Annotated in this window: 47 protein-coding genes, 2 tRNA genes and 3 riboswitches (2 of these 52 only partly in view); of the genes, 25 read left to right on the top strand and 24 right to left on the bottom strand. The window is 73.3% G+C overall.

Annotated features, from left to right (window positions below; translation table 11 throughout):
• Positions 1-106: the beginning of an Rne/Rng family ribonuclease gene (locus ACFFKU_RS08685; protein ID WP_380137216.1), read on the bottom strand. It extends 2,924 nt beyond the left edge of the window; the window shows 106 of its 3,030 coding nt (coding positions 1-106); it begins with the start codon at positions 104-106; its stop codon lies off the left edge, out of view.
• A 455-nt stretch (positions 107-561) separates the two neighbouring features.
• Positions 562-658, top strand: a riboswitch (SAM riboswitch).
• Positions 659-918: 260 nt separating this feature from the next.
• On the opposite strand from ACFFKU_RS08685, the gene ACFFKU_RS08680 reads away from it, so the two are divergent.
• The 6 genes from ACFFKU_RS08680 (at position 919) to ACFFKU_RS08655 (ending at position 8,831) form a co-directional block, all read left to right on the top strand.
• Complete coding sequence (locus tag ACFFKU_RS08680; RefSeq protein WP_380137214.1) at positions 919-2,283, top strand: ABC transporter substrate-binding protein; 1,365 nt, start codon at positions 919-921, stop codon at positions 2,281-2,283.
• A complete protein-coding gene (locus ACFFKU_RS08675) occupies positions 2,280-3,251 on the top strand; it encodes a carbohydrate ABC transporter permease (protein WP_380137213.1) in 972 nt (323 codons plus the stop codon). The genes ACFFKU_RS08680 and ACFFKU_RS08675 overlap by 4 nt, the downstream gene beginning before the upstream one ends.
• Positions 3,248-4,066 (top strand): carbohydrate ABC transporter permease, encoded by an 819-nt coding sequence (locus tag ACFFKU_RS08670; protein ID WP_380137212.1) that lies wholly within the window; start codon positions 3,248-3,250, stop codon positions 4,064-4,066. The genes ACFFKU_RS08675 and ACFFKU_RS08670 overlap by 4 nt, the downstream gene beginning before the upstream one ends.
• A 13-nt stretch (positions 4,067-4,079) precedes the next feature.
• A complete protein-coding gene (locus tag ACFFKU_RS08665) occupies positions 4,080-5,474 on the top strand; it encodes an LLM class flavin-dependent oxidoreductase (RefSeq protein ID WP_380137210.1) in 1,395 nt (464 codons plus the stop codon).
• The gene (locus tag ACFFKU_RS08660; protein ID WP_380137208.1) at positions 5,471-6,742 is read left to right on the top strand and encodes an acyl-CoA dehydrogenase family protein; all 1,272 of its coding nucleotides are present in this window, start codon (positions 5,471-5,473) and stop codon (positions 6,740-6,742) included. The genes ACFFKU_RS08665 and ACFFKU_RS08660 overlap by 4 nt, the downstream gene beginning before the upstream one ends.
• Before the next feature lie 100 nt (positions 6,743-6,842).
• Entirely contained in the window at positions 6,843-8,831 is a 1,989-nt protein-coding gene (locus ACFFKU_RS08655; RefSeq protein WP_380137206.1) for an FAD/NAD(P)-binding protein, read from the top strand.
• Here the strand turns inward: ACFFKU_RS08655 and ACFFKU_RS08650 are convergent.
• Together ACFFKU_RS08650 and ACFFKU_RS08645 are read right to left on the bottom strand one after the other, a co-directional pair.
• Positions 8,800-10,011 (bottom strand): O-succinylhomoserine sulfhydrylase, encoded by a 1,212-nt coding sequence (locus ACFFKU_RS08650; protein WP_380137204.1) that lies wholly within the window; start codon positions 10,009-10,011, stop codon positions 8,800-8,802. The two genes, ACFFKU_RS08655 and ACFFKU_RS08650, sit on opposite strands and share 32 nt — an antisense overlap.
• Positions 10,008-10,457 (bottom strand): rhodanese-like domain-containing protein, encoded by a 450-nt coding sequence (locus ACFFKU_RS08645; RefSeq protein WP_380137202.1) that lies wholly within the window; start codon positions 10,455-10,457, stop codon positions 10,008-10,010. The genes ACFFKU_RS08650 and ACFFKU_RS08645 overlap by 4 nt, the downstream gene beginning before the upstream one ends.
• An 11-nt stretch (positions 10,458-10,468) precedes the next feature.
• Positions 10,469-10,559: riboswitch (SAM riboswitch) on the bottom strand.
• 217 nt (positions 10,560-10,776) lie between these two features.
• Between ACFFKU_RS08645 and ACFFKU_RS08640 the strand changes: the two genes are divergently transcribed.
• Positions 10,777-12,144, top strand: a complete 1,368-nt coding sequence (locus tag ACFFKU_RS08640) for an NAD(P)/FAD-dependent oxidoreductase (RefSeq protein WP_380137201.1) — start codon at positions 10,777-10,779, stop codon at positions 12,142-12,144.
• Positions 12,145-12,213: 69 nt separating this feature from the next.
• On the opposite strand, the gene ACFFKU_RS08635 is transcribed toward ACFFKU_RS08640, so the two are convergent.
• From ACFFKU_RS08635 to ACFFKU_RS08625, 3 genes are all read right to left on the bottom strand, one after another.
• The gene (locus ACFFKU_RS08635; RefSeq protein WP_380137199.1) at positions 12,214-12,831 is read right to left on the bottom strand and encodes a class I SAM-dependent methyltransferase; all 618 of its coding nucleotides are present in this window, start codon (positions 12,829-12,831) and stop codon (positions 12,214-12,216) included.
• A complete protein-coding gene (locus tag ACFFKU_RS08630) occupies positions 12,828-13,757 on the bottom strand; it encodes a sulfurtransferase (RefSeq protein ID WP_380137196.1) in 930 nt (309 codons plus the stop codon). Before ACFFKU_RS08630 ends, ACFFKU_RS08635 begins: the two co-directional genes overlap by 4 nt.
• A gap of 206 nt (positions 13,758-13,963) precedes the next feature.
• Complete coding sequence (locus tag ACFFKU_RS08625) at positions 13,964-14,092, bottom strand: hypothetical protein (RefSeq protein ID WP_380137195.1); 129 nt, start codon at positions 14,090-14,092, stop codon at positions 13,964-13,966.
• A gap of 214 nt (positions 14,093-14,306) precedes the next feature.
• Positions 14,307-14,423: riboswitch (SAM riboswitch) on the top strand.
• On the opposite strand from ACFFKU_RS08625, the gene ACFFKU_RS08620 reads away from it, so the two are divergent.
• Complete coding sequence (locus tag ACFFKU_RS08620) at positions 14,419-14,988, top strand: flavin reductase family protein (protein ID WP_380137194.1); 570 nt, start codon at positions 14,419-14,421, stop codon at positions 14,986-14,988. Its footprint overlaps the riboswitch before it by 5 nt.
• A 12-nt stretch (positions 14,989-15,000) precedes the next feature.
• Here ACFFKU_RS08620 and ACFFKU_RS08615 read toward each other — a convergent pair whose 3' ends face one another.
• Together ACFFKU_RS08615 and ACFFKU_RS08610 are read right to left on the bottom strand one after the other, a co-directional pair.
• The gene (locus tag ACFFKU_RS08615) at positions 15,001-16,302 is read right to left on the bottom strand and encodes an NtaA/DmoA family FMN-dependent monooxygenase (protein ID WP_380137192.1); all 1,302 of its coding nucleotides are present in this window, start codon (positions 16,300-16,302) and stop codon (positions 15,001-15,003) included.
• Positions 16,299-17,312 carry an LLM class flavin-dependent oxidoreductase gene (locus ACFFKU_RS08610; protein ID WP_380137190.1) on the bottom strand — a complete coding sequence of 338 codons (1,014 nt, stop codon included), beginning with the start codon at positions 17,310-17,312 and terminating at the stop codon, positions 16,299-16,301. The genes ACFFKU_RS08615 and ACFFKU_RS08610 overlap by 4 nt, the downstream gene beginning before the upstream one ends.
• Before the next feature lie 108 nt (positions 17,313-17,420).
• Here ACFFKU_RS08610 and acs point away from each other — a divergent pair, with 108 nt between their 5' ends.
• Positions 17,421-19,412, top strand: a complete 1,992-nt coding sequence (gene acs, locus ACFFKU_RS08605; RefSeq protein ID WP_380137188.1) for an acetate--CoA ligase — start codon at positions 17,421-17,423, stop codon at positions 19,410-19,412.
• Positions 19,413-19,514: 102 nt separating this feature from the next.
• On the opposite strand, the gene ACFFKU_RS08600 is transcribed toward acs, so the two are convergent.
• On the bottom strand, positions 19,515-19,916 hold the full coding sequence (locus ACFFKU_RS08600; protein ID WP_380137186.1) for a VOC family protein: 402 nt from the start codon (positions 19,914-19,916) through the stop codon (positions 19,515-19,517).
• Between the two features lie 78 nt (positions 19,917-19,994).
• Entirely contained in the window at positions 19,995-20,420 is a 426-nt protein-coding gene (gene ndk, locus ACFFKU_RS08595) for a nucleoside-diphosphate kinase (protein ID WP_380137184.1), read from the bottom strand.
• 138 nt (positions 20,421-20,558) lie between these two features.
• Between ndk and ACFFKU_RS08590 the strand changes: the two genes are divergently transcribed.
• A complete protein-coding gene (locus tag ACFFKU_RS08590; RefSeq protein ID WP_380137183.1) occupies positions 20,559-21,992 on the top strand; it encodes a sugar porter family MFS transporter in 1,434 nt (477 codons plus the stop codon).
• A gap of 75 nt (positions 21,993-22,067) precedes the next feature.
• Here the strand turns inward: ACFFKU_RS08590 and ACFFKU_RS08585 are convergent, their stop codons facing one another.
• Positions 22,068-22,490 (bottom strand): hypothetical protein, encoded by a 423-nt coding sequence (locus ACFFKU_RS08585; protein WP_380137182.1) that lies wholly within the window; start codon positions 22,488-22,490, stop codon positions 22,068-22,070.
• Positions 22,491-22,650: 160 nt separating this feature from the next.
• Here ACFFKU_RS08585 and ACFFKU_RS08580 point away from each other — a divergent pair, with 160 nt between their 5' ends.
• Positions 22,651-23,094: a cold-shock protein gene (locus ACFFKU_RS08580; RefSeq protein ID WP_380137180.1), complete on the top strand. Its 444-nt coding sequence runs from the start codon at positions 22,651-22,653 to the stop codon at positions 23,092-23,094.
• A gap of 12 nt (positions 23,095-23,106) precedes the next feature.
• Here the strand turns inward: ACFFKU_RS08580 and ACFFKU_RS08575 are convergent, their stop codons facing one another.
• Positions 23,107-24,189 carry a LacI family DNA-binding transcriptional regulator gene (locus ACFFKU_RS08575; protein WP_380137179.1) on the bottom strand — a complete coding sequence of 361 codons (1,083 nt, stop codon included), beginning with the start codon at positions 24,187-24,189 and terminating at the stop codon, positions 23,107-23,109.
• Positions 24,190-24,285: 96 nt separating this feature from the next.
• On the opposite strand from ACFFKU_RS08575, the gene ACFFKU_RS08570 reads away from it, so the two are divergent.
• Both ACFFKU_RS08570 and ACFFKU_RS08565 read left to right on the top strand, forming a co-directional pair.
• Positions 24,286-25,338: a Gfo/Idh/MocA family oxidoreductase gene (locus ACFFKU_RS08570; RefSeq protein ID WP_380137178.1), complete on the top strand. Its 1,053-nt coding sequence runs from the start codon at positions 24,286-24,288 to the stop codon at positions 25,336-25,338.
• Positions 25,335-26,120: a TIM barrel protein gene (locus ACFFKU_RS08565; RefSeq protein ID WP_380137177.1), complete on the top strand. Its 786-nt coding sequence runs from the start codon at positions 25,335-25,337 to the stop codon at positions 26,118-26,120. Before ACFFKU_RS08570 ends, ACFFKU_RS08565 begins: the two co-directional genes overlap by 4 nt.
• A gap of 92 nt (positions 26,121-26,212) precedes the next feature.
• Here the strand turns inward: ACFFKU_RS08565 and ACFFKU_RS08560 are convergent, their stop codons facing one another.
• The 4 genes from ACFFKU_RS08560 to ileS form a co-directional block, all read right to left on the bottom strand.
• Positions 26,213-27,661, bottom strand: a complete 1,449-nt coding sequence (locus ACFFKU_RS08560) for a methyl-accepting chemotaxis protein (RefSeq protein ID WP_380137175.1) — start codon at positions 27,659-27,661, stop codon at positions 26,213-26,215.
• 118 nt (positions 27,662-27,779) lie between these two features.
• A complete protein-coding gene (locus ACFFKU_RS08555; RefSeq protein WP_380137173.1) occupies positions 27,780-28,145 on the bottom strand; it encodes a DUF4233 domain-containing protein in 366 nt (121 codons plus the stop codon).
• Positions 28,142-29,767 carry a bifunctional folylpolyglutamate synthase/dihydrofolate synthase gene (locus ACFFKU_RS08550; protein WP_380137171.1) on the bottom strand — a complete coding sequence of 542 codons (1,626 nt, stop codon included), beginning with the start codon at positions 29,765-29,767 and terminating at the stop codon, positions 28,142-28,144. Before ACFFKU_RS08550 ends, ACFFKU_RS08555 begins: the two co-directional genes overlap by 4 nt.
• Entirely contained in the window at positions 29,764-33,003 is a 3,240-nt protein-coding gene (gene ileS / locus ACFFKU_RS08545) for an isoleucine--tRNA ligase (protein ID WP_380137170.1), read from the bottom strand. Before ileS ends, ACFFKU_RS08550 begins: the two co-directional genes overlap by 4 nt.
• A 417-nt stretch (positions 33,004-33,420) precedes the next feature.
• Here ileS and ACFFKU_RS08540 point away from each other — a divergent pair, with 417 nt between their 5' ends.
• The 4 genes from ACFFKU_RS08540 to ACFFKU_RS08525 are packed head-to-tail and all read left to right on the top strand — an operon-like array spanning position 33,421 to position 39,405.
• Entirely contained in the window at positions 33,421-34,659 is a 1,239-nt protein-coding gene (locus ACFFKU_RS08540; protein WP_380137169.1) for a thiolase family protein, read from the top strand.
• Entirely contained in the window at positions 34,659-36,689 is a 2,031-nt protein-coding gene (locus tag ACFFKU_RS08535) for a 3-hydroxyacyl-CoA dehydrogenase NAD-binding domain-containing protein (RefSeq protein ID WP_380137168.1), read from the top strand. The genes ACFFKU_RS08540 and ACFFKU_RS08535 overlap by 1 nt, the downstream gene beginning before the upstream one ends.
• Before the next feature lie 35 nt (positions 36,690-36,724).
• The gene (locus ACFFKU_RS08530) at positions 36,725-38,209 is read left to right on the top strand and encodes a long-chain-fatty-acid--CoA ligase (protein ID WP_380137167.1); all 1,485 of its coding nucleotides are present in this window, start codon (positions 36,725-36,727) and stop codon (positions 38,207-38,209) included.
• Positions 38,206-39,405: an acyl-CoA dehydrogenase family protein gene (locus ACFFKU_RS08525; protein WP_380137166.1), complete on the top strand. Its 1,200-nt coding sequence runs from the start codon at positions 38,206-38,208 to the stop codon at positions 39,403-39,405. The genes ACFFKU_RS08530 and ACFFKU_RS08525 overlap by 4 nt, the downstream gene beginning before the upstream one ends.
• A 122-nt stretch (positions 39,406-39,527) precedes the next feature.
• Here the strand turns inward: ACFFKU_RS08525 and ACFFKU_RS08520 are convergent, their stop codons facing one another.
• Positions 39,528-40,511 carry an aldo/keto reductase gene (locus ACFFKU_RS08520; protein ID WP_380137164.1) on the bottom strand — a complete coding sequence of 328 codons (984 nt, stop codon included), beginning with the start codon at positions 40,509-40,511 and terminating at the stop codon, positions 39,528-39,530.
• Entirely contained in the window at positions 40,508-41,377 is an 870-nt protein-coding gene (locus tag ACFFKU_RS08515) for an aldo/keto reductase (protein WP_380137163.1), read from the bottom strand. Before ACFFKU_RS08515 ends, ACFFKU_RS08520 begins: the two co-directional genes overlap by 4 nt.
• 75 nt (positions 41,378-41,452) lie before the next feature.
• On the opposite strand from ACFFKU_RS08515, the gene ACFFKU_RS08510 reads away from it, so the two are divergent.
• Complete coding sequence (locus ACFFKU_RS08510) at positions 41,453-42,343, top strand: LysR family transcriptional regulator (protein WP_380137162.1); 891 nt, start codon at positions 41,453-41,455, stop codon at positions 42,341-42,343.
• A gap of 60 nt (positions 42,344-42,403) precedes the next feature.
• The gene (valS, locus tag ACFFKU_RS08505) at positions 42,404-45,055 is read left to right on the top strand and encodes a valine--tRNA ligase (protein WP_380137160.1); all 2,652 of its coding nucleotides are present in this window, start codon (positions 42,404-42,406) and stop codon (positions 45,053-45,055) included.
• Positions 45,056-45,106: 51 nt separating this feature from the next.
• Here the strand turns inward: valS and ACFFKU_RS08500 are convergent, their stop codons facing one another.
• Positions 45,107-46,183: an inositol-3-phosphate synthase gene (locus ACFFKU_RS08500; RefSeq protein ID WP_380137158.1), complete on the bottom strand. Its 1,077-nt coding sequence runs from the start codon at positions 46,181-46,183 to the stop codon at positions 45,107-45,109.
• Positions 46,184-46,329: 146 nt separating this feature from the next.
• Here ACFFKU_RS08500 and ACFFKU_RS08495 point away from each other — a divergent pair, with 146 nt between their 5' ends.
• The 4 genes from ACFFKU_RS08495 to ACFFKU_RS08480 all read left to right on the top strand — a co-directional run bounded on the left by ACFFKU_RS08495 (position 46,330) and on the right by ACFFKU_RS08480 (position 50,673).
• Complete coding sequence (locus ACFFKU_RS08495) at positions 46,330-46,791, top strand: MarR family winged helix-turn-helix transcriptional regulator (RefSeq protein WP_380137156.1); 462 nt, start codon at positions 46,330-46,332, stop codon at positions 46,789-46,791.
• 149 nt (positions 46,792-46,940) lie between these two features.
• Positions 46,941-47,366, top strand: coding sequence for a MarR family winged helix-turn-helix transcriptional regulator (locus ACFFKU_RS08490; RefSeq protein WP_380137154.1), 426 nt, complete (start codon positions 46,941-46,943; stop codon positions 47,364-47,366).
• Between the two features lie 86 nt (positions 47,367-47,452).
• The gene (locus ACFFKU_RS08485; protein ID WP_490054857.1) at positions 47,453-49,831 is read left to right on the top strand and encodes an MFS transporter; all 2,379 of its coding nucleotides are present in this window, start codon (positions 47,453-47,455) and stop codon (positions 49,829-49,831) included.
• Positions 49,828-50,673 carry a YceI family protein gene (locus ACFFKU_RS08480; protein ID WP_380137151.1) on the top strand — a complete coding sequence of 282 codons (846 nt, stop codon included), beginning with the start codon at positions 49,828-49,830 and terminating at the stop codon, positions 50,671-50,673. The genes ACFFKU_RS08485 and ACFFKU_RS08480 overlap by 4 nt, the downstream gene beginning before the upstream one ends.
• Before the next feature lie 88 nt (positions 50,674-50,761).
• Here the strand turns inward: ACFFKU_RS08480 and clpX are convergent, their stop codons facing one another.
• From clpX to ACFFKU_RS08455, 5 genes are all read right to left on the bottom strand, one after another.
• Complete coding sequence (gene clpX / locus ACFFKU_RS08475; RefSeq protein ID WP_380137150.1) at positions 50,762-52,051, bottom strand: ATP-dependent Clp protease ATP-binding subunit ClpX; 1,290 nt, start codon at positions 52,049-52,051, stop codon at positions 50,762-50,764.
• Between the two features lie 260 nt (positions 52,052-52,311).
• The gene (locus ACFFKU_RS08470) at positions 52,312-52,965 is read right to left on the bottom strand and encodes an ATP-dependent Clp protease proteolytic subunit (RefSeq protein ID WP_380137148.1); all 654 of its coding nucleotides are present in this window, start codon (positions 52,963-52,965) and stop codon (positions 52,312-52,314) included.
• Between the two features lie 49 nt (positions 52,966-53,014).
• A complete protein-coding gene (locus ACFFKU_RS08465; RefSeq protein WP_380137146.1) occupies positions 53,015-53,686 on the bottom strand; it encodes a ClpP family protease in 672 nt (223 codons plus the stop codon).
• 281 nt (positions 53,687-53,967) lie between these two features.
• Complete coding sequence (gene tig, locus ACFFKU_RS08460; protein ID WP_380137144.1) at positions 53,968-55,398, bottom strand: trigger factor; 1,431 nt, start codon at positions 55,396-55,398, stop codon at positions 53,968-53,970.
• 93 nt (positions 55,399-55,491) lie between these two features.
• Positions 55,492-55,565: transfer RNA gene (locus ACFFKU_RS08455), tRNA-Pro, on the bottom strand.
• Positions 55,566-55,835: 270 nt separating this feature from the next.
• On the opposite strand from ACFFKU_RS08455, the gene ACFFKU_RS08450 reads away from it, so the two are divergent.
• Positions 55,836-55,909 (top strand) — tRNA-Gly (locus tag ACFFKU_RS08450).
• Positions 55,910-56,439: 530 nt separating this feature from the next.
• Positions 56,440-56,874, top strand: partial view of a glycerate kinase gene (locus ACFFKU_RS08445; protein ID WP_380137141.1) — the 5' portion only. 723 nt of this gene lie beyond the right edge of the window; the window shows 435 of its 1,158 coding nt (coding positions 1-435); it begins with the start codon at positions 56,440-56,442; its stop codon lies beyond the right edge, outside the window.

The following is a 56,874-nucleotide window of genomic DNA, read 5'->3' as shown; positions in this document are numbered from 1 at the left end:
CGGCCGGTCGGCTCGCGGCCCGGCGACGGCGCGGGCGCTGGGCCCCGCCGGTCGTGCTGGTGCTCTCCGGCGCCGAGTCGGCTCCGGTCAGGTCGGACGTGGTCACGGGTCTCTCCCGTCGCCCGCGGCGGCAGTCACACCGGTGCCCACTGCCGCGCGGGCGTGCTCGTAGGGCTCACCGGTCTGCGGTAGCCGCGGACCGGCGGAAGTCCTGGGGTCGTCCGGCTGGGGCTCGCGGTTTCGCGCTGGCCCCCGCCGGTCGCGTCGACGGGCGTCCGGCCTCGGCTCGCCCGGTGCGCCGGCCCGGTCCTTCCACTGGACCGCGGCGCTGCCCGGACGGACCGCGTGCGCGGCGGATCCGTCGACGGATCGGGCGCCCGGTGTGGAGGAACGCTCGATCCCGGCCAGTGTCGCACAGCAGCTTCTCGCGCGACGGAGGAGGCGGGGCGCGGCAGAGGGCAGTGCCGTCGCGGCGGATCATCGGGCACCCCATCCGGTTCCTCGACCCGAACCGGCCGACGTGGTCCGAGCGGCCGTCGCCCTGCGCTACGCTCCCCCTCGACACCATCCCGAGTGGCCGAGAGTCCTGGCTCGACGACGCCACAGCAACCATCGCGTTCGGAACCGCGACAGGTGCTCCCGCCAGGATCGATGGAGGATTCCATGATCCGGATCTGTACCGCGTCCACCCCGCACGGGCCCGCCCGTCCGGGCTGTCGACGGCACCCGCTCACGCACTGACGCCCCTCGCCCCGCGACGCCTCGCGACCCCGGTCCCCGCGGACCGGTTGGACCGGTTGGACCGGTTGGACCGGTTGGACCGGTCCAGCGTCCGAGGCGCCCGCCGGACCCGCTCCGCCTCCCCTGGCACCACCCACCCCTGCGAGCGACCCCGCTCACCGTCTCCGAGGAGAACCCGTGCTCACGCCCCACCGTCCGATCCTCGCCACCCGTCGTCGGGTCCTGTCCTCGGCCCTGGGGCTCGGCTCCCTGGCCGCGCTCGGCTCGTTGAGCGCCTGCGGCGACGGCTCGAACTCGGCCGCCCTGTCCGGCGAGGAGAAGGCGAGCCTGCAGGGCGCGACCCTGAAGCTCATGGTCAACCAGCCCCACCGGCTGGCCTTCACCGACCTGCTCGGCCCCAAGTTCAAGGACGACTTCGGCGGCACGCTCGAGGTCACCGCGATCCCCTACGACCAGCTGACGAGCAAGCAGATCCTCGACGTGCAGGCCGGTGACGGCGAGTTCGACGTCTTCGACTACTTCTACTTCGGCCTGGGCGACCTGGTCGACGCCGGCGCCCTGGTCGACCTCACCGACTGGATCGCCTCCAACTCCGGCGGCACCGACGGCATCGAGCCCGACGACTTCCTCGCCAGCATCTACGACCCGTACACGCTGCTGGACGGCAAGCGCTACGGCCTGCCCTTCGACGGGGACACCCACGTCCTCTACTACAACGCCGAGGTCTTCGACCGCTACGGCGTCCAGCCCCCGACGACCTGGGACGAGTACGACGCGGCCGCGGCCAAGATCACCCAGGACTCCGGCGGCAGCGTCTACGGGGCCATCGTCGAGGCGCAGCAGGTCCCGATGATCCTCGGCTGCTCCTTCATCAACCGCCTCGCCGGGTACGGCGGGACGCTGCTCGACGAGTCCGGCAAGGTCGCCTTCGCGGGTGCGGAGGGCCTCGCGGCGCTGCAGCACCTCATCGACGTGCAGCCGGCCGCGCTGCCGACACCCCTGCAGACCGGCTTCGACCAGGCCAACTCCGCGTTCCTCTCCGGCCAGGGCGCCATGCTCGACACGTGGACCGACCTCGGCCTCAAGGCCCAGGACCCGTCCAGCTCGAAGATCGTGGACAAGTGGGGTGTCGTCACCCTCCCGACCGGCGGGTCCAACACCACCCCCCGGACCGCCCTGAACGCGGGCTTCGGCCTCGGCGTCTCGGCGGGGTCGAGCCAGCAGGGCGTCGCCGCGGCCTTCGTGAAGTGGGCCACCGACAAGGAGCACAACTTCCTGCTGTCCTCGACCGCGGGCTCCGGCATCGACCCGGCCCGCACGAGCGTCCTGGAGAGCGCCGAGTACGCGACCGCCGCGGGCAAGGCCGTGGACGTCATCCGCGAGGGGCTGCTCGGCTCCCCGCTGGCCTGGCCGCGCGAGGCCGGGGCACCCAAGCTCCTGCAGGACCTGGTGGACCAGCTGGCCCTGGCCATGCAGGGCGACAAGGACGCGCAGACCGCGCTCGACGACGCCGCCGAGACCTGGGAGAACGAGCTCGGATGAGCGCCCCCACGGACGTCGGCACCCCCACGGCCACGGTGACCATCCCCGAGCAGGCCCGGCGCGCGCGGACGGCGCGCCGGGCCGTGCCCGGTCGGCACCGGCCCGGGCACGTCTCGACGTGGCTGGCCGCCCCGAGCCTCGCCGGCCTGGCGGTCATGCTGCTCTACCCCACGCTCTTCGTGGTGGCCCTGGCGCTGACGAAGTCGACCCTGGCCCACCCCCTCGTCCGCTGGACGGGGACGGAGAACGTCGTCGAGGCGTGGGAGTCGCTGGCGTTCGCGGGCTCGCTCGTCCGCTCGACCGTCTTCGCGGTGGGCGCGGCGCTCGCCACCACCGCGCTCGGCACCGCGCTGGCCCTCCTGCTGCACGCGCGGGGGACCCGGTTCGGCGTGGTCGGAACCATCCTGCTGCTGCCGCTGGTGACCCCGCCGGTGATGGTCGGGGTCGCCTGGAAACTCATGCTCGCCCCGGTCGGCGGCGCCTTCGGCGGGGTGTTCTCGGCCCTCGGGTTCCCCGGGGCCAACCCTCTCGGCGACGGCGTGGGGGCGTTCTCCTCGCTGCTGGTCATGCACGTCTGGCAGTGGACGCCGTTGGTGACGCTGCTGGTGTTCGCCGCCCTCCTCGGGGTGGACCACGAACTGCGGGAGGCGGCGGCCCTCGACGGGGCCGGCGCCGTCCGCACGTTCACCCACGTCGTGTGGCCGGTCGTGCTGCCCAACGTGCTCTCCGTCCTGCTGCTCGAACTCGTCATCGGGCTGAAGGTCTTCGACCTCGTGGTCGTCGTGACGCAGGGCGGGCCGGGAGTGTCGACCATCCTGACCGGGTTCGAGATCTTCCGGACGGGTCTGCGCGGTTCCTACGAGATCGGGACCGCGGCGGCCATGACGTTGGTCTTCGGGCTGCTGGTCGGGGTGCTGACCACCGTCGTGTCGCTGCTGCGCGCCCGCGCCGTCAAGGCGGAGCAGTGAACGCCGGCGTGCTGCAGCGCAGCACGGTCCGCGTCGTCCTGGCCCTGGTCGCGTTCCTGGCCCTGGTCCCGGTGCTGTTCCTGGTGTCGCTCTCGCTGCGCAGCGTCGACGACATCGCCAACGGTGGCTGGCTGCCCTCCACCGTGCGCTGGGACAACTTCCCGGCCGCCTTCGGCACCGTCCCCCTGACGACGATGCTGGCGAACTCCTGGGTGGTCGCGATCGGCGCCACGCTGCTGACCTCGCTGGTCGCGGTCCCCGCGGCCTACGTCACCGCGCGGGCCGGCCGGCGCGGCGAACGGCTGCAGACCCTGCTGCTGGCCAGCTACTGCGCCCCGCCGGTCGTGGCCGTCCTGCCGCTGTACTACCTGCTCAAGACGGGCGGGCTCACGAACTCCGTGGTCGGCCTGATCCTGGTCAACGGTCTGGCCAACGTCCCGGTCGCGGTGTGGCTGCTGGACGGTTTCGTCCGGCGGATCCCCCTGGAGATCGAGGAGGCCGGTTGGGTGGACGGGCTGTCCACCTCCGGCGGGTTGCTGCGGCTCGTGCTGCCCCTGCTGGCCCCCGGGCTGGTGGCCGCGCTGCTCATCTGCCTCTTCCTCTCCTACAACGAGTTCCTGTTCGCGGTCTCCTTCTCGCAGAGCACCGCGAGCCAGACCCTCACGGTGGGGTTGTCGCTGTTCCAGGGCGACCGCACCGTCCAGTTCGGCCAGCAGGCCGCGGCCTCGCTCGTCGGCATCGTGCCGATGTACGTGCTCGCGGTCCTCGCCCAGAAATGGCTCGTCGGTGGACTGTCCGCCGGGGCCGTGAAGTGATCGGAGACCCTGCATGAGCGACCGCCGCATCCACCTCAACGCCTTCGACATGACCTGCGTCGGCCACCAGTCCCCCGGGCTGTGGCGGCACCCGCAGGACGAGTCCTGGCGCTTCGAGGACATCCGCTACTGGACCGAGCTGGCCCGGTTGCTGGAGCGCGGACGGTTCACGTCGTTGTTCATCGCCGACGTGCTCGGCATCTACGACGTGTACAAGGCGGGACCCGAGACCGCGCTGCGGGAGTCCACCCAGGTCCCGGTGGGCGACCCGGCGATGGCGGTCTCGGCCATGGCCGCGGTCACCGAGCACCTGGGTTTCGGGGTCACGGTCTCCTCCACCTACGAGAAGCCGTACGCCTTCGCGCGCCGGATGGCCACCCTGGACCACTACAGCAACGGCCGGGTGGGGTGGAACGTCGTGACCTCCTACCTGGAGAGCGCGGCCAGGAACCTCGGGCTGGACACCCAGATCCGCCACGACCAGCGCTACGAGCTGGCCGAGGAGTTCATGGACGTCGTCTACCAGCTGTGGGAGTCCTCCTGGGAGGACGACGCGGTGGTCCGCGACCGCGAGACCGGGGTCTACACCGACCCGGCCAAGGTCCACCCGATCGAGCACCACGGGCAGTTCTACGACGTCCCGGGGATCGCGCTGAGCGCCCCGAGCCCGCAACGCACGCCGGTCATCTTCCAGGCCGGCGCCTCGGCGCGCGGCATCGGGTTCGCCGCCCGGCACGGTGAGGCGGTCTTCAACACGGCCACCCGCCCCGAGATCATGCGCCCCTGGGTCGACCGCCTGCGCGACGCCGCGGAGGCGGAGGGCCGCGACCGCGACTCGATCAAGGTCTTCACGCTGGTCACCATCATCACCGCGGCGACCGACGAGGAGGCCCGGGCCAAGTACGAGGAGTACGCGAGCTACGTCAGCTACGACGGCGCGCTGAACCTCTACGGCGGCTGGAGCGGGCTGGACCTGTCGAGCTACCCGCCGGACGAACCGCTGGAGTACGCCGAGACCGAGGCCGTGCGGTCGGCGGTCGAGGCGTTCTCGACGGCCGACCCCGACCGGAGGTGGACCCCGCGCGACATCGCCAACTGGGTCGGCATCGGCGGGATGGGCGCGGTGATCGTCGGTTCCCCGACGACCGTCGCCGACGAGCTGCAGCGCTGGATCGAGGTCGGCGACGTCGACGGGTTCAACTGCGCCTACGCCATCACCCCCGGCACCTTCGCCGACATCGTCGAGCACGTCGTGCCCGAACTGCAGCGCCGGGGCGTCTACCCCACCGACTACGAAGGAGAGACGTTGCGCGAGAACATCTTCGGCAAGGGCCAGGCCCGCCTGCGCGACGACCACCCGGCGGCCCGCTTCGCCGCCGCCCGGGTCCACGGCGGAGGCGCCCGATGAGCACCGTCACGTCCGCACCCGCCACGTCCCCCGCGTCCCCCGCGACCGCCACGTCCGAGACGTCCGAGACGTCCGGGACGTCCGGGACGTCCGGGCCCACGTCCGTCCAGGAGGTCCTGACCGCCGCCCGCGAGGTCGCCGACACCCTCGGCCTCGACGCGCTCGAACGCGACCGCGCCAACGCCGAACCGTTCGCCGAGGCCGAGCAGCTGCGCAGGGCGGGGTTGCCCTCGATCCTGCTGCCGACCGAGATCGGCGGCGGGGGGCACCCGTGGTCGGTGGCCCTCGAGGTCGTGCGCGAGATCGCCCGCACCGACGGCTCCATCTCGCAGCTCGTGGCCTACCACTACGTCAACGCCCACAACCTCGTCTGGGTCGCCGACGACGAGGGCCGGCAGCGCTGGGGGGTCCCCTCGGTGCGGTCGCAGTGGCTGTGGGGCGACTCGGTCAACCCCGTCGACCCCGACCTGCAGCTCGTCCGGGTCCCGGGCAGCGACGACTACCTGCTGCGCGGCACCAAGAACTTCTCCACCGGGGCGAGCGTCGGCGATGTCACCGTCGTCGGGGCGGTCACCGACGACACGCAGCGCAACCTGCTCGTGGTCGTCCCCCGGGAGACCCCCGGCTTCGTCAAGGGCGGCGACTGGGACAACCTGGGGCAGCGCCTCTCGGCCAGCGGGTCGGTGCGGTTCGAGGACGTGCGCATCACCCCGGACGCGGTGCTCGGTTCGGCCGAGGACTCCGGGGTCTACGGCTCGCTCGTCACCCCGGCCATCCAGGCCGCGTTCGGCCACTTCTACCTCGGGGTCACCCGGGGCGCGCTGGAGACCGCGGCCGACTACACCCGGACGACCACCCGGCCGTGGTTGCTCTCCGACGTCACCGACGCGACCGAGGACCCCTACATCCTGGCCACCTACGGCCGCCTGGTGGCGCGGCTGCGCGCGGCCGAGGCCCTGGGCCGCAGCGTGGGCGAGTCGTTGTCGCAGGCCCACGCGCGCGGGTGCGACCTGACCTGGGCCGAGCGCGGAGAGGTGGCCGAGGAGATCGCGGCCCTCAAGGTCGTCTCCTCCGACCTGGCGATCGAGACCACGTCGGCGATCTACGAGGTCACCGGCGCCCGGGCCAGCAGCAACCGGTACGGCTTCGACCGGTTCTGGCGCAACGTGCGCACGCACACGCTGCACGACCCCGTGCAGTACAAGGCGCGCGAGGTGGGGCGGCACTTCCTCACCGGCGAGTACCCGGGCTTCACGCTCTACACCTGAGTCCGGTCGCCCCCGGGTCCGGTCCGCGCCCCGGGTCCGGGGCGCGGACCCGGGGCGCGGGTCGGGAAGGCGGACGGGGCCCCGGGAGGTTGTGATCGGCATGGCGAGCGCACCGGACGACGAGCTGCGGGTGGTCTGCGTCGGGGCCGGTCCCCGGACGCTCGGGGTCCTGGACCGTCTGGCGGGACTGCTGGCGGTCGACCCCGACCTCGGGCAGGGCCGGCGGGTGCGGGTCGACGTCCTCGACCCCTACCCGCCCGGGGCCGGGCGGGTCTGGCGCCGGGAGCAGAGCCCGTTGCTCTGGATGAACTCCCGGGCCGCCGACGTGGCCGTGCTGCCGGACGAGTCCTCGACCCTGCGCGGGAGCCGCGGTGCGGCCCCGACCCTCTACGACTGGGTGGCCGCGAACCGGGAGCGGCTCGCCACCGGTCTGCGGGCCGCGGGGACCCCCGGGGCCGCCGCGGAGGTCGAGGGACTCACCCCCGGCAGCTTCCCCTCGCGCACGCTGGCCGGGGCCTACCTGGTGGAGCAGTTCGACGGTGTGCTGACCCGCCTGCGCGAGCTGGCCGGTCCCGACGCGGTCCGGCTGCACCGCGGGCGGGCCGTCGACCTCGTCGACGCCCCCGACGGTCGCCAGCTCGTGCGGACCGAGGCGGGTCCGACGCTCACCGCCGACGTGGTGCTGCTCGCCCAGGGGCACCTCGAGGTGGTGGCCTCGGGGCGGGAGCACGAGCTCGCCCGGATCGCGGCCGCCCACGACCTGGACTACGTGGCCCCCGCCTACACCAACGACGCCGACCTCTCGCCGCTCGCGGCCGGGCAGGACGTGCTCGTGCTGGGCATGGGACTGGCCTTCGTCGACCTGGTCACCCTGGTGACCGAGGGCCGCGGCGGACGCTTCTCCCCCGCGGACGACTCCGGGTCGGGGCGGCTGGTCTACCACCCGTCCGGGGACGAGCCGGTCCTGCACGTGGGGACCCGTCGCGGGGTGCCCTACCGCTCGAAGCTCACCTACGAGGCCGACGTCCGGGCCGGCCTGCGCTGGTACTCGGGCGGACGGGTCGAACGCCTGCGGGCCGAGCTCGGCCGACCCCTCGACCTGCGCGGCGACGTGTGGCCGCTCATCGCACGCGACCTGGCCTTCGCCCACTACCGCGAGCTGTTCGCCGCGCACCCGGGCCGGACGCGGGGCGGGTGGGCGGCCTTCGCCGAGGCCTTCGAGCGGACCCCGTGGGGCTCGGCCGAGCTGGCGGCACTGGTCGCCGCGGCCGTCCCCGCGCCGGAGGACCGCCTGGACCTCGCCCGGTTCGACCGTCCGCTGGACGGGGACGCCCCCGCCGACCCGGACCGGGTGCACGGACGGGTGGTCGAGCACATCGGCGCCGACCTGCTGCGCCGGGGCGACCCGCGCCACTCCGCCGACCAGGCCGTCTTCGTGACGCTGCTGCACGCCTACGCCGTGACCGCCGGGCTGGTGCACCGCGGGGTGCTGAGCGCCCGGTCGGCCGCCCTGGACGTCGACGGGTGGTGGCACGGCTTCTTCAGCTACGCGGCCAGCGGACCGCCACCGGCCCGGCTGACCCGGCTGCTGGCGCTCGCCGAGGCGGGGCTGGTCCGCTTCCTGGGGGCCGGGACCACGGTCGGGCTGGACGAGGAGCACGGCTGCTGGGTCGCCGGCACCGACGGCGGCCCGGCCCCGGTGCGGGCCCGCGTGCTCGTCGACGCGCGCCTGCCCGCGGCCGACGTGACCGCCACCACCGATCCGCTCCTCGCCGCGCTGCACCGGCGGGGCGAGGCCGTGGCGCAGCAGTTCCCCGAGGACGGGGCGACGGGCGCGGTGCACCGCAGCGGGCGACTGGCGGTCGACCCGGAGCACCGGCTGCACCACGCCGACGGGAGCGTCCACCCGCGCCGGTTCGCGGTCGGCCCGGCCGTGGCCGGCGACGGCTGGGCCGCCGCCTTCGCCCGGCCACGCCTGGACCACGGGTTCTTCCGGCTCAACGAGCGGGTCGCGGCCGACCTGCTGGCGGCCGCGACCCGACGGTTCGAGGAGGTCGCTACCCCCGCGCTCGCGTCAGCGCCCCGGTGAGGTCCTCGAGCAGGTCCTCGACGTCCTCGAGGCCGACCGAGACCCGGATGACGCCGTCGGTGAGCCCGATGGCCGCGCGGCCCTCCACCCCCAGGCGTCGGTGGGTCGTGGTCGCCGGGTGCGTCGCGAGCGTCTTGGAGTCGCCCAGGTTGTTGGAGATGTCGACCACCTGCAGGGCGTCGAGCGTCGCGAAGGCCCGCTCCTTGCCCCGCCCCTCGGGCGCGTCCACCGCGAACGTCAGCACGGTCCCGCCCCCGGTCATCTGAGCGGCGGCGAGCTCGTGCTGGGGGTGCGAGGCCAGCGTCGGGTAGCGCACCCAGGCGACGCCGGGGTGACGTTCCAGCTCCTCGGCGATGCGCTGCGCCGACGCGGCGGAATGCCTGACCCGCAACGACATCGTCTCCAGACCCTTCACCAGGGTCCAGGCGTTGAAGGGCGAGAGCGACGGGCCCGTGTGCCGCATGAGGTTCTGCACGGGTCCGTCGACGAACTCCTTCGAGCCGAGGATCGCGCCCCCGAGGACCCGCCCCTGCCCGTCGATGTGCTTGGTCCCGGAGTAGACGACGACGTCGGCCCCGAACTCCAGGGGTCTCTGCTGCACCGGGGAGACGAACGCGTTGTCGACGACGACCGTGGCCCCGACCGCGTGGGCCAGTCGGCTGACGTGCTCGATGTCGACCAGCGTCTGCATGGGGTTGGCGGGGGTCTCGAAGAACACCGCGGTGGTCGGTTCGGACAGGGCTCGTTCCCACTGGGTGGGGTCCTCGCCGTCCACGAACACGGTCTGCACACCCCACCGCGGCAGGATCTCGTCGAGGATCACGAAGCAGGAGCCGAACAGGCTGCGGGCGGCCACGACCCGGTCCCCCTGGCCCAACAACCCGGCCAGCGCGGTGAACACCGCCGACATCCCGCTCGCCGTGGCGAAGCAGGCCTCGGCCCCCTCCAGCAGCCGCAGCCGTTCCTCGAACACGGCCACGGTCGGGTTCCCGTAGCGGGAGTAGACGAACCGGTCGACCTCGCCCGCGAACGCGGCCTCGGCGGCGCCCGCCGAGGAGTAGACGTAGCCCGAGGTCAGGTAGAGCGCCTCGGCCGTCTCCTCGAAACCCGACCGGGCCAGCCCACCGCGGACGGCGAGGGTGTCCGGTCGCAGCGGGGGCGGCGTCGCGTCGGCGCTCACGACTGCCGCCAGGGCAGGCCCTCGGCCCGCCAGCCCGCGCCGCCGCGGTGCCCGGACGCGTCGAGGTCGCCCTCGAACCCGTCGAGCACGTTCTGCGCGGCGGTGTACCCGGCGGCCGTGGCCGCGGTGGCCGCCGCCACCGAGCGCTTCCCCGAGCGGCAGAGGAACACGACCGGGTCCGGGCCGGGGCGCACCCCCTGGCGGGCGAGCTCGGCGAGGAACTCCGTGCCGGGCACCTCCCCGGGGCGGGGGGCCCAGGAGACCAGCAGCGGGCCGCGGCCGGGCAGCTGCGGGACGCCCACGAACGTCCACTCCGCCTCGGTGCGCACGTCGACCAGGACGGCGGCGGGGTCGTGGGTGAGGAGGTCGTAGGCCTCGCGCGGGGTGAGGTCCCCCGCGTACCCGGTCGGCCGCCCGGCGGCGGCGTCGGTGGACGGGTCGGTCATCGTGCTCGTCTCCTCCATCGATCCCGGCATGAGCACCCCCGCGTCGGGCGGGGGTTGCTGCGGCGTCGTCGAGCCGGGTCTCTCGGCCGCTCTGGATGGTGGGGGGAGCCTACTCGGCACCGGCCCCACCGCGCCGACCCCGGGGATCTTCCCCGCCCACGCGCGGGCGGGACGGGTCCGGGGTTTGCCGGGGGTACCGCCGCGGTGCCCCCGGGAGCGGCTATCTTTGAGGCCTGAACCGACGACGAGGTGGCCACGGGCGTCCACCGCAGCCGTCGGCACCGAAGGACGACCTGGCAAGGCCGAAAGGGTGGAAAGCGTGGACGCTCGTCAACGTGTCGTGATCGTCGGGGGCGGCTTCGCCGGTCTCTACGCGGGTCGCAAGCTCGAGAAGCTGCTGCCTCCCGGTACCGCCGAGCTCGTCCTGATCAATCCGACCGACCACCTGACGTACGCGCCGCTGCTGCCGGACGTCACCGCCTCGGTGCTGGAACCCCGCCACATCGCGGTCTCCCTGCGCCAGGCGCTCCCCAAGACCAAGATCATCATCGGCCACGCGACCGCGGTCGACGTCGAGGCCAAGACCGTCACCGTCTCGCGCTCCGAGCACGGTCAGATCGACCAGGACACCCAGGTCGTCTCCTACGACCGCCTGCTGCTGTCGCCCGGCTCGATCACCCGTCGCTTCCCCATCCCCGGCGTGTCCGAGTCCGCCCGCGGGGTCAAGACGATCACCGAGGCCGTGTTCGTCCGCGACCACCTCCTCTCCCAGCTCGACGCGGCCGACGCCCTCCCGGACGACCCCCGCTTCGACGCCGAGCGCGCCGAGCGCATGACCGTCGTGGCGGTCGGGGCCGGCTACACCGGCACCGAGATCGTGGCCCAGACCCATCGGTGGCTGACCCGCGTGGCCGAGCGCTGGACGAACATCGACGTCCGCGACGTGCGCTGGCTGCTGATCGACGTCGCCCCGGCCGTCCTGCCCGAGCTCGGGCCCCGGCTGGGCCAGTACGCCCTCGCCGCGCTCAAGGACCGCGGCATCGACGTCCGCCTCGGCGTCTCGGTGCAGAAGGTCGAGGGCAACGTCGTCACCCTGACCGACGGCACGCCCGTCCCCTCCCGGACGCTGATCTGGGGCGCCGGCATCGCCGCGAGCCCGCTGGTCGGCACGCTGGGGCTGCCGCTGGAGCGCGGTCGTCTCGTCGTGGACGCCCAGGGCCGGGCGGCCGAGGACGTCTGGGCCGTCGGCGACTGCGCCGCCACGCCCGACCTGGCCAAGGAGAAGCCCGCCGACGGCCCGGCCCCGGTCACCCCGCCCACGGCGCAGCACGCGCAGCGTCAGGGCACCCGGGTCGGCAAGAACATCGCCGCCTCGCTCGGGGTCGGCGTCGCCCAGGACTACGTCCACAAGGACCTCGGCCTGGTGGCCGACCTCGGTGGGCTGACCGCCGTGGCCAAGCCGCTCGGGATCGAGCTGACCGGTCTCCCGGCCAAGATCGTGGCGCGCGGCTACCACCTCTACGCCCTGCCGAGCATGGCCAACCGGGCCCGGGTGCTCACCGACTGGTTCTGGCACGCGGTGCTGCCGGTCCAGGCCGTCGCGATCAACCAGACCCGCTCCGAGGACGCGCTCATCACCGCGGCCCAGAACACCGACATCTACGAGGGTGACAAGGCCCGCTCCTGACCTCGTCATGACGACGGACGGCCGTGCCCCGCGAGGGGCACGGCCGTTCGTCGTCGGTGGGTCGGCCGCTCAGGCGCGGCGGGCGGTGAGGTGCCAGAACGGCGTCCCGCGCTCGCCCACGGGGGCGAGCAGCTCCCCCGGCGAGACCTCGTGGAGACCGAGGTCGAGCAGGGCCACCCCGAGCACGTCAGGGTCCAGGCCCAGCTCGCCCCGCGCGGGCCGCACCGGCCCGAGCAGGGACAGCACCCCGCCGGGCCGCACCGACGACGACACGGTCGCGAGGTCGAGCAGCACCTGCTCGGCGCTGCCCCGGCCCCCGAGTACGTCGTGGCAGCAGACGAGGTCGAAGGAGCCCGAGCCGCCCGCCCGGTAGCGGGTCAGCTCGGCCAGGGTCGTCAGGTCCTCCAGGTCGGCGTCGACGGTCCGGATCCGGTCGGCGACGCCGGCCCGGTCGGCCGCCTCGTGGGCCTGGGCCAGCGCCCGGGCCGAGGTGTCGAGCACGAGGACCTCGTGCCCCAACCGGGCGAGCGCGACCGCGTCGCGCCCGGCGCCGCCCCCGACGTCGAGCACCCGGAGCGGGGCCGACCCCAACCCCCGCAGGACGGGGGTCAGGGCCTCGACGAGCCGGTCGTAGCGCCACGTGGGCGGGGTCGTGCCCCGCAGCAGCGTCGCCGGCCCGCGGCTCATGCCGTGGGCGAGGCGGGACTCCCGCCGCGCTCGCCGCCGGTGACGATCGGGACGCGCACGGCGTTGCCCCACTCCGTCCAGCTGCCGTCGTAGTTGCGCACGTCGGACAGCCCCAGCAGGTGGGTGAGCACGAACCAGGTGTGGCTCGAGCGCTCACCGATGCGGCAGTAAGTGATCGTGGGCTCGCCCGGCTCCAGCCCGGCCTCGCCCAGGTAGAGGTCCTCGAGCTCGCGCCGGCTGCGGAAGGTGCCGTCCTCGGCCGCCGCCTTCGCCCACGGGACGCTGGCCGCACCCGGGACGTGGCCCCCGCGCAGGGTGCCCTCCTGCGGGTAGTCGGGCATGTGGGTGCGCTCACCGGTGTACTCCTGCGGGGAGCGGACGTCGATGAGCTGACCGCCGAGGAAGTCCCGGACGTCGTCCTTGAACGCCCGGATCGCGGCGTCGTCACGCTCCACCACGGGGTACTCGGTGCGCTCGGGCGAGGGGACGTCGGTGGTGAGCTCGCGGCCCTCGGCGACCCACTTGGCCCGGCCCCCGTCCAGCAGGCGCACGTCCTCGTGACCGAACAGGGTGAACACCCACAGCGCGTAGGCGGCCCACCAGTTGCTCTTGTCCCCGTACAGGACGATGGTGTCCTCGCGCCGGATCCCCTTGCGCGAGAGCAGGTCGGCGAAGCCTTCGCCGTCGACGTAGTCACGCGTGACGGGGTCGTTCAGCTCGGTGTGCCAGTCGACCTTGACCGAGCCGGGGATGTGGCCGGTGTCCCAGAGCAGGACGTCCTCGTCGCTCTCGACGACGACGAGCCCCTCCCGGCCGAGGTTCGCGGCGAGCCACTCCGTGCTGACCAGGCGCTCCGGATGGGCGTACTCGGCGAACCGGGCCTGGGAGGTGTCGACGTCGGGGCGGGTGTCGGTGGAGCTGGTCATCGGGGTTCTCTTCCGTTCGAGGGTGGGTCGGTCGGGGAGGGCGCGCGCACGGGCCGGACGGACCGGGGCGCGACGAGGCAGGGTCGGCCGGGTCGGCAGGGTCGGCCGGGTCGGGTTGTCGCGGCAGGGTGCCGCACGGGGCGGACGCCGGTGGGCGCCCGTCGTCCGGGCCGGACGAGCCCGCAGCGGGACCCGGCGAGGAGAGGTCAGCCGCGACAGGCGGCGGCGACGCAGCGGCACAGGTCGATGTGCCGGCGCGAGCGCAGGAGCAGGGGGCGCGGGACCGTGACGGCACGCGGGCGGGCGACCCGAGGGGTCCGGGTGCTCGTGGACATGACTTCCTCCATCGTCCCCGGCGGTAGCACCCGCTCCCGACCTGCGGGGGGTTGCTGCGGCGTCGTCGATCCGGGTCTCTCGGCCGCTCTGGATGGCGTTGCCGAGAACCGTGCCCGGCCCGCGACGCGATGTCAACCGCACCCGCCGGGCCGGACCCCCGGACGGCGCAGCCACGTTGCACCGGTTGCGGGCCGACAGTAGATTTCGATTGAAGGTCACGAGCGCCGACATCGAGCCCCGGCTGGTCGGCCGGCAACCCTCCGTCACGCGATGGGGTGCCCCGGGTGAAGACCAGGTCCTGCGGCGACCGCCGTCGGACAAGGACGTGAGACCCGCGCCCCGCGCGGGATCTGAGGAGGACACGAAGGTGAGCACCGTGACCGCGCCCCTGCTGCAGCACGACCGCGACGAGCTCGACGCGACCGTCCTGCGGACCGCCTTCGGGCGCTTCCCGACCGGTGTGGTGGGGGTGGCCGCCCTCGACCCCACGACCGGATCGCCGATCGGGTTCGCCGCCTCCAGCTTCGTCGGCGTCTCCCTCGACCCGCCGATCGTCGCCTTCTGCATCCAGTGGACGTCGGGCACCTGGCCGGTGCTGGAAGAGCTGCCCCGCATCGGCATCTCCGTGCTGGGCGAGAGCCACGACGCCACCGCCAAGGCGCTCGCCGCCAAGGGGCGCGACCGGTTCGCCGGGCTGACCACCCGCTCCAGCGAGCAGGGGGCCGTCTTCATCGACGGTGCCGCCTGCTGGTTGGAGACCTCGGTCCGTGAGGTGGTCGCCGCGGGCGACCACGGGATCGTGCTGCTCGACGTGCACGCGCTGACCACACCCGAGGACGTCGAGCCGCTGGTGTTCCACGGTTCCGCGTTCCGGCGGTTGCAGACCCGGGCCTGACCGGGGCCCGGGTCAGACCGGGCGCAACCCCAGGTGCTCGCGCAGGGTCCGCCCCGTGTACGCGCGGCGGTAGGTCCCCTTCTCCTGCAACAACGGCACCACCCGGTCGACGAACTCGTCCAGGCCCGTCGGCGTGAGCGTCGGGATCAGGATGAATCCGTCGGCGGCGTCGGCCTGAACGTACCGGTCGATCTCGTCGGCGACGTGCTGCGGCGTCCCGACGAACTGCTGCCGCTGGGAGACCTCGACCACGAGTTCCCGCACCCCCCAGCCGTGCCGCTGCTGCAGTTCCCGCCACGCGTTCGCGGTGGCGGCGCCGTCCTGGACGTGCCGGACCCGTCCCTGCGTCACGCCCGGCTCGGCCACGGGATCGCTCGCGGGGAGCGGCCCGTCGGGGTCGAGACCCGGCAGTTCGACGCCCCAGAGCTGCTCCACGAACGCCACGGCCTGCTCCGGACCGACCTGCTGGAACCGGATCTCCCGGGCCCGTTCGGCCGCGTCGGCCGCGCTGTCGCCGAGCACGAAACTCGCCCCCGGCAGGATCTTGACGTCGTCCCGGTCCCGCCCGGCCGCCTCGGCCCGGGCCCGCAGGTCGGCGGTGAACGCCTGCCCCGCCTCGAGGGATCCGTGGATGGTGAAGATGGCGTCGGCGTGGGCCGCGCCGAAACCGCGGCCGTCGGGCGAGTCCCCGGCCTGCACCAGGACCGGATGGCCCTGCGGGCTGCGCGGCAGCAGGGACCGACCCACCACGTCGAACTGCTCGCCCCGGTAGGCGACCTCGCGGGCGGGGGCACCGGGGGCCCACGAGTCCCAGAAGACCCGGGTCGCCTCGATCGTCTCGCGAGCCCGGACGTAGCGGTCCTCGCGCCGCAGGTACCCGCCCCGGCGGAAGTTCTCCCCGGTGAAGGCGTCGGAACTCGTCACCATGTTCCAGCCGGCCCGACCCGCCGAGAGGTGGTCGAGCGTCGCGAACTGCCGGGCCAGTTCGTAGGGCTCGTTGAAGGTGGTGCTGATCGTGCCGACCAGCCCCAGCCGTTCGGTCACCGCCGCCAGCGCGTTCAGCACCGGGAAGGTGTCGGGGCGGCCGACCACGTCGAGGTCGACGATCTGCCCCCGGTGCTCGCGCAGCCGCAGTCCCTCGGCGAGGAAGAAGAAGTCCATGAGTCCGCGCTCGGCCGTCCGGGCGAGGTGGACGAAGGACGCGAAGTCGGTCTGCGACCCGGCCCGCGGGTCGCGCCACACGGTCGTCGAGTTCACCCCGGGGAAGTGCGCCGCGAGGTGGATCTCCCGGCGCGCACCGCTCGGCCGGCTCATCGGTCCTCTCCCTCGACGGAGGGCGTCGGGTCGGTGGCGTAGCGGCTCACCGGCCGCGGCAGCCCCAGTCGCTCGCGCAGGGTCCGCGGCCCGGCCGTGCCGGCGGGGCGCGCACCGGTCGCGGCGAGGCGGTCCAGCAGGTCGTCCGGGCCGGCGGGCCCGGCCACCAGGACGATCCCGTCCCAGCCGTCGGCGGCCGCACCGGTCACCGCGGCCCCTGGCCCGTCCCCGAGGTCCCCGACGTCGAGGAGCAGCAGCGGCGCGGGCCGGCCCCGGTCGGCGGCCGCGGCCCGGACCCGGGCCGCGAGGGCGGGCGCGCCCTCCCCCGCGGGCACCCGGACCAGGTCGGCGTGCTCGGCCGCGACCGGCAGCACGGCGTCCAGGGGGGCCGGATCCGTCGGGTCGTCGGCGGCGAGGGACACGACGACCGGAGGTTGGCCCTGCGGCGAGCGCGGGGTGATCGAGGGGCCCTTCACCGAGAACTCCGGCCCGACGTGGTCGACGTGGTGGAGCCTGTCGCGGTCGACGTAGCGACCGGTCGCGACGTCGCGGACCACCGCGTCGTCCTCCCAGCTGTCCCAGAGCTTGCGGACCACCGTCACGGTGTCCGCGGCCTCGCCCCAGAGCCGTCCGGGCGGCGCCGGGGGGCGACGGCCGAACGCCGCGGCCTCGACCGGCCCCGTGGAGACGGCGACCTGCCACCCCGCCCGCCCCGCGCTGACCAGGTCGAGCGTGGCGATCGCCTTGTTGGTGTGGAAGGGCTCGGTGTGCGTCGTCGTGACGGTCGGGACGAGGCCGATCCGCCGGGTCGACGGCGCGACCCGGCAGGCCACGGCGACCGCGTCGGGACGCGGCCCGGGACCGGGGACCCACGAGTCCGCCAGCAGCAGCAGGTCGACCCCGACCGCCTCGGCGCGCGTCGCCACGCGCACCCAGAAGTCCGGCGAGACCGCCTCGGCGGGTTCGGCGCCGACGGTCACGGGTTGGAGTCCGAGCAGGAAGTCAGGCACGGCGGGTGCAGCACCACCGCGGCCGCGGGTGTTCCCTGCGGGTGTTCCTTGCCGGTGTTCCCTGCGGGTGTTCCCTGGGAGTGTTCCTCGTCCACTAGGGTCCGGCTCATGCCTGCCACCCCCGACGACGGCTCCGCCACGGTCTCCCCCGGGGTCCCCGCCGAGGTCTTCGAACCCTCCGACGCGTTCCGGGCCCAGGCCAACGTCGGCGCCGGCGAGCACGAGCGCGCCGCCGCCGACGTCGAGGCGTTCTGGGCCGAGCAGGCCGCGCGGCTGCAGTGGGACGAACCGTGGCGCGCGGTCTTCGACGACTCGACGATGCCGACCGCGCAGTGGTTCGTCGGCGGGCGCCTGAACGTCGCGGTGAACTGCGTCGACCGGCACGTCGCGGCCGGGCGGGGCGACAAGGTCGCGCTGTTCTGGGAGGGCGAGCCCGGCGACAGCCGCCGGATCACCTACGCCGATCTGCAGGACGAGGTCTGCCGGCTCGCCAACGCGCTGCAGGAGCTGGGGATCGAGCAGGGCGACCGCGTGGTGCTGTACCTGCCGGTGCTGCCCGAGACCATCGTCACGACGCTGGCCTGCGCCCGCATCGGCGCGGTCGTCAGCCTGGTGTTCGGCGGCTTCTCGGCCGAGGCCCTGCGTTTCCGCGTCGCCGACACCGGAGCCAAACTCCTGGTGACGACGGACGGGCAGTTCCGCCGGGGCCGCGCGGTCGGGGTGAAGGCCGCGGCCGACGCCGCCGTGGCCGGGTTGGACCACGTCGAGCACGTGCTGGTGCTGCGCCGCACCGGGGAGCAGACCCCCGACGTGCCCTGGACGGAGGGCCGCGACGTCTGGTGGCACGACCTGGTCGACCGGCAGAGCCCGCAGCACGTCGCCGAGGGTTTCGACGCCGAGACGCCGCTGTTCATCATCTACACCTCGGGGACCACCGGGCGACCGAAGGGGTTGGTGCACACCAGCGGCGGCTACCTCACCCACGCCAGCTGGTCGCACTGGGCCGTCTTCGACGTGAAACCCGACGACGTCTACTGGTGCCAGGCCGACCTGGCCTGGGTCACCGCGCACACCTACGAGATGTACGGCCCGCTCTCGAACGGCACGACCCAGGTCATCTACGAGGGGTCCCCGCTGACCCCGCACCCGGGTCGGCACTTCGAGGTGATCCAGAAGTACGGCGTGACGATCTACTACACCGCCCCGACGCTCATCCGGACGTTCATGAAGTACGGCCCGGACCTGCCCGCGGGTTTCGACCTGAGCTCGTTGCGGCTGCTTGGCACGGTCGGCGAGGCGATCAACCCCGAGGCGTGGCTCTGGTTGCACCGCAACGTGGGGGGTGAGCGCTGCCCCATCGTCGACACCTGGTGGCAGTCGGAGACCGGGGCCGCGGTGGTCGCGCCCCTTCCGGGGGTGACCCCGTTGAAACCGGGATCGGGGTCGGTCGCCCTGCCCGGGTTGTCGGCGACCGTGGTCGACGAGGCCGGGCGCGAGACCGCCCCCGGGGAGCAGGGCGTGCTCGTCATCACCCGTCCGTGGCCGGGCATGGCCCGCACCGTCTGGCGCGACCACGAACGGTTCGTGAAGTCCTACTGGGAGCCCTACGCGGCCCAGGGCTGGTACCTCGCCGGGGACGCCGCGACCAAGGACGAGGACGGCTACATCTGGATCGGCGGGCGGATCGACGACGTGCTCAACGTCTCGGGCCACCGGCTCTCCAGCATCGAGCTCGAGTCGGCCCTGGTCTCCCACCCGCGGGTGGCCGAGGCGGCCGTCGTCGGGGCCCCCGACGACACCACCGGTCAGCGCATCGTGGCCTTCGTCATCACCCGGGGCGCGGCGACCGCCGACGACCCGAGCGACGCGACGCTGCCCGACCGGCTCAAGGCGCACGTCGCCGAGCAGGTGGGGCCGGTCGCCCGGCCCCGCGACGTCGTGCTGGTGCCGGACCTGCCGAAGACCCGTTCGGGCAAGATCATGCGGCGGTTGATGGCCGACCTCTGCGGGGGCCGGACCGGCGGCGACGTCACCTCCCTGCAGGATGCCGACGCCCTGACCCACGTCGAGCACGCCTGGCAGGCCTACTCCCGGCGGTGACAGCCCCCCGGGTCCGGGGCAGGTCCTGACGAGCGGGCGCGACGGGGAACCGCTGGGCGAGACCGTCGAGGTCTCCTGCGCCGCGGCCGACCCCGGGCCGGATCAGCCCGGGATGGCCGCCGGGTCCATCCAGGACGCCTCCCAGACGTGACCGTCGGGGTCGCGCCAGCTGGTCCCGTACATGTACCCGAAGTCCATGTCGTCGGCGAACGCCGAGCCGCCGGCGGCCAGCGCCCTCTCCTTGAGCTGCACCGCCTCGTCCTTGGACTCCGCCGAGAGGGCCAGCATGACCTCGACGGTGCCCGACGGGGCCGGCTCGCCCTTGAGGAACTGCTGCCACTTCTCGGGCGTGTGGACCAGGACGACGATGTTCTCCTCGAGCACGACGCAGGCCGTGCCCTCGTCCTCGAAGCCGGGGTTCAGGGCGAACCCGAGCGCGGTGAAGAACGCCTTGCTCCGTTCCTTGTCCGCTACCGGCAGGTTGACGAAGATCATGCGCGCCATGTCGTTGCCTTCCGTCGGCCCCTCCCGTCGAGGGGTTCGCCCGGTGGACCGGTGCGGGCTCAGGAACTCATCGGTGGCTCAGAGGTTCGGGAACCAGAGCCCGATCTCGCGCGCCGCCGACTCCGGGGAGTCCGACCCGTGCACGAGGTTCTGCTGGACCTTGAGGCCCCAGTCGCGGCCGAGGTCCCCGCGGATGGTGCCCGGGGCGGCGGTGGTCGGGTCGGTCGTCCCGGCCAGCGACCGGAAACCCTCGATCACCCGGTGGCCCTCGACGACGGCGGCCACCACGGGCCCGGAGAGCATGAACTCGACCAGGGGCTCGTAGAACGGCTTACCCTCGTGCTCGGCGTAGTGCCCGGCCAGCAGCTCGCGGTCGGCGCTGCGCAGCTCCAGCGCGACGAGGGTGTACCCCTTCGCCTCGATCCGGGCCAGCACCTCCCCCGCGAGGTTGCGCCGGACGCCGTCCGGCTTGACGAGCACGAGGGTCCGCTGCGCTTCGCTCACGGCGGCGACCCTAGCCGGTGGCCCACCCGCCCGGCGGGGCGGGTCCGGATCTGGACGGGCGGGGCCGTACGCGGCGTGGCAGGCTCCCTCGGTCCGACCCGACCGGGCCGGCGCACCGTCTGGTTCGGAGTCACCGGCATGCCTGAGTCCTCCCCCGTCGCCGGGGAACGCGCCACCGCCAAGGTGGTGCTCATCTCGGTCGTCGCCGCCATCGGCGGCTTCCTCTTCGGTTTCGACACCTCCGTCATCAACGGCGCGGTCGACGCCGTCACCCAGCAGTTCGGCCTCTCCGAGGCGCTCTCCGGGTTCGCGGTCTCCTGCGCCCTGCTCGGCGCGGCCGCGGGTGCCTGGTTCGCCGGCGGCCTGGCCGACCGCCGCGGTCGCAAGGCCGTCATGGTCGCCGGGGCGGTCATGTTCGCGATCGGCGCGATCGGCTCCGCGTTCGCCTTCGCCGTGTGGGACCTGGTGCTCTGGCGGGTCGTCGGCGGCGTCGGCGTGGGCCTGGCCTCGGTCATCGCCCCGACCTACATCGCCGAGGTCGCACCGGCCCGCATCCGCGGTCGGCTCGCCTCGCTGCAGCAGCTGGCGATCACCATCGGCATCTTCGCCGCCCTGCTCTCCGACGCGGTCATCGCCGACTCCGGCGGGGGTGCGGCCAACGAGACCTGGTTCGGCTGGGAGGCCTGGCGCTGGATGTTCCTGGTCGGGGTCGTCCCCGCCGTCGTCTGGGGGCTGCTGGCCCTGGGCGTGCCCGAGTCCCCACGCTTCCTCGTCGCCCGCGGCCAGCTCGACAAGGCCTCCGACGTGCTCGGGCAGGTCCTCGGGGTCACCGACCGCGAGGCGCTGCAGCGCAAGGTCTCCCAGATCCAGACCAGCCTGCACCGGGAGGACCGGCCGAGCCTGCGCGACCTGCGCGGACCGCGGTTCGGGCTGCACCCGGTGGTTTGGGTGGGGATCCTGCTCTCGTTCTTCCAGCAGGGCGTCGGCATCAACGTGATCTTCTACTACTCGACGTCGTTGTGGCAGTCGGTCGGGTTCGACGAGTCGCAGGCGTTCACGACCTCGGTCATCACCTCGGTGACCAACGTGGCGGTGACCCTCATCGCGATCGCGACCGTCGACCGGATCGGGCGCAAACCGTTGCTGATCGCCGGGTCCACCGGGATGTTCGCCGCGCTCACGGTGATGGCCGTCGCGTTCTCGCAGGCGAGCGGCAGCGGCGAGGACCTGACCCTGCCCGGCGCCTGGGGCCCGGTGGCCGTGGTGGCGGCCAACGTCTACGTGGTCTGCTTCGGGGCCACCTGGGGGCCGGTCGTGTGGGTCCTGCTCGGGGAGATGTTCCCGAACCGGATCCGGGCCGCCGCCCTCGCGGTCGCCGCGGCCGCGCAGTGGCTGGCGAACTTCGCCATCTCCACCTCGTTCCCCTCCCTCGCCGAGGTCGGACTGCAGTTCGCCTACGGCCTCTACGCCGTGCTGGCGCTGCTCTCGCTGGTCTTCGTGCTCAGGACCGTTCCGGAGACCAAGGGCATGGAGCTGGAGGACATGGGCGCGGACACCCCCGCCCGCACCTGAGCCCGCGCACCCCCCGCGGGCGACGACCGTCCGGGGCCCGACCCGCCGGGACCACCCGACGGGTCGGGCCCCGCGTCATTCCCGCTCGAAGCGCAGGTCCATCCAACGCACCCAGTCGCGGCCGCTGCGGCGCTCCCACAGGGCACTCCCGCTGGCCCGACCGGGAGCGATCCGGAACGTGGCCCGGGAGTCCCCGCCGTCGATCCGGATGGAACCGTCGGCGAGGCGGTGGGCGGTGGACGTGTGCAGTTCCCCCGTCGCCTCGAACGCGCGCAGGAGCACCCCGTGGTCGCCCTCACCGATCAGTTCCAGCGTCCTGACCGGTTCCCCGCCGATGCTGACGTCGACGTGGTGCACGATCCAGTTCCCGCCGGGGCCGTCCTCGTAGACGTCGCTGCCGGTGATGTCGGCCACGGGTTCGCCCGCGGCGTCGAGGACGTGACCGCTGGTGCGCCACCGCCCCATCGCCTTGCCGAACACGTCGTGCACCAGGCCCATGCGTGGCTCCCCACGATCTCGACATCTCGGTCGGCAGACAGTCGCACACGGGGCGCGGCGCAGCGTGGTCAGGGTCCCCCGGGGGGACCCGGCCGTGGTCCTGGTGCAGGATTGAGGGCTGACGTCAGGACGGGTGCGCGCACCCGGTGAGGAGGTTCCCGTGGAGCAGGCGACAGGCAAGATCGTTCGGTTCGACACCGACCGGGGTTTCGGGTTCATCGAGACCGAGGACGGCGGCGACGACGTGTTCGTCCACGTGAACGACCTCCTCGACGACCAGCAGGGGTACGGGATCGGGGCCCGCGTCGAGTTCACGCCGGCCGCGGGCGACCGCGGACCCAAGGCCACCCGGGTGCGCCTGCTCTCCCCCGGGGCCCCCGTGGCCCGGTCGGCCCCCCGGGCCAACCCCCGCCGCGACAACGACCGCCGTGACGACCGGGGGCCCGCGCGTCGGGAGCAGCTGTCCCCCAGCGCGGCCAACCTGCGCGACGACATCACCGACCTCCTTGTCGAGGGGGTCGACTCCCTCACCGCGGCGCAGATCCGTGCCGTGCGCGACCTCGTCGTGCAGCACGCGGTGCGCAACGGCCTGATCGACGGTTGATCGACGGCCCCGTCACCCGGTCTCGTCGGGGCCGGGTGGCGGGGCCGTCGTGCGTCGGACGACCAGACGGGGCGCGATGACGACCTGACGGGCCCGCCCGTCGGTCCCCGGGCGCGCCACCTCCCCGCTCCCTGCCTTTCCGCCCCCTGCCTCCCCGACGCCGGGTTCCCCGTCCGCGGCCTCGACGGCGAGGCGGAGCCCGTGGGCCGCGATGGCGGCCGAGTCCTGGGCGACAGTGGTGAGGGCCACCGTCGTGGAACGGGCCACCACGCTGTCGTCGAACCCCACGATCGAGAGCCGCCGCGGGACCTCGACCCCCTGCGCCCGCGCGGTCAGCAGCAGCCCGAGCGCACAGGCGTCGTTGAACGCCAGGACGGCCGTCGGCCCGCCGGGGCGGAGGACCTCCGGCGCGGCCCGTTCCCCGGCCGCGTCGTCCAGCCCGCCCGCCAGCAGCTCGGGCTCCAGCCCGGCGGCGGCCATGGCGCGGCGGTAGCCCGCCCGCCGTTCCGCCGCGCCGGGGGCCCGTCCCCCGTGCAGGTGCGCGATGCGTCGGTGCCCCAGGGCGAGCAGGTGCTCGACGGCCAGCCGGGCCCCGGCCTCGTCGTCGGTGCGCACGGTCCGGATCTCCGGATCGGTGACCCGGCGGGCCAGCAGCACGAGGGGCAGCCGCCGGGCGAGCGCGGCCAGCTCCGCCGTCGACGAGCCGGGGCCGAGCAGCAGGGCAGCCTCGCACCGCTGGTCGACCAGCGCCCGCAGGGCCTCGCGCTCGGGACGCGAGCTCGCGACCGGCTCGACGGCGAGGCGCCACCCGGCCCCGCCACCGCCCGTCGCGGCCACGGACGCGTAGAGGTCGGCGACGAGCTGGGCGTGGAAGGCGTGGTCGATGCCGAGGACGACGCCGATCGTCCGGCTGCGGCTGGACCCGAGCAGGCGGGCCCGCTGGTCCGGGTGGAAGTCGAGGTCCGCCGCAGCCTGCAGGACCCTGGCCCGGTTGGCCTCGCTGGCCCCCGGCACGCCCCGGATGACGATCGACACCAGGGCCCGGCTCACCCCCGCGCGCTGCGCGACGTCGGCCATCGTCACCGCCCGCCCCATCCGTCCTCCGTCCGCGCACCGACCGCTTGACGAGCAGCCTAACCGCCCCGCACCCTAGAGCGCGCTAACTAGAGCGCTCTAGGCAAGGAGGCCGTGGTGGACGTGGAGGAGACCGTGCTGCTGACGCGGGACCCGGTACGGGTGGGGGTCGTCGGTGCCGGACGGATCGGGTCGGCGCACGCCCGCCTGCTGGCCGGTGAGGTGCGGGGGGCGCGGTTGGTCGCCGTCGCCGACCCCCGTCCGGGGGCCGCCGAGGCGGTGGCCGGGCCGTGGGGCGTCCGTGCGTCCACCGACCCGCAGGCCCTGATCTCCGACCCCGCGGTCGAGGCGGTGGTCGTCACCGCCGTCACCGAGGCCCACGCCGACCTCGTCGTGGCCGCCGCCGAGGCCGGCAAGGCCGTCTTCTGCGAGAAACCCGCCGGGTCGACCACGGCCGAGGTGCAGCGCGGGATCGAGGCGACCGACCGGGCCGGCGTCGTCTTCCAGGTGGGTTTCAACCGTCGCTTCGACCCCGACTTCGTGGCGGCCCGCGCCGCGGTGGAGGCCGGTGAGGTCGGCCGGGTCTACCTGCTGCGCAGCCTGACCCGCGACCCCGGCCTCGCCGACCCGTTCGCCGTCCCCGCGTGGGCGATCTTCCGCCTCACCCTGATCCACGACTTCGACACCCTGCTGTGGCTCCACCCCGACGCCGACCCGGTCTCCGTCCACGCGGTCGCCGACGCCCTGGTCGCCCCCGAGGCGAAGGCGGCCGGCCTCCTGGACACGGCCGTGGTCACGATCCGGTTCTCCGACGGGGCCATCGCCACCGCGGAGGCGAGCTTCTCGGCCACCTACGGCTACGACGTCCGCGCCGAGGTCTTCGGTTCCGGTGGCCTCGTCACGGTCGAGACCGCGGCCGCGGCCGTCCACCGCTCCGACGCGCGGGGGCGACGCAGCGACACCCCGCGGGGGGACGTCGCCCTGTTCGCCGGGGCCTACACGGCCGAGTTCCGGAGTTTCGCCGAGGCCGTCCGGTTCGGGCGCGCCCCCCGGGTCGGCGGCCGGGACGCGCTGCGCGCGCTGCGGGTGGCCGAGGCGTGCATCGAGTCCGTGCGCACGGGGGTTCCGGCCAAGGTGGCCGGCGGGGTGTCTGGCGGGGTGGGCGCATGAGCGCGAACCTGGCCGTCTGCGCCGAGATGGTGCTCACCCACCTCCCCGTCGTCGACCGCGTGGCGCAGCTGCACGCGTGGGGCTTCGCGGTGGAGATCTGGGACTGGTCGGACAAGGACCTCGACGCCCTGGCCGCGACGGGGGCGACCTTCACCTCGATGACCGGCTACCTCGACGGCGAACTGGTGGATCCGGCCGGGGCCGACCGGTTGCTGGCGACGGCGGAGGAGTCGATCGCGGCGGCCCGCGTCCTCGGCCGTCCGAACCTCAACCTGCACGGCACCGGTCTCGGACCGCAGGGTCTGCCGGTGCGCCCGCACCACGGGCCCGTCACCGGGTCCATGTGGCTGGCCGCCGGACGGACCCTGGAACGGCTGGCCGCTCTCGGCGAACGGCACGACGTCGTGTTCACCCTCGAGAACCTGAACCTCGCCGTGGACCACCCGGGGACGCCGTTCGCCTCCGCTGCCGACTGCCTGGCCCTGGTGGCCCACGTCGGCAGCCCGCACCTGCGGATGAACCTCGACCTCTACCACGCCCAGATCGGGGAGGGGAATCTCGCCGACCTGCTGCGCCGCAGCATCACCCACATCGGGGAGATCCAGGTTGCCGACGTGCCCGGACGGTGCGAACCCGGCACGGGAGAGATCGGGTACCCGTTCCTGGCCACCGTGCTGGCCGACCTCGGGTACGCGGGGACGATCGGCCTGGAGGCGTGGGCGTCCGGGGACGACGCGGTCGCCGTGCAGCGGTTCCGCGACGCGTTCGCCGCGACCCGGTGAGGACCTGCGCCCGCGCGGGGTGACGGTCTCACCCGCGGGCCGTCCCCGTCCCCCGCCCGGGCGGCGGGGGTCCGGGTGGGGGCCCCACGGGCTCAGTAACGGAAGCGGGAGACCAGGTCGCCGAGCTCGGAGGACACGGTCTGGACCTGCTGCGCGGTGCTGGTGCCGCCGGCGGCCGAGGACCGACCGCCGTCTCCCGCGGAGATCTCGGTGACGTTGCGGACCATCTCGGCGGTGGTGACCGACTGCTCCTCGACGGCGGCGGCGATGGTGGTCTGCAACGCGTCGATGCGGGCGATGACCTCGGAGATCTCGCTGATCGCCTCGGTGGCGGCGGCGGTGTCGGACTGGGTCGCGGAGACGCGGGAGGTGATGTCCTCGGTCGCCCGCGCGGTCTGCTGGGCCAGTTCCTTCACCTCACCGGCGACGACGGCGAAACCCTTGCCGGCGTCGCCGGCGCGAGCGGCCTCGATGGTGGCGTTGAGGGCCAGCAGGTTGGTCTGCTCGGCGATGGAGGTGATGAGGCGGACCACGTCGCCGATCTCGCGGCTCGACGCGCTCAGCCGCTGCAGGGTGTCGTTGGTGGTGGCGGTGACGTCGACCGCCTGGGCGGCGACGGCGGAGGCGTCGGTCGTCGAGGAGGAGATCTCGCGGATCGCCGCGGTCATCTCCTCACCGGCGGCGGCCACCGTGGAGATGTTGATGCTCAACGCCTCCGAGGAACCGCGCAGCGTCCGGGCGTGGTCGACGATCTTCGCCATGACCTGCCCGAGGCTGCTCAGGGAGGCGTCCAGGGCCGTGGCCATCTCGCCGAACTCGTCCTTGCGGTCGAGGTTCACGCGGCGGTCCAGGTGTCCCTCGGCCAGGCCGGCCACGACCTCGACGACCCGGCGCAGCGCACCGAGGATGCTGCGCGACAGCATGGTCGCGACGGCGGCGCAGAGCAGGACCCCGCCGACCAGCAGGGCGACGAGCACCACGACCCCGCGGTGGTAGGCCTGCCGTCCCGCCGCCGCGGCCGCGGCCCCGGCCTCCACCTCGCCGGCCTGGGCCGCGTCGAGCTCCTTCTGCATCTTCTGCCGGATCGGGGTGGTCTGGACGACCCGGTAGGCCTTGTAGCCCTCGATGTCGCTGCTCTCGGCGAAGGGGATCAGACCGACCCGGGCGGCCCGGAAGGCGGCGAGGTCGGTCGTGATGGCGCTGACGGCGGCGGCGTCGACCGGACCGGCCTGCTGCCAGGCGGCGAGCGCCTGGTCGAGCTCGGCGTCGTGACCGTCCATCCGGGTCTTGACGTCGGCCTTGTCGTCCGGGTCGGCGAGCAGCAGGTCCGCGAGGTCCTTGCTGACGTTGGTCATGACGACCTGGGCGGAGTCGGCCGCGTGCAGGGCCGTCATGCGCTGGGAGTAGAGGTCGTCGAGGCGCTGCTGCGCCTGGTGGAACTTGAGGATGCCGATCGAGCCGACCAGCACGAGGAGGGCGGCGGCCAGGCCGAAGGCCCCGAACAGTTTGGTCGAGACCTTCAGGTCGCGCAGCTGCCTCATGTCGGCGATCCCCTCTGCGGGCGATCCCGCGGCCGGGCGCCCCGGACGGGCGCCGCTCCCCCTCCTTCGGCACGCGTCCCCCCCACCTTGACCGCGACACGCCGGTCGTAGCCACCCCTCAGGGGGTCGGCTCCCCGCCCTCCTGCCGGGCGACGAACTCGGCCCGTTCCCGTTCGATCCGGTCGCCGATCCGCACGGCGAAGAACCAGATCACCGCGAACCCCAGACCGACGGCGAACATGACCGGCACGACGAAGCCGGAGGCCACGATGAGGACCTGCAGCACCCACCCGAACGCGTAGCCCCGGGGCGAACGCAGCATCCCGGCGCAGAGCAGGCAGAGGAGCAGCAGAACCCCGCCCGCGATCAGGGCCGTGTTCTGCTCCACCTCGGACAGGCGGGCGGCGACCAGCGTCGCGAAGAACACCACGAAGGCCTCGGCGAGCAGCGTGGTGGCGGCCATCATCCGCTTGGGGTTCCTCATGCGCGGTCGTCCCGGACGAGCAGCGCCCGGGCGTCCCCGGCCAGCACCACGGATCCCGCGATCAGCACCCCGCCACCGCTGCCGAGGTCCCCGAGACCGCCGGCGGCGTCGTCGGACTCGGCGAGGTCGACGGCCAGCTGGATCGCGTCCGCGAGGTTCTCGGCCACGTGGACCCGGTCCTCCCCGAACAGGTCCTCGGCCGCCTCCGCCAGCTCGGCGACCGGCAGCGCCCGGTCCCCCGAGGGACGGGTCACCACGATCTCGGCCAGCACGGGTTCCAGCGCCCGCAGCAGACCGTCGGCGTCCTTGTCGCCCATCACCCCCACCACCCCCACCAGGCGGGACAACGTGAAGGCCTCGCTCACCGCCTCGGCGAGCACCTGGGCCCCCGCCGGGTTGTGCGCGGAGTCGACCAGGATCGTCGGGGAGGTACGCAGCAGCTCCAGGCGCCCCGGGGAGGACGCGTCGGCGAACGCCGCCTCCACGACCTCGGCCGAGAGGGTCTCCCCCGGCACCGCCAGCAGGGCCTCGGCCGCGCTCAGCGCCGTCGAGGCGTTGCTGGCCTGGTGCACCCCGTGCAGCGGCAGCACGACGTCGGCGTAGAGCCCGCCGCGGGTCCGGATCGAGACGACCTGCCCCCCGACGGCCAGCCGCCGCTCGGCGACCCCGTAGTCGACCCCCTCGCGCACGACGGTGACGCGTTCGGCGGCGGCCTTGGCCAGCAGCACCGAGGCGGCCTCCTCGACCTGGCCGGAGACCACGACGGTCGCCCCGTGCTTGATGATCCCGGCCTTCTGGGCGGCGATGTCCTCGATCGTCGACCCGAGCCAGGTCTCGTGGTCCATGGAGATCGGGGTGATGACGGCGACGTCGGGCTGGACGACGTTCGTGGTGTCCCACGACCCGCCCAGGCCGGTCTCGACGATCGCGACGTCGACCGGGGCGTCGGCGAAGACGGCGAACGCCATGACGGTGAGGACCTCGAAGAACGACATCCGGGGTTCCCCGCGGTCGGCCGCGTGCGCGTCGACGATCCCGACCACGGCGGCCACGTCGTCCCAGGCCCGGACGAACTCGGCGTGCGAGACCGGTTCCCCGTCGATCGCGATGCGTTCGGTGATGTCCACGAGGTGCGGGGAGGTGAAGCGCCCGGTGCGCAGGTCGTGCTCGCGCACCAACCGCTCCACCATCCGGGTCGTCGACGTCTTCCCGTTGGTCCCGGCCAGGTGCACGACGCGGTAGCTGAGCTGCGGGTCGCCGAGCAAGGAGCAGGCCTCGCGCACCCGGTCGAGGGTGGGGTGGATCCGGTGCTCGGGGTTGCGGGCCAGGATCGCGGCCACGACCTCCTCGAAGCGCGGGTCCTCGTCCGCGCGGGCCTTCTCGCGCCGGGCGCGCCGCAGCGCCGCGGTGGGCGGGCGGTGGTCCTGCGGCACACGCCCGCGGCGCAGGCCGGCGCTGCCGTAGGCGTCCGCGGGATCCTCGTCCCCCGGGCCGGTCTGCTCGTCCGCCTCCGCCTCCGCTCCCGGCGCGGGCCCGCCCCAGGAGTTCAGGACGATGTCCTCGAAACGGTCGAACTCGTCGGGCTCGCGCCCGTCGGGTCGAGGAGTGCCGGGATGGTTCATCGCTGCTCCGCCTTCTCCACCATGACGCGCACCTCGTGCCCGTCGACCGAACCCGTCACCGTCGCCTGCTCCAGGGGCAGCGCGGACGCCGACCCGGCCGACCCGAACTGCTGGGCCAGCGTCTCCTCCACCACGAGGTTCTGGTGCGTCACCAGGGCCTGCCACACCGGGCCGTCGCCGGCCACGGTCAGCCGGATGCGGTCGGAGATGTCCAGACCGGCGTCGCGACGGGCCTGCTGCACGAGCCGGATGACGTCGCGGGCGAGGCCCTCCGCCGCCAGCTCGGGCGTGACCGTGGTGTCGAGGACGACGAAACCACCACCCGCGACCCCGCCGAGCGCGGCGACGGCCCGGCCCGAGGAACCCTCGGCGTCGTCGAAGACGAGGCTGCGCTCGAACTCGCCCGCCACCAGGGGGATCCCCCCGGCGACGACGGTGCCGTCCGGGTCCTCGGTCCAGTCCCCGGCCTTGGCCGCGCGGATCGCGGTCTGCACGTCCTTGCCGATCCGCGGACCCGCCGCGCGGGCGTTGACGCTCAGCCGCTCGGTGACGCCGAACTCGGCGATCCGGTCGGTGCGCCCCAGGGTCACCTCGCGGACGTTGACCTCCTCGGCGATGAGCTGCGCGAAGGGTTCCAGGGCCGCCGGGTCCTCGACGAGGACCTGCACGGTGCCGAGCGGCAGGCGCACCCGCAGGCCTCCGGCCTTGCGCAGCGACAGGGTCGCCGAGCAGACGCCGCGGGCCACGTCCATCGCCGCGACCAGGTCGTCGTCGGCGGGCAGGTCGAGCGGGTCGGGCCAGTCGGTCAGGTGCACCGAGTCGACCCCGGCCCCGCCCGCGCCGGTCAGCCCGCGCCACACGTCCTCGGCGATGAGCGGCAGCAGCGGGGCCAGCAACCGCGTCGTGGTCTCCAGCACCGTGTGCAGCGTGTCGAGCGCGTTGCGGGCGCGCTCGGACTCCCCGTCCCAGAACGCCGACCGCGACCGGCGCACGTACCAGTTGGTCAGGACGTCGAGGAACTCCCGCAGGCTGAGGCAGGCCCCGGAGATGTCGTACCCGTCCAGCTGCGCGGTGACCTCGGTGACGGTGTCGTGCAGCTTGGCGAGCACGTAGCGGTCGAGCACGTCCGACGAGGTCGTGCGCCAGCGGGGGGTGTGCGAGGAGGCCGTGGAGTACAGCAGGAAGAACTGCCACGTGTTCCACAGCGGCAGGATCACCTGCCGGGCCGCCTCCCGGATCCCCGTCTCGGTGACGATGAGGTTGCCCCCGCGCAGGACCGGGGAGGCCATGAGGAACCACCGCATGGCGTCGGACCCGTCGCGGTCCAGCACCTCGGACACGTCCGGGTAGTTGCGCAGCGACTTCGACATCTTGCGGCCGTCGTCGCCCAGCAGGATCCCGTGGGCCAGGCAGGTGCGGAACGCGGGACGGTCGAACAGCGCGGTCGCCAGGACGTGCAGCGTGTAGAACCACCCGCGGGTCTGCCCGATGTACTCGACGATGAAGTCGCCCGGGTAGTGGCTCTCGAACCACTCGGCGTTCTCGAAGGGGTAGTGCACCTGGGCGAAGGGCATCGACCCCGACTCGAACCAGCAGTCGAGGACCTCCGGGACCCGGCGCATGGTGGAGCGGCCGGTCGGGTCGTCCGGGTTGGGCCGGGTGAGCTCGTCGACGTAGGGGCGGTGCAGGTCGGCCGGACGCACGCCGAAGTCGCGCTCCAGCTCCTCCAGCGACCCGTACACGTCGACCCGCGGGTGGGCCGGGTCGTCGGAGACCCACACCGGGATGGGGCTGCCCCAGTAGCGGTTGCGCGAGATCGACCAGTCCCGGGCGCCCTCGAGCCACTTGCCGAACGAGCCGTCCTGGACGTGCTCGGGCACCCAGGTGATCTCGCGGTTGAGCTCGACCATGCGGTCGCGGAACGTCGTGACGGCGACGAACCAGCTCGAGACCGCCCGGTAGATCAAGGCGTTGCCGCAGCGCCAGCAGTGCGGGTAGGGGTGGTCGTAGGTCTCCTGGCGCAGCAGCAGCGCACCGCTCGCGACCCCCGCCTTGAGGTCGCGGATGATCTGCTTGTTCGCGTCGAAGACGTGCTGACCCGCGTAGTCGCCGACCTCGGAGGTGAACTCCCCGCGGGAGTCGACCGGCACGACCGGGACGATGCCCGCGGCGTCGGTGACGAGTTTGTCCTCCTCGCCGAAGGCGGGGGCGATGTGCACGAGCCCGGTGCCGGAGTCGGTGGTGACGTAGTCGGCGGACAGGATCCGGAACGCGTTCTCCCGACCGGCGAAGTACCCGAAGGGCGGGGTGTAGGCCAGACCCAGCAGGTCGGCGCCGGTCCACCGGGCCGAGATGCGCTCGGCCGCGTCCTCGCCGAGTTCACGGGCGTAGGAACCCACGCGGGCCTCGGCGATCAGGAACCGGCGCCCGGCGTGGTCACCGGTGCCGTCGACGACGACGTAGTCCAGCTCGGGGTTGACCGCCATCGCGAGGTTGCTGGGCAGGGTCCAGGGCGTCGTGGTCCAGATCAGCGCGAGGACCCCGTCCAGCCCGGCCCGCGGGTCGGCCGGGTCCACGGTCAGCGGGTAGCCGACGGTCACGGCGGGGTCTTGCCGCTGCCGGTAGACGTCGTCCATGCGGGTCTCGGTGTTGGACAGGGGCGTCTCGCAGCGCCAGCAGTAGGCGAGGACGCGGAACCCCTCGTAGACCAGGCCCTTGTCGTAGAGCGTCTTGAACGCCCACATCACCGACTCCATGTAGTCGGTGTCCAGGGTCTTGTAGTCGCCCTCGAAGTCGACCCAGCGGGCCTGCCGGGTGACGTAGGACTCCCACTCGCGCGTGTAGCGCAGCACCGAGGTCCGGCACGCGTCGTTGAACCGCGCGATGCCCATGTCCTCGATCTCGGACTTGTGGGTGATGCCGAGCTGGCGTTCGGCCTCGACCTCGGCGGGCAGGCCGTGGCAGTCCCAGCCGAACCGGCGCTCGACCTGCCGGCCGCGCATGGTCTGGTAGCGGGGCACGACGTCCTTGACGTACCCGGTCAGCAGGTGGCCGTAGTGCGGCAGCCCGTTGGCGAAGGGCGGACCGTCGTAGAAGACGAACTCCTCCGCGCCGCTGCGACGGCGGGCCTCGATGCTGCGGCGGAAGGTGTCCTCGCCCGCCCAGGACTCCAGGACGCGCGCCTCGAGCTCGGGGAAACCGGGCCCGGTCGGGGGTGGGGTCGGCTGCTCGCTCACCGGCGGACTCTCCTCGGTTCCGCGCACCCGGGGGCGCGCACTCACCGCGAGGACGACGTCCGCCGGGGTCGGCGGCGCCGCGGTACCACCCCGCTTGCCGCCCTCCCGGCCACGGGGCGGACCCCGGGTCGCGACGACGACCGCTCGTCAGTCCGGCTGTGACGGGCCGGCCCCGCCCGGTTCTACTGACCGCGACGTGGCTCGCCGCGGCGTTCTTCCGGAGGCTCGCCGGTGATGGCCGGGTCCTCGCCCTGTTGCCGCGAGTCTAGGGCAGCCGCGCCGGCGCGAGCCTCCCGGATTCCTCCGGGACCGCCGGCGCCTCCCCGGCCGGGCCGCCCAAGTATGCGGGACTCCGGAGTACCGGCTACCGGTCGGCAACGGTTATGGTGACCGGGTTGAACCCGACGAGGAGGTCCGGTGAGCCGTTCCGCAGTCCCCCGCCGATCCACGCACGGACGGGGGGTCGTCTTCGTCGACGGGGTTCGCACCCCGTTCGGCAAGGCCCGCCCCGACGGTCTCTACGCGGGCACCCGGGCCGACGACCTCGCCGTCGCCTGCCTGCGCGAGGTCCTGCGCCGCAACCCCACCCTGGCCCCCGAGCGGGTCGAGGAGGTCGCGATGGCGGCGGCCACCCAGAGCGGCGACCAGGGGCTCGTCCTCGGCCGCAGCACCGCGCTGCTGGCCGGGCTGCCGGTGACCACCCCCGGGTACGCGATCGACCGCTGGTGCGCCGGCGCCCTCACCGCGGTCACCACGACCGCGGCCTCCATCGCCGTGGGCGCCCTGGACGTCGCGCTGGCCGGCGGGGTCGAGCACATGGGGCACCACCCGCTCGGCCAGGGCCTGGACCCGAACCCCCGCTTCCTCACCGAGCGCATCGTGCCCCCGGACGCCCTGGACATGGGCCGCACGGCCGAGGCCCTGCACGACCGCTTCCCGCACCTGACGAAGGAGCGGGCCGACGCCTACGCCGTCGCCAGCCAGCAGAAGTTCGCCCGGGCCGTGGCCGAGGGCCGGGTCGAGCCCGACCTCGTCCCGGTCGCCGTGCGCGACGCCGAGGGCGCCTGGGGGCTCGCGACCCGCGACGAGCTGGCCCGACCGGGCACGACGGTCGAGCAGATCGCCCACCTGCGCACCCCGTTCCGTCCGCACGGCCGGGTCACCGCGGGCAACGCGTCCCCGTTGACCGACGGCGCCACGGCCTGCCTGCTCACCGCCGAGGAGACCGCGGCCGACCTCGGCCTGGCGCCCCGGATGCGGCTGGTGAGTTTCGGGTTCGCGGGCGTCGAACCCTCGGTCATGGGCCTCGGCCCGGTCCCCTCGACCGAGAAGGCGCTGCGCACCGCGGGGCTCGGGATCGACGACATCGGGTTGTTCGAGCTGAACGAGGCGTTCGCGGTGCAGGTGCTCTCGTTCCTCGACGCCTTCGGCATCGCCGACGACGACCCCCGCGTGAACCGCTACGGCGGAGCCATCGCCATCGGCCACCCGCTGGCCGCCAGCGGGGTCCGGCTGATGATCCAGCTCGCCCGGCAGTTCGCCGAGCACCCCGAGGTCCGCTACGGCCTCACCGCGCTCTGCGTGGGTCTGGGCCAGGGCGGGACCGTCGTCTGGGAGAACCCCCACCACTCCGACTACGAGATGGCGGTCGCCTGATGCCCGTCCACGTCCGCACCGTCGACCTGCCCGGCGGCCCCGGCCGCGCCGCCCTGCTCACGCTCGACCCGGGCCACCCGCGCCGACCCTTCGTCCTGGGCCCGGACCCGTTGCGGGAGCTGGACTCCGCGCTCGACCAGGCCGAACGTCTGGTCACCGAGGAGGGCCTGGTCGCCATCGCGGTGACCGGGGTCCCCGGCGCGTTCTGCGCGGGCGCCGACCTCAAGCAGGTCGCCTCGGTCACCACCCGCGAGCAGTCGCGCGGGGTGGCCGAACTCGGCCACGCGGTCCTGGGCCGGTTCGCCGACGCGGCCGTCCCCACGTTCGCGTTCGTCAACGGCACCGCGCTGGGCGGCGGCCTGGAACTCGCGCTGCACTGCAGCTACCGCACGGTCTCGACCGCGGCCCGCGGCCTGGGGTTGCCCGAGGCCTACCTCGGTCTCGTCCCCGGCTGGGGCGGGACCTGGCTGCTGCCGCACCTGGCCGGGCCCGAGGTGGCGGTGCGGGTCACGATCGAGAACGCGCTGGCCAACAACAAGACCCTGGACGGACCCCAGACCCTGGCCGCGGGCATCGCCGACGTGGCCCTGGAGCCCGCCGACTTCCTCGTGGAGTCGTTGCGCTGGACGGGCTCCGTGCTGCGCGGCGAGGTGACGCCCGAGCGTCGGGGACCGGCGCCGGCCGACGAGTGGGAGGCGGCCCTGACCCGCGGACGGTCCGTGGCCGACACCCGGGTCCACGGCGCCGCGCCCGCCCCCTACCGCGTGCTGGACCTGTTGGAGGCCGCCCGGGTGAACTCCCGCGACGCGCACTTCGCCGCCGAGGACGACGCCCTGACCGATCTGGTGGTCTCCGAGGAGCTGCACGCCGGCCTCTACGCGTTCGACCTCGTCCAGCGCTACGCCCGCCGTCCCGTCGGCGCCCCGGAGGGGGTCGAACCCCGCAGGGTCACCGCGGTCGGGGTCGTGGGGGCCGGGCTGATGGCCTCCCAGCTCGCCCTGCTGTTCCTGCACCGCCTGAAGGTCCCCGTGGTCCTCACCGACCTCGACGCGGACCGGGTCGAGGCCGGCGTCGAGCGGGTCCGCTCCGGCGTCGAGGACCTGCTCCGCAAGGGGCGCCTCGACCCCGACACCGCGAACCGGTTGCGCGCGAACGTGTCCGGGACCGTGGACAAGGCCGGGTTGGCGCACTGCGACGTCGTGGTCGAGGCGGTGTTCGAGGAGCTGTCGGTCAAGCAGCAGGTGCTGCGCGAACTGGAACCGGTGCTCTCGCCGGAGGCGGTGATCCTCACCAACACCTCCTCGTTGTCGGTGACCGAGATGGCCTCCGTCCTGCAGCACCCGGAGCGGTTCGCCGGGTTCCACTTCTTCAACCCGGTCGCGGTCCTGCCGCTGGTCGAGGTGGTGCGGACCGGGCGGACCGACGACCCGACGCTGGCCACCGCTTTCGCCGTGGGGGCCCGGCTGAAGAAGACCTGCGTGCTGGTCCGCGACGCCCCGGCGTTCGTGGTGAACCGCATCTCCACCCGGCTCTTCGACGTCGTGGCCCGGGCCGTGGACGCCGGCACCCCGCTGCCGGTGGTCGAGCGGTCGGTCGACGCGCTGGGACTGCCGATGACCCCGTTCCGCCTGGCGAAGTTCGTCGGGCCCGCGGTGATGCTGCACGTCCACGAGACGTTGGCCGCGGCCTTCCCGGAGCGTTACCGGGTCCCGGACTTCCTGCCCCGCTGGGTCGAGGCCGGCTCCCCCGACCTGGTCGCCCCCAAGGGCGATCCGGTCCCGACGGACGCCGCGGCCGAGGTGCTGACCGCGACCGGGACCGGCCCCGACGGCGCGGAGATCCTGCGGCAGGTGCAGGACGCGCTGGCCGACGAGGTGGCCCGGGTCCTCGAGGAGGGCGTGGTCGCCACGGCCGCCGACGTGGACGTCTGCATGATCCTCGGCACCGGGCACCCGCTGTTCACCGGCGGCCTCACGCCCTACCTGAACCGCACCGGGGCCGCCGAACGCGTCATCGGCCACCGGTTCTGATCCACCCACCCACGACGACGACGTCTGGAGCCGACATGAGCACGCTGGCCGACCTGCTGCCGCGACGGGCCGCGGAACGGGGGGACGCCCCCGCCGTCAGCCTCGACGACGCGGTCCTCTCCTGGGCCGACCTCGACGACCGGACCGCCCGGGTCGCCGGGCTCCTGCGGGGCGGGGGGTTGCAGCCCGGGGACCGGGTCGCGATCGTCCTGCCGAACCTCCCGCACTTCCCGGTCGTGTACTTCGGGGCGCTGCGGGCCGGGGCGGTGGTGGTCCCGATGAACCCGCTGCTGCACGAGCGGGAGGTGCGCCACCACCTCACCGACTCCGGCGCCACGTGGGTGTTCGCCTGGAAGGACGTGGCCGAGCGGGTGGCCGCCGGGGCCGAGGGGACCGGCGCCCGGGTCGTCGTCGTGGACCCGACCGACGGCGGGGCGCTGCTGGCCGGGGTCGACCGCGACGACGCCATCCACCCGGCGGGCGACGACGACACCGCCGTCCTGCTCTACACCTCGGGGACGACCGGGTCGCCGAAGGGCGCGGAGCTCTCGCACCGCAACCTGCTGAGCAACGCGGTCACCTCCCACGAGACGCTGATCCAGCTCGGGCCGGACGACGTGGTGCTGGGGGCCCTGCCGTTGTTCCACGCCTTCGGCCAGACCTGCGCGCAGAACACCGCCCTGGTCGGCGGGGCTCGGTTGACCCTGCTGCCGCGGTTCAGCGCCGAGGCGGCGTTGAGGGTCGTCGAACGCGACCGGGTGACCCGGTTCCTCGGTGTCCCGACCATGTACGTCGCGTTGGTCCACGCCCCCGACTCCCCCGCCGACACGAGTTCGCTGACCCGGTGCATCTCCGGGGGTGCCTCGCTGCCGGTCGAGGTGCTCAAGGCGTTCGAGGAGCGCTACGGCTGCGCGATCCTCGAGGGCTACGGGTTGTCGGAGACCTCCCCCGTCGCCTCGTTCAACCTGCCCGACCGGGTCCGCAAACCCGGCAGCATCGGGGTCCCCGTCCGCGGGTGCGAGATGGACCTGCGGACGCCGGACGGTGCCCCGACCCCCGAGGGCGAGGTCGGCGAGATCGTCATCCGCGGCGAGAACGTCATGAAGGGCTACTGGCGCAACGAGTCGGCCACCCGGTCGGCCATCGACGCGGACGGCTGGTTCCGTTCCGGCGACCTGGCCCGCCGCGACGAGGACGGCTACTACACGATCGTCGACCGCGCCAAGGACATGATCATCCGCAGCGGGTACAACGTCTACCCGCGCGAGGTCGAGGAGGTGCTCTACGAGCACCCCGCGGTCGAGCAGGCCGCGGTCGTCGGGATCCCCGACGACGAGCACGGCGAGGAGATCGGCGCCGCGGTCGTGCTGCGCGCCGGGCACACCGCCACCGAGCAGGAGCTGCGCGAGCACGTCGCCGCCGCGCTGGCCGCCTACAAGTACCCCCGCCGCATCTGGTTCGTGGACGACCTGCCCAAGGGCCCCACCGGGAAGATCCTCAAGAGGGAGATCAAGCCGTGACCACCGTGACCGGGACCCCGCGCCCGACCGCCGCCCCCACCGGGGTCGACTACTTCGACATCGCCGCCGAGCTCACCGCCGAGGAGCTGCGGGTCTGGACCTCGGTGCGCGAGTTCGTCGACGCCCGGGTCCTGCCCGCGGCGGGCGGCTGGTGGGAGCGGGCCGAGATGCCGCTCGACGTCCTGCAGGAGTACGGGCGGCTGGGTCTGGTCGGGGACGGGCTGGAGGGGCCGGGGATCCCCCGGCTGAGCCACACCGCCGCTGGTCTGATCACCATGGAGCTGTCCCGCGGGGACGGCAGTTTCGCGACCCTGCTCGGGGTGCAGGCCGGACTCGCCATGCGCTCCATCGAGTTCCTGGGGTCGGAGGAGCAGAAGCAGCGGTGGCTCCCCCCGATGGCCCGCCTCGAACTGCTCGGGGCCTTCGCGCTCACCGAACCCGAGCACGGTTCCGACGCGGTGGCGCTGGAGACCCGCGCCGTGCGCGACGGCGACGACTACGTCCTCGACGGGGCGAAGCGCTGGATCGGCCTGGGTGACGTCGCCGACGTCGTGGTCGTCTGGGCGCGCGGCGAGGACGGGCAGATCCAGGGTTTCCTGGTCGAGAAGGGCACCCCGGGCTACCAGGCCGAGGTGATCACCGGGAAGGCGTCGCTGCGCTCGATCCACAACGCGCACATCACCCTGACCGGGGTGCGGGTGCCGGCGGCGAACAAGCTGCCCGGGGCGCGTTCGTTCAAGGACACCGGCCGGGTGCTGTCGGCGACCCGCGCCGGCATCGCCTGGGGGGCGCTGGGGCACGCCACCGCGGCCTACGAGACCGCTCTCGCCTACGCGGTGCAGCGCAAGCAGTTCGGGCAACCGCTGGCCTCGTTCCAGCTGGTCCAGGACAAGCTCGTCCGGATGCTGGCCGAGGTCACCGCGATGCAGCTCTACTGCCTGCGCGTGTCCCGGCTGGCCGAGCAGGGTCGGCTCACCGACACGCAGGCCTCCCTGGCCAAGGTGAACGGGACCCGCAAGGCCCGCGAGGTCGTGGCCCTGGCCCGGGACCTGCTCGGCGGCAACGGGATCCTGCTGGAGCACCGCGTCGCCCGGCACATGGCCGACGTCGAGGCCCTGCACACCTACGAGGGCACCGAGAGCATCCAGACCCTCATCGTCGGTCGCCACCTGACCGGCATCAGCGCCTTCACCTGATCCCCGCCCCCACCCACCCCACCCCAGAACCCCTCCGTGATCAAGGAATCCTGCGGCCAGAATTCCTTGATCACGGGGGTGTAGGGCGTGGGGTGGGGGGGGTGGTCAGCGGGGGCGGGCGGTCAGGGGACGGTGTGGCCGGCGGCGCGGAACAGCTCGTACCACTGCGCCCGGGTGAGGCGCAGGTCCGAACCCTGGGCCGCGGCCCGGACCCGGTCGGGGTTGGTGGTGCCGAGGACGACCTGCATGCCCGCCGGGTGGCGGGTGATCCAGGCGGTGGCGACCGCGAGCGCCGGGACGTCGTACTCGGCGGCCAGCCGGTCGAGGACGGCGTTCAGCTCCGGGTACTTCGGGTTGTCGAGGAAGACCCCGTCGAAGAACCCGGCCTGGAACGGCGACCACGTCTGCACGGTGAGGTCGTTCAGCCGGCAGTAGTCCAGCGTCCCGACGTCGCGGGAGATCGACTGGTCCAGGCCGGTCATGTTCATCGCCACGCCCTGCGCGACGAGCGAGGCGTGGGTGATGGACAGCTGCAGCTGGTTGGCGACCAGCGGCTGACGCACCGAGCGCCTGAGCAGCTCGATCTGCGCGGGGGTGTGGTTGGAGACCCCGAAGTGGCGCACCTTGCCGGCCGCGTGCAGCTCGTCGAAGGCCCGGGCGACCTCGTCGGGTTCGACGAGGGCGTCGGGACGGTGCAGGAGCAGCACGTCGAGGTAGTCGGTGCGCAGCGCCCGCAGGGAGCCCTCGACGGCCTCGACGAGGTGCTCGTAGCTGTAGTCGAAGTAGGGTCCGCTGCCCGGGTCCCCGTCCTGGGGCGGGACGATCCCGGCCTTGCTCTGGATGATCACCTCGGCCCGTTCGGAGCTGCTCAGCGGGACGGCCTCGGCGAAGCGTTCCTCGCTGCGGTGCAACGCCCCGCCGTATACGTCGGCGTGGTCGAGGAAGGTGATGCCGGACTCGCGTGCCGCGGTCCAGAGGTCGCGGATCGCCCGGTCCTCGAGGTCGGCGATGCGCATGAGACCGAGGACGACGTTGGGGACCTGCAAGCCGCTGGACCCCAGCGCGACGCTGCGGACGGGGGTGGGGGTGGTCGGTGCGGTGCTCATGCGCGCGACAGCTCCTCGATCTCGGCGGGGGTGAGTTCCAGCTCGGCGGCGGCCGCGGAGTCGGTGATGCTCTGCGGGCGCGAGGAGCCCGGGATCGGGACGACGACGTCGGCCAGGGCCAGCTCCCAGGCCAGGGTCACCTGCTGCGGGGAGACCCCGCGGGCGTCGGCGACGGCCTGGAACGCCTGGTGGTTGCTGCCGAGGTCCGCGGCCTTGGAGATCCCGCCGAGCGGGCTCCAGGGCAGGAACGCGATGCCGTTCTCGGCGCAGTGCTGCAGCTCCTCCAGGCTGGAGCGGAAGGCCGGGGAGAACTGGTTCTGCACCGAGGCGAGCCGGCCCCCGAGCACCGCGTCGGCCTCGGCGATCTGGGCCACGGTGGCGTTGGAGATCCCGGCCAGGACGATGACGCCCTCGTCGAGGAGTTCCGCGAGCGCACCGACGGACTCCGCGTACGGGACGGCGGGGTCGGGTCGGTGGAACTGGTAGAGCCCGACGGCCTCGACCCCGAGGCGGCGCGCGGACTCCTTGGCGGCCCGCTTGAGGTGGGCCGGGTCGCCGTTCTGGGTCCAGGACCCGTCACCGGGGCGCAGGTGCCCGCCCTTGGTGGCGACGATCACGTCCCCGGAGCGGGGGTGTCCCTTGAGGGCCTCCGCGACGAGCTCCTCGTTGTGGCCGACGTCGTTCGCGTCGCGGTGGTAGGCGTCGGCGGTGTCGATCAGGGTGATGCCGGCCTCGAGGGCCGCGTGGATGGTGGCGATGGAGCGTTCCCGGTCGGGGCGGCCCTCGATGGACATCGGCATGGCGCCGAGTCCGATCGCGGACACCGACGGGGAGGACGGCTGGGATCCGAGGCGTCGTTGCTGCATGACCCCGACCCTAGGAACGCCGGGTTGAGAAGTCCAACGATTGATTCTCATGGGATTGAGAAGCAAGATGGATGCATGGACCTTCGACAGCTGGCCTATGTTGTCGCCCTGGCCGACGAGCGGCACTTCACCCGGGCCGCCGCGCTGAGCGGAGTCTCCCAGTCGGGCCTGTCGGCCGCGATCCGGACCTTGGAGACCGAGCTCGGCACCGAGCTGTTCCATCGCACCTCGCGGCGGGTGGAACCGACCCCGGCGGGCCTGGCCCTGCTGCCGCACGCGCGCGAGCTGCTGGCCCGGGCGGGGACCGCGCGCGACGCGGTGGTGCAGGCCACCCAGGCCCTGTCGGGGTCCCTGCGGGTCGGCGCCGAGCAGTGCCTCGGGCTGCTCGACGTGTCCTCCGCCCTCGAACGCTTCCACCGCCGCCACCCCGAGGTCGAGATCACCTTCCGGCAGGCCGGGTCGCACGCGCTGCTGGAGCTGGTCCGCGACGGCGAGCTCGACCTCGCCGTGGTCGCGACCACCGAGCACCTGGGGGCCCTGCCCCGCACCGAGGTCGGGCGCGAGCCGCTCATCCTGCTGACCCCGCCCGGGCACCCGCTCGCGGCCCGCGCCGAGGTCGGCTGGGACGACCTGGCCGACCGGGCCTTCATCGACGTGGACCCGAGCTGGGCCATGCGGACGGTCGCCGACGCCGCCTGCGCCGGGGCGGGGATCCACCGCCGGGTCCGGTTCACCGTGGGTGACGTGCACACGCTGCTCGACCTGATCGGGCGCGGACTGGGCACGGCGATCGTCCCGCGCCACGTCGGGCAGAAGCCGCAGGCCGCCGGACTCGGCCGGGTGGCCCTGCCGCCCGACGCCCCCGAGTGGGTCGTCTCGCTGGTCGTGGACCCGCGGGGGCGCAGCGCCCCCACCCGTCACCTGCTCGACCTGCTGGACCCGGGCGCGCTCGAGCCGACCGGCTGAGCCCGCCCGGCCCCGGGGAGGTGCGGCGGGAGGACCGGTGGTCTTTGCGATGATGACCCCATGCCCGACGCGAGTGCCCCGACGTTCACCCCGCCCCCCACCGCCCCGGGGGTCTCGGTCCCCGACCGTCCGACCGTGGACGGTCTGGAGGAGCGCTGGGCCGCCGCCTGGGCCGAGCAGGGCACCTACCGGTTCGACCGCACCGCCGAGCGGGGCGACATCTACTCCATCGACACCCCGCCGCCGACGGTGTCGGGCTCGCTGCACGTGGGCCACGTCTTCAGCTACACCCACACCGACGTCGTCGCCCGGTTCCAGCGGATGCGCGGGAAGTCCGTCTTCTACCCGATGGGCTGGGACGACAACGGGTTGCCGACCGAGCGGCGCGTGCAGAACTACTTCGGGGTGCGCTGCGACCCGAACCTGCCCTACGACCCGGGGTTCGTGCCGCCGGCGCAGGCACCCAAGAACGACCGCGACTTCCTGCAGATCTCCCGGCGGAACTTCGTCGAGCTCTGCGAACGGCTGACCGCCGAGGACGAGCAGGTCTTCGAGTCCCTGTGGCGCCGCCTCGGGCTCTCGGTCGACTGGTCGCACACCTACTCCACCATCTCCGCGACCGCCCGGGCCACGGCGCAGCGTGCGTTCCTGCGCAACCTCGCCCGCGGCGAGGCCTACGCGGCCGAGGCGCCCACGTTGTGGGACACCACGTTCCGGACCGCCGTCGCCCAGGCCGAGCTGGAGGACCGCGACCGTGAGGGCGCCTACCACCGCATCGGGTTCGCCCGCACCGAGGACCCGACGGGGGCCGGTCCGGTGTTCATCGAGACGACCCGTCCGGAACTGATCCCCGCCGTCGTGGCCCTGGTCGCCCACCCCGACGACGAGCGCTACCAGCCGTTGTTCGGCTCCACCGTCCGTTCGCCCTTGTTCGGCGTCGAGGTGCCGGTGCTGGCCCACCGCCTGGCGGAACCGGAGAAGGGTTCCGGCATCGCGATGATCTGCACCTTCGGCGACGTGACCGACGTGACCTGGTGGCGCGAGCTGCAGCTGCCCACGCGCGCCGTCATCGGCTTCGACGGCCGGCTGACCCGGGAGACGCCGGAGTGGATCGCCGGGGGTCCCGGCGCCACCCTCTGGGAGTCCCTGGCCGGTGCCACCGTGCACACGGCCAAGGAACGCATCGTCGCGGCCCTGGCCGAGTCGGGGGACCTGGTCGGCGAGCCCAAGAAGATCAGCCACCCGGTGAAGTTCTACGAGAAGGGTGACCGTCCCCTCGAGATCGTCACCACCCGGCAGTGGTATTTGCGCAACGGCGGGCGCGACGCCGGTCTGCGCGAGGAGCTGCTGGCCCGTGGGGCCGAGCTGCAGTGGTCGCCCGAGCACATGAAGCACCGCTACGACCACTGGGTCTCGGGGCTGAACGGCGACTGGCTCGTCTCGCGCCAGCGATTCTTCGGGGTCCCGTTCCCCGTCTGGTACCCGCTGGACGCCGACGGCAGCCCGGTCTTCGACGCGCCGATCCTGCCCGAGGAGTCGGCCCTGCCGGTGGACCCGGCCGCCGAGCCCGCCCCCGGTTTCGCGGAGACGTCGCGCGGCGTCCCCGGCGGGTTCACGGCCGACCCCGACGTGATGGACACGTGGGCGACGTCCTCGCTCACCCCCCAGCTCGCCGGCGGTTGGGAACGCGACGAGGACCTGTTCTCCCGGGTCTACCCGATGGACCTGCGTCCCCAGGGCCAGGACATCATCCGCACCTGGCTGTTCTCCACCGTCGTGCGCGCGCACCTGGAGAACGGTGGGTTGCCGTGGAGGCGGGCGGCGCTGTCGGGCTGGATCCTCGACCCGGACCGCAAGAAGATGTCGAAGTCCAAGGGCAACGTCGTCACCCCGCTGGGGTTGCTCGAGGAGTTCGGCTCCGACGCGGTCCGCTACTGGGCGGCGACCGCGCGCCTGGGCACCGACGCGGCCTTCGACACCGGGCAGATGAAGATCGGCCGACGGCTGGCGATGAAACTGCTCAACGCCTCGAAGTTCGTCCTGGGGCTGGGCGTCGAACGCGGGGACGTGGCCGACCCGACGGCCGTCACCCACCCTCTCGACGTGAGCGTGCTGACCGGCCTGGCCGGCGTCGTCCGCAGCGCCACCGAGGCGTTCGAGCGCTACGACCACGCGACCGCGCTGAACGTCACCGAACGGTTCTTCTGGACCTTCTGCGACGACTGGGTCGAACTGGTCAAGGACCGCGCCTACGCCACCCGGGGCGAGGAGGGCGCGGCCTCGGCCCGCGCGACCGCGGCCATCGCCCTGCGCACCCTGCTGCGGCTGCTGGCCCCGTTCCTGCCCTACGCCGCCGAGGAGGTCTGGTCCTGGTGGCAGGACGGGTCCGTGCACACCAGCGCGTGGCCGACCGTGGCCGACCTCGGCCCGGACCGCTCGGGCGAGGCCACGGGTGACGTCCTGGCCGCCGCCGGGGAGGTCCTCACGGTGCTGCGCAAGGTGAAGAGCGAGGCGAAGGTGTCGCAGAAGACGGCGCTCGGCGAGGCCGTGGTCAGCGGCCCCGCCGCCACGGTCCGGGCTGCCGCCGCGGCCGAGGACGACCTCCTCGCCGCCACCCGCGCGGCCTCGATCCGCTGGGTGGGGACGACCCCGTCCGACGGGGGCGAGAGCGGCGCCCTCACGGCGACGGCCGAGATCGCCGCGACGGACTGATCCGTCCCGAGCACCGCGCCCCCGGGAGACCGTCCCGGGGGCGCGCTGCGGTCAGCGTTCGATCTCGCCGCGGATGAACTCCTCCAGGCGGGCCCGGCCGGTCTCGTCGTCGCGCTGCTCGGGCGGGGACTTCATGAAGTAGGCCGAGGCCGACAGCAACGGTCCGCCGACCCCCCGGTCCAGCCCGATCTTGGCCGCGCGGATCGCGTCGATGATGACGCCCGCGGAGTTCGGGGAGTCCCACACCTCGAGCTTGTACTCGAGGTTGAGCGGGACCCCGCCGAACGCCTCGCCCTCGAGGCGGACGTAGGCCCACTTGCGGTCGTCGAGCCACTGCACGTAGTCGCTGGGCCCGATGTGGACGTTGCGCGACCCGAGGTCGGTCTGGACGTTGCTGGTGACGGCCTGGGTCTTGGAGATCTTCTTGGACTCCAGCCGGTCGCGCTCCAGCATGTTCTTGAAGTCCATGTTCCCGCCCACGTTGAGCTGGTAGGTCCGCTTCAGCGTGATGCCGCGGTCCTCCAGCAGTTTCGCCAGGACGCGGTGCGTGATGGTCGCCCCCACCTGGGACTTGATGTCGTCCCCGACGATGGGCAGCCCGGCGACCCGGAACCGTTCGGCCCACTCCGGGGTCCCGGCGATGAAGACGGGCAGGGCGTTGACGAAGGCGCAGCCGGCCTCGATCGCGCACCCGGCGTAGAACCGGGCCGCGTCCTCCGAACCCACCGGCAGGTAGCAGACGACCACCTCGGCGCGGGCCGCGCGCAGCGCCGCCACCACGTCGACCGGGTCGGCGGCGGACTCGGTGATGGTCTCGCGGTAGTAGCGCCCGAGGCCGTCCAGGGTCGGCCCCCGCTGCACCGTGATCCCCGTCGTCGGGACGTCGCAGATGCGGATCGTGTTGTTCTCGCTCGCCCCGATCGCGTCGGCGAGGTCGGTGCCGACCTTCTTGTCGTCGACGTCGAAGGCCGCGACGAACTCGACGTCGCCGACGTGGTGCTCGCCGAAACGGACGTGCATGAGGCCGGGGACGTGCTGGTCGTCCTCGGCGTCGGCGTAGAAGTGCACGCCCTGGACGAGGGAGGCGGCGCAGTTGCCGACCCCGACGATGGCCACGCGGATGCTCACAGATCAGCTCCTGGATCATGCCCGGGACCGGTGCGGTCCCGCGGTCGTCCCCCGGACGTTAGGGAGTCCGGGGCCCGGCGGACGACACGTGGATCATCTGGACCGGTCCATGTCGTGGCGGGCGTCGGAGGGGATACGGTCGGGCCATGTCGAGTGCTGCCCAGAAGCTCGAGAGCGAGCTCGCCGTCCTGCTGAGACGGTCGCGGGCCATCTCCCGTGACACGGCCCGGACGGTGCACCCGGACCTCGAGCCGGAGGCCTACAGCCTGCTGGTCCGCCTCGACGACGTGGGCGAGGCCCGCCCCTCCGACCTGGCGGCGTTCTTCGGCATCGGCAAACCGACGCTGAGCCGGCAGGTCCAGCTCCTCGAACGCCTCGGCCTCGTCGCCCGGGCGGCCGACCCCTCCGACGGGCGGGCGGTCCGGCTCATGCTGTCCCCGCTCGGCACCCAGCAGGTCCACGCGGCGCGCAAGGCCCGCCGGGACCGTCTGCACGACCTGCTGTCGTCGTGGACCACCGACGACATCGCGACCTTCGCGACGCTCCTCGGGCGGCTGAACGTCGCCATCCGGGCCACGGGCACGACCGCGGACGAGATCCCGCTCTGACCCACGGCTGACCGGCTCCCCTCCCGGTCTCCTTCCCTGCCCCGACGGCACCCTCCGCGACGTCGCGCTCTCCCCAACAAGTTGCATGGGGCAAGCACTGGTGACATAGTTGCTTGAGTACAGCAACCGCCCGTCCGGAGAGGACGCCCATGGCCTCCCCCGCAGTCTGCGCCGAGCTGGTGGACGTCCTCCCCCAGCTCATCCGTGCGCGTCGGACCATGACCGGCGACACCCCGAGCACCCTCGCCCTGCTCGGACTGACCGCCGTGCAGGGTCCGCTGAGCGTGTCCGACATCGCGGGCCGGCTGGGTCTGGACCTGTCCACGGTCAGCCGTCAGGTCGCCCAGCTGCGCAGCCAGGGACTGGTCCTGGTCGACCCCGACCCGCAGGACCGCCGCTCGCACCGCTGCTCCCCCACCCCCACCGGCCTCGACGTGCTCCGCGAGCACCGCCGGCACCTGGTCGACCGGTTGGCCGACCGGCTCCACGACTGGGACGACGCCGACGTGAGCGCCCTGACCACCCTGCTCGCCCGTTTCGCGAGCCCGGACCCCCGAGAACCGAGGAAGGCATGAGTTCCCCAGACGCCGCACCGGGCACCGTCCCCCTGCAGAAGACCCGCGCCGCGCACGTCGCGACCCCCGGTCCCGCCCCGACCACGATGAGCCACGCGCAGGTGCTGGAGGCCCTGTCGGGCCTGCTGCTGGGGATGTTCGTGGCGATCCTGTCCTCGACGGTGGTCTCCAACGCCCTGCCGACCATCGTCCCCGAGCTGGGCGGGTCGGAGTCGGGCTACACCTGGGTGGTGACCGCGGCGCTGCTCGCGACCACCATCTCGACCCCCATCTGGGGCAAGCTCTCCGACCTGTTCTCCAAGAAGCTCCTGGTGCAGATCGCCCTGGTGCTGTTCGTCGTGGCCTCGGCCGTCGCGGGGTTGTCGAACTCGATGGGCATGCTCATCACCACGCGCGTGTTCCAGGGGATCGGCGGCGGCGGGCTCATCGCGCTGGCCCAGGTCATCCTGGCCACGATGGTCAGCCCGCGCGAGCGCGGCCGGTACTCCGGTTACCTCGGGGCGACGTTCGCCCTCGCCACCGTCGGCGGCCCGCTCATCGGTGGGGTGCTGACCCAGCACCTCTCCTGGCACTGGTGCTTCTACGTCGGGATCCCGTTCGCGATCGCCGCGTTCTTCGTCCTGCAGTTCCGGCTGAAGCTGCCCGCCTCGCCGCCGCGCGAGGTCCACATCGACTACGCCGGAGCGACTCTGCTCGCGGCCGGCATCTCGGCCCTGCTGATCTGGGTCTCGCTGGCCGGGCACAACTTCGACTGGTGGTCCTGGCAGACCGGCGCCCTGGTCGGTGGGGGGATCCTCGTCCTCGCCGTCGCGGTGCTCGTCGAGAGCCGGTCGCCGGAACCCATCATCCCGCTGCGACTGTTCCGTTCCCGGACCGTGTCGCTGTCGGCCCTGGCCAGCCTGTTCGTCGGTATCGCGATGTTCGGCGCGACGATCTTCCTGAGCCAGTACTTCCAGGTCGCCCGGGGTGAGACCCCCACCATGGCCGGGCTGCTCACCATCCCGATGATCGTCGGGCTGTTCCTCTCCTCCACGATCGCCGGGCAGGTCATCACCCGCACCGGTCGGTGGAAGGCGTGGATCCTCTCCGGCGGCGTGCTGCTCACCGCGGGGCTCGGCCTCATGGGCACCGTGGAGTGGGACACCGAGTACTGGATCGTCGCCGTGTACATGGCCCTCGTCGGCCTCGGTGTCGGCATGATGATGCAGAACCTCGTGCTCGCGGTCCAGAACGTCACCGACCCCCGGGACCTGGGTTCGGCCAGCTCGCTGATCGCCTTCACCCGGACCCTCGGCGGGGCGATCGGGGTCTCGGCCCTGGGTGCGGTGCTGGCCCACCGCGTCGAGCACTACGCGGTGGAGGGGTTGCAGGCGGTGGGGGCACCGGCCGGCAGCCTCGACACCCGCGGTGTGCCGCAGGTGGGCACCCTGCCCGACGGCATCCGCGAGGTCGTGCAGTCGGCCTACGGCTCCGGCATCGCCGACGTCTTCCTCATCGCCGCCCCGTTCGCGCTGCTGGCCCTGGTGATCGCGGTCTTCTTCAAGGAGGTCGCCCTGCGCGGCACGACCGGCGCCGCCCCCGAGGACTCCGTGGCCGGCGACCCCGCGTCCCCGATCGCCGACGACGCCCCTGCGTCCCGGCGCAGCGACGCCGACCTGACGCTGTCCGGCACCGTCCGCCTCCCGGACTCCCGACCGTTGGCGGGGGCCGTGGTGACCCTGGCCGACCAGACCGGACGGCAGATGTCCCGCACGGCCACCGGGACCGAGGGCACCTACCGCCTGGGGTTGCCGACCGGCGGGACCTACCTGCTGATCGTCGCCGCCGCGCACGCGGCCCCCACTGCGCGCCTGGTCGCGGTCGGCAGCACCGACGTCGCCCTCGACGTCACCCTGTCGGGACGCTCGGCCATCACCGGCCGGGTGCTGGCCCGCCGTTCGGGGTCCGGCGACGGTCCGGACACCGAGGGGCTCGGGGGCGCGCTGGTGACGCTGACCGACGTCACCGGTGAGGTGATCGGGGCGGTCCGCACGGACGACGACGGCACCTACCACTTCGACAAGCTCATGGCGGGGGGTTACGTCCTGACCGCGCAGAGCGGGCGGCACCGTCCGGTCGCCAAGGGCATCGAGGTCCCCGAGGCCGGGGCCCTGGCCGCCGACCTGCAGCTCAGCGGCGGGGGCCGGCTCGACGGGACCGTCGTGGCCGCCAGCGACGGTCGGCGCCTCCCCGAGGCGACCGTCACCCTGCTCGACGTCGACGGGCAGGTCGTCGCGGCCGGTCGCTCCGACCAGGAGGGGCACTACGCCTTCGACGACCTCGCCGCGGGCCGCTACACCCTGACCGTGGCCGGGTACGCCCCCGTCGTCAGCACGGTGGACGTGCTCGAGGACACCGTCACCCGCGAGACCGTCGCCCTCGGCGAGGCCCGGCCGGAGCGGGCCGAGGTCGGGGCCGCCCGGTGAGCCCCACCCCCACGACCGGGACCACCGGGACGTCCCGCGCCACGGGGCGGATCCGGACCCGCGACGACTGGCCCGTCCCGGGGGCGGCGGTCACGCTGCTCTCGGTGGAGGGGCGCCAGCTCGCCCGGGCGACGACCGGGGCGGACGGCGGGTTCGACCTGGGCGCCGTCCCGGCCGGTCCGGCCACGCTGCTGCTGTCGGCGGCGGGACACGAACCGTCGGCCAGCGCGGTCGACGTCCCCGCCTCCGGGGGCTGGGCCCTGGGCGACCTGCGGTTGCGGCGGCAGGACGAGTCGGGGGTCGCCCCCGACCTGCCCGAACCGGGGGTGTGGGTCCTGGACGCGGCCCACTCCTCGGTGACCGCGACCGCCCACCACCTCGGGCTCGCCGCGGTGCACGGGCGGTTCAGCGATCTCGCCGGTGTCATCACCGTCGCCGACGAGATCACCGCGTCCCGGGTCGAGGTGTCCATCGCGGCGGCCTCGATCGACACCGGTCACGCCGATCGCGACGCGCACCTGCGCAGCGCCGACTTCCTCGACGTGGAGCACCACCCCCGGCTGACCTTCGTGGCGAGCGGGGTCCGCCGTGGGCCGGAGGGCTGGGTCCTGGACGGCGAGCTCACCCTGCTCGGCGTGACCCGTCCGGTGGCCCTCGCCCTCAGCTGCACCGGCGTCGGCCCCGACCCGTGGGGCGGGCGGCGGGCGGCGTTCACCGCCCGGACCGAGCTGCACCGCGACCAGTTCCGGATGAACTGGAACCAGGCCGTCGCGGTCGGGGTGGCCATGGTCGGCACCACCCTCAAGGTCGCGATCGACGTCGAGGCGGTCCGGCAGGCCTGACCTCCGCCCGCCGACGACGAAGGGCCCCGCGCTCGGTGCGCGGGGCCCTTCGTCGTCCGGTCTGCCGCCCTGGGGACGGCGGCCGGGATCAGGCGGACTTGTCGCGGCGCTCGCGCGTGGTCTTGCGCTGCGGCGACTCGCGCGGGACCAGGGTCGGGTTCACGTTCTTCAGCACGACCTCCCGGGTCACCACGACGCGCGCGATGTCATCACGGCTGGGCACGTCGAACATCACCGGGAGGAGCACCTCCTCGATGATCGCCCGCAGCCCCCGCGCCCCGGTGCCGCGCATGATCGCCTGGTCGGCGACGGCCTGCAGGGCGTCCTCGGTGAACTCCAGCTCGACCCCGTCGAGCTCGAACATGCGCATGTACTGCTTGGCCAGCGCGTTGCGGGGCTCGGTGAGGATCCGGACCAGGGCCTCCTGGTCGAGGTTGTCCACCGAGGTGATCACGGGGAGCCGGCCGATGAACTCCGGGATCAGCCCGAACTTCATCAGGTCCTCGGGCATGACGTCGCCGAGGGCCACCGCCCGTGCACCCGCGCTGCTGCGCAGCTGCGCCCCGAAGCCCAGCCCCTGCTTGCCGGCCCGGGCCTCGATGATCCGGTCGAGCCCGGCGAAGGCCCCACCCACGATGAACAGCACGTTCGTCGTGTCGATCTGGATGAACTCCTGGTGGGGATGCTTGCGGCCGCCCTGCGGGGGCACGCTCGCCGTGGTGCCCTCGAGGATCTTCAGCAGGGCCTGCTGGACCCCCTCGCCGGACACGTCACGGGTGATCGAAGGGTTCTCCGACTTGCGGGCGATCTTGTCGACCTCGTCGATGTAGATGATGCCCGTCTCGGCCTTCTTGACGTCGTAGTCGGCCGCCTGGATCAGCTTGAGCAGGATGTTCTCGACGTCCTCCCCGACGTAGCCGGCCTCGGTGAGGGCGGTCGCGTCGGCGATCGCGAACGGGACGTTCAACATCTTGGCCAGCGTCTGGGCCAGGTAGGTCTTGCCGCACCCGGTCGGACCGACCAGCAGGATGTTGGACTTGGAGATCTCGACGGCCTCGTCGCGTCCCTTGCCCGTGGGCTCGCCCACCTGGATGCGCTTGTAGTGGTTGTAGACGGCCACGGCCAGCGACTTCTTGGCCGAGGACTGCCCGATCACGTACTGGTCGAGGAAGTCGAAGATCTCCCGTGGCTTGGGGAGCTCGACCAGGCCCAGGTCGTTGGCCTCGGCCAGCTCCTCCTCGATGATCTCGTTGCAGAGGTCGATGCACTCGTCGCAGATGTACACGCCGGGGCCGGCGATGAGTTTCTTCACCTGCTTCTGGCTCTTGCCGCAGAACGAGCACTTCAGCAGGTCGCCACCGTCTCCGATGCGTGCCACGGACGAATCCCTTTCCTCGTGCTGCGCCGAACCGCCCCGTCGGGGCCACACCCTGGTGCGGCCCGCGTACCGCCACGAGCCTCCACGCTACCCCTCCGCCGGTGGGCGTCGGTGCCGATCGGGGCGGGGCCCGGGCGGGGCTGCACCCTCCGGGTCGACCATCATCGCACCCCGCCGCCGGGGCGCCCGCCGCGGACACCCCGGGGGCCGGTGCCGGACCGGCCCCGGGGCGTGACCCGCGTGAGGTCGGCGGGCGGTCGTCACCGGATGGTGACGGACGCCTTGCGGCTGACCAGCACCTCGTCGATGAGCCCGTACTCCGCGGCCTCGGCCGCGGTGAGGAACTTGTCGCGCTCGATGTCCTCGCGGACCTTCTCCACGTCACGCTTGGCGTGCAGGGCGAGCGTCTCCTCCAGCCAGGTCCGCATCCGCAGGATCTCGCGGGCCTGGATCTCCAGGTCGGAGGCCTGCCCGTAGTCCCCGCCGGCCATGGCCGGCTGGTGGATGAGGATGCGGGAGTTCGGCAGGGCGAAGCGCTTGCCCGGGGTCCCGGCGGCCAGCAGGACCGCGGCGGCGGAGGCGGCCTGGCCCATGCAGTACGTCTGGATGTCGGGACGGATGTACTGCATCGTGTCGTAGATCGCCGTGAGGGCGGTGAACGACCCCCCGGGGGAGTTGATGTACATGATGATGTCGCGCTCGGTGTCCTGGGACTCCAGCACGATCAGCTGGGCGATGATGTCGTCGGCCGAGGCGTCGTCCACCTGCACGCCGAGGAAGATGATGCGGTCCTCGAACAGCTTGGTGTACGGGTCGGACCGCTTCATCCCGTAGGACGTGCGCTCCTCGAACTGCGGCAGCACGTAGCGCGCCGACGGGGCGAGGGAGGTGTCGAAGCGGCTGCGCTGCTCCATGGACGGGGCTCCAATCTGGGCGGGTCGACCGGCCGGGAAGGGGAACTGCTCACGCACCGGTGCCGCCGCCCCCCTCGACCTCGCTGGTGTGGCCGACCACGTGGTCGATCAGGCCGTACTCCTGGGCCTGCTCGGCCGTGAACCAGCGGTCGCGGTCGGAGTCGCGGGTGATGGTCTCGAAGGACTGCCCGGAGTGCTTGGCGATGAGCTCGGCCATCTGCCGCTTGGTCATGATGATCTGCTCGGCCAGGATCTTGATGTCGCTGGCGGAACCGCCGAGCCCGCCCAGGGGCTGGTGCATCATGATCTTGGCGTGGGGCAGGGCCGACCGCTTGCCCGGGGCGCCCGCGCAGAGCAGGAACTGCCCCATCGAGGCGGCCATGCCCGTGGCGATCGTCGCCACGTCGGGCTTGATGTACTGCATGGTGTCGTAGATCGACATGCCCGCGGAGACCGATCCCCCGGGGGAGTTGATGTACATGAAGATGTCGGCGTCCGGGTCCTCCGCCGCGAGCAGCAGCAGCTGCGCGCAGATGGCGTTGGCCATGTCGTCACGGACCTCGGAACCGAGCCAGATGATCCGCTGCTGGAGCAGGCGCTGGTAGACGTTGTCGTCCAGCCCGGGGCCGGGCTGTCCCGTGCGTGCGGACGGACCCGTCGTGACGAGACCGTCCCCGGCCCGAGGCGTCACCAGTCCCGGTGCGCTCTTGATGTGGCTCACGCTGTCTCCTGGCCTCTCTTGACGGACGGGCCGGCCCCGGGGGGACGACCGTCTCGACCTCTTCGGTCTGCCTGGATCTGGTCGGCCTGTCGTCGAGCGACAGGTCCGGCGGGAACGCCGGTCCGTCGACCCTAACGCGCACCCCCGACACCACCGCGGCGGAGGGCGGCCGTTTCGCTGTGGGCGCATCCGGGCCGCCGGAGGTCCCTTCCGACCCGGTCCCCGGACGACGACGGCCGGCCCGGGGACCCCCGGACCGGCCGTCGTGGTGCTGCGTGGACTCAGGCCTTGGAGCCCTCGCCGTCCTGGGCCGCGTCGGCGGCCTGCTGGGCGTCGTCACCGGTCGGGTCGACGGTCTCGCCCTCGGACCCGGCCGGGGCGGCGTTGTCGTCGGCCACCTCGGAGTCGGAGTCCGCGGGGTCGGCGGACTCGTCCTCGTCCTCGCCGCCCACGAGCTCCTCGAGGTCCACGACGTTGCCCGAGGCGTCGGTCACGGTGGCCTTCTCCATGGCGACGGCCAGCGCCTTGCGGCGGCGGACCTCGCCGACCATGCCCGGGATCTGACCGGAACCGTCGAGCATCTGGATGAACTGCCCGGGCTCCATGCCGTACTGCTGCGACTGCCCGACGAGGTACTCGACCAGCTCGCCCTGCTCGACGGTCAGCTCCTCGCGGTTGGCCAGCGCGTCCAGCAGCAGCTGGCTCTGCAGGGCCTTCGTGGTGCTCTCGACGACCTCGGCGCGGTGCTCGTCGTCCTCGAGCCGGTTCTCCTGCTCCAGGTGGCGGTGCACCTCGGCCTCGACCAGGGAGGCGGGGACCGGGACCTCGACGATCTCCAGCAGCTTCTCCAGGACGCGGTCGCGCGCCTGCAGGCCCTGCTGGAACTTGGCCGCGGTCTCGGCCTGGGTGGCGAGGTCGGCGCGCAGCTCCTCGAGGGTGTCGAACTCGCTCGCGAGCTGGGCGAAGTCGTCGTCGGCCTCGGGCAGCACGCGCTCCTTCACCGACTGCACGGTGACCTTGACGGTCGCGTCCTGGCCCTTGCGCTCACCCCCGGCCAGCGGGGCGACGAAGGTGGCGTCCTCACCTGCGGAGAGCCCGGTCAGGGCCTCGTCGATGCCGTCGATCATGTTGCCCTGGCCGACCTGGTAGGAGATGCCCTTGGCGGACTCGATCTCCTCGCCGTCGATCTCGGCGCGCAGGTCGATCGAGACGAAGTCACCGTCGCCGGCCGGACGGTCGACCCCGGTCAGGGTGCCGAAGCGCTCGCGGAGGGCGTCGAGGCGGGTGCCGACCTCGTCGTCGCCGACGGTGACGTCGTCGACGGAGACCGCGAGGTCCTCCAGCGTGGGCAGCTCCAGCGTGGGGACCACGTCCACCTCGACGGAGAACTTCAGGTCGCCGCCGCTGGTCGGGTCAGGGGCCTGCGAGACGTCCACCGTGGGCTGGCCCAGCGGCTGGATCTCGGACTCCTCCACCGCGCGCTGGTAGAACTTCGGCAGCGCGTCGTTGACGGCCTCCTCGAGCACGGCGGCCCGCCCGAAGCGCTGGTCGATGATGCGCGGGGGGACCTTGCCCTTGCGGAAGCCGGGCACCTGCACCTGTCCGGCGATGGACTTGTAGGCAGCGTCGAGGCTGGGCTTCAGCTCGTCGTAGCCGACCTCCACGGTCAGCTTCACCCGCGTCGGGTTGAGGGTCTCGACGTCGCTCTTCACAGTCGGTCTCTCCAGGGATCTCTCCGCTTGCTCGCGGAGGTCGAGGTCGTCGGTCGGTCGGTCCGGCACGCACGGTCGACCCGTGCACGTCCGTCGGGGTACCCGGATTCGAACCGGGGGCCTTCCGCTCCCAAAGCGGACGCGCTACCAAGCTGCGCCACACCCCGCGCACCCTGGACCGCACGCGGCCACGGGTACCGGAGCAGGCTACCGCCGACCATGCTCCCGGGCGTCGCTCGACGGTCCATCCCGCGTCCATCGCCGTCCTGGGGATGCCCCGCAAGGCCGACGACGGGGTCCGATCCCGTCGTCGGATCGGCCCCGAGGAGAGCGCCGCGGGGCGCCGCCAGGGCGGGGAGGGGCCGGGTCGAGACCGTCGAGCGATGCCCTAAGCTGGCACCGATGCGTCCGGCGCCCGCGAGGGGGCCGGGCCGTCTGCGGGTGTAGCTCAATGGTAGAGCCCTAGTCTTCCAAACTAGCTACGCGAGTTCGATTCTCGTCACCCGCTCCACCGGAGCCGGTCCGCCTCGCGCGGACCGGCTTCGTCGTTCCCGGGGCGAGGGGATCGGCGAGCTGCGCGGTGAACTCCTCCCGCAGCCGCCTGGCAGCCCGCAGACCGACCACCGCCTTGGCGAAGCCCGGTTCGCGCAGCCGCGGCCCGACGAGGGGCCGGGCGCGCACCGTCCACGGGCGCCGCAGCACGAGCCGGGCCAGGACCGCCGTGACCACGAGGACCGTGACGACCACCGCGTCGGTCACCAGCAGCAGCAGCAGCGGGACGACGACGAACCAGCCGAGCAGGCCGACCGTGAGCGCGCCGAGGATCAGGGCGAGACCGACGAGCAGGTCGTCGAGGTCTCCGAGCGGCCCCCCACCCTCGCTCTCGGCCCGGCGCCGCCGCTTCCAGGCCGACAAGCGGGCCGACAGGTACCGCCACCGGGGCAGGAACTCGACCCGGACCGACCAGATCGTGCCGTCCGGTGCCCGCACGTCCCGTGATCGCACCCCGCCAGGCTGGATCGCCCGCCTAGGCTGGCGCGGGTGCTGAGACTCCCCGCCGACCGCGTCCCGCACGTCGTCCTGGCCCCCGACAAGTTCAAGGGCTCGCTGAGCGCCGCCGAGGTCGCCGCGACGGTCGCCGACGCGTTCGCGCAGGCCGCGGCCGAGGTGGGACGCGAGGTCCGGACGACCGAGGTCCCGGTCGCCGACGGCGGGGAGGGGACGGTCGAGGCGGCGCTCGCCGCCGGCTGGCGCCCGCTGACCCGGGTGGTGAGCGGCCCGACCGGCCGGGTGCACGAGGCGGTGCTCGCCCGCCGGGGCGAGGACGCCCTGGTCGAGATGGCCCAGGCCGACGGCCTGGACCGGCTGCCGGACGGGCTCGCGCCGCTGACCGCGGGGACCCGGGGCACCGGGGAGCTCGTCCGGTCGGCCCTCGACGACGGGGCCCGCCGCGTGGTCCTCGCCGTCGGGGGCAGT

The organism is Kineococcus gynurae, from assembly GCF_042433995.1.
GTDB classification, from domain to species: domain Bacteria; phylum Actinomycetota; class Actinomycetes; order Actinomycetales; family Kineococcaceae; genus Kineococcus; species Kineococcus gynurae.
This window is presented reverse-complemented; position numbering and strand designations above follow the sequence as displayed.

Coding starts and splice junctions, on each gene's coding strand:
- ACFFKU_RS08510 (WP_380137162.1), top strand. CDS start 41,453: ATGGACCTTCGACAGCTGGCCTATGTTGTCGCCCTGGCCGACGAGCGG.
- ACFFKU_RS08535 (WP_380137168.1), top strand. CDS start 34,659: ATGCCCGTCCACGTCCGCACCGTCGACCTGCCCGGCGGCCCCGGCCGC.
- ACFFKU_RS08645 (WP_380137202.1), bottom strand. CDS start 10,457: ATGACCGACCCGTCCACCGACGCCGCCGCCGGGCGGCCGACCGGGTAC.
- ACFFKU_RS08550 (WP_380137171.1), bottom strand. CDS start 29,767: ATGAACCATCCCGGCACTCCTCGACCCGACGGGCGCGAGCCCGACGAG.
- ACFFKU_RS08555 (WP_380137173.1), bottom strand. CDS start 28,145: ATGAGGAACCCCAAGCGGATGATGGCCGCCACCACGCTGCTCGCCGAG.
- ACFFKU_RS08660 (WP_380137208.1), top strand. CDS start 5,471: ATGAGCACCGTCACGTCCGCACCCGCCACGTCCCCCGCGTCCCCCGCG.
- ACFFKU_RS08565 (WP_380137177.1), top strand. CDS start 25,335: ATGAGCGCGAACCTGGCCGTCTGCGCCGAGATGGTGCTCACCCACCTC.
- ACFFKU_RS08490 (WP_380137154.1), top strand. CDS start 46,941: ATGGCCTCCCCCGCAGTCTGCGCCGAGCTGGTGGACGTCCTCCCCCAG.
- ACFFKU_RS08585 (WP_380137182.1), bottom strand. CDS start 22,490: ATGGGCCTGGTGCACGACGTGTTCGGCAAGGCGATGGGGCGGTGGCGC.
- ACFFKU_RS08615 (WP_380137192.1), bottom strand. CDS start 16,302: ATGAGCCGGCCGAGCGGTGCGCGCCGGGAGATCCACCTCGCGGCGCAC.
- ACFFKU_RS08485 (WP_490054857.1), top strand. CDS start 47,453: ATGAGCCACGCGCAGGTGCTGGAGGCCCTGTCGGGCCTGCTGCTGGGG.
- ACFFKU_RS08665 (WP_380137210.1), top strand. CDS start 4,080: ATGAGCGACCGCCGCATCCACCTCAACGCCTTCGACATGACCTGCGTC.
- ACFFKU_RS08600 (WP_380137186.1), bottom strand. CDS start 19,916: ATGGCGCGCATGATCTTCGTCAACCTGCCGGTAGCGGACAAGGAACGG.
- ACFFKU_RS08635 (WP_380137199.1), bottom strand. CDS start 12,831: ATGAGCCGCGGGCCGGCGACGCTGCTGCGGGGCACGACCCCGCCCACG.
- ACFFKU_RS08520 (WP_380137164.1), bottom strand. CDS start 40,511: ATGAGCACCGCACCGACCACCCCCACCCCCGTCCGCAGCGTCGCGCTG.
- ACFFKU_RS08470 (WP_380137148.1), bottom strand. CDS start 52,965: ATGGAGCAGCGCAGCCGCTTCGACACCTCCCTCGCCCCGTCGGCGCGC.
- ACFFKU_RS08515 (WP_380137163.1), bottom strand. CDS start 41,377: ATGCAGCAACGACGCCTCGGATCCCAGCCGTCCTCCCCGTCGGTGTCC.
- acs (WP_380137188.1), top strand. CDS start 17,421: ATGCCTGCCACCCCCGACGACGGCTCCGCCACGGTCTCCCCCGGGGTC.
- ACFFKU_RS08590 (WP_380137183.1), top strand. CDS start 20,559: ATGCCTGAGTCCTCCCCCGTCGCCGGGGAACGCGCCACCGCCAAGGTG.
- ACFFKU_RS08530 (WP_380137167.1), top strand. CDS start 36,725: ATGAGCACGCTGGCCGACCTGCTGCCGCGACGGGCCGCGGAACGGGGG.
- ACFFKU_RS08560 (WP_380137175.1), bottom strand. CDS start 27,661: ATGAGGCAGCTGCGCGACCTGAAGGTCTCGACCAAACTGTTCGGGGCC.
- valS (WP_380137160.1), top strand. CDS start 42,404: ATGCCCGACGCGAGTGCCCCGACGTTCACCCCGCCCCCCACCGCCCCG.
- ACFFKU_RS08655 (WP_380137206.1), top strand. CDS start 6,843: ATGGCGAGCGCACCGGACGACGAGCTGCGGGTGGTCTGCGTCGGGGCC.
- ACFFKU_RS08675 (WP_380137213.1), top strand. CDS start 2,280: ATGAGCGCCCCCACGGACGTCGGCACCCCCACGGCCACGGTGACCATC.
- ACFFKU_RS08575 (WP_380137179.1), bottom strand. CDS start 24,189: ATGGGGCGGGCGGTGACGATGGCCGACGTCGCGCAGCGCGCGGGGGTG.
- ACFFKU_RS08630 (WP_380137196.1), bottom strand. CDS start 13,757: ATGACCAGCTCCACCGACACCCGCCCCGACGTCGACACCTCCCAGGCC.
- ACFFKU_RS08625 (WP_380137195.1), bottom strand. CDS start 14,092: ATGTCCACGAGCACCCGGACCCCTCGGGTCGCCCGCCCGCGTGCCGTC.
- ACFFKU_RS08495 (WP_380137156.1), top strand. CDS start 46,330: ATGTCGAGTGCTGCCCAGAAGCTCGAGAGCGAGCTCGCCGTCCTGCTG.